At 42.6% G+C, this 49,919-nt stretch carries 40 protein-coding genes and 1 tRNA gene; 18 read left to right on the top strand and 23 right to left on the bottom strand.

Going from position 1 to position 49,919, the window contains the following annotated elements; all coding sequences use genetic code 11:
- The 5 genes from VK541_RS11240 to VK541_RS11220 all read right to left on the bottom strand — a co-directional run.
- Positions 1–557 (bottom strand): Gfo/Idh/MocA family oxidoreductase (locus VK541_RS11240; protein ID WP_324370061.1); only part of this gene is annotated, 557 nt, incomplete at its 3' end.
- A gap of 57 nt (positions 558–614) precedes the next feature.
- On the bottom strand, positions 615–1,319 hold the full coding sequence (locus VK541_RS11235; protein WP_324370059.1) for a hypothetical protein: 705 nt from the start codon (positions 1,317–1,319) through the stop codon (positions 615–617).
- Between the two features lie 14 nt (positions 1,320–1,333).
- A complete protein-coding gene (locus VK541_RS11230) occupies positions 1,334–3,130 on the bottom strand; it encodes a RagB/SusD family nutrient uptake outer membrane protein (RefSeq protein ID WP_324370057.1) in 1,797 nt (598 codons plus the stop codon).
- An 8-nt stretch (positions 3,131–3,138) separates the two neighbouring features.
- The gene (locus VK541_RS11225) at positions 3,139–6,282 is read right to left on the bottom strand and encodes a TonB-dependent receptor (protein WP_324370055.1); all 3,144 of its coding nucleotides are present in this window, start codon (positions 6,280–6,282) and stop codon (positions 3,139–3,141) included.
- A gap of 280 nt (positions 6,283–6,562) precedes the next feature.
- The gene (locus tag VK541_RS11220) at positions 6,563–7,615 is read right to left on the bottom strand and encodes a hypothetical protein (RefSeq protein ID WP_324370053.1); all 1,053 of its coding nucleotides are present in this window, start codon (positions 7,613–7,615) and stop codon (positions 6,563–6,565) included.
- 169 nt (positions 7,616–7,784) lie between these two features.
- Between VK541_RS11220 and VK541_RS11215 the strand changes: the two genes are divergently transcribed.
- The 4 genes from VK541_RS11215 (at position 7,785) to VK541_RS11200 (ending at position 10,151) form a co-directional block, all read left to right on the top strand.
- Positions 7,785–8,288, top strand: a complete 504-nt coding sequence (locus VK541_RS11215; RefSeq protein ID WP_324370051.1) for a DUF6265 family protein — start codon at positions 7,785–7,787, stop codon at positions 8,286–8,288.
- Between the two features lie 68 nt (positions 8,289–8,356).
- The gene (locus VK541_RS11210; protein WP_324370049.1) at positions 8,357–9,430 is read left to right on the top strand and encodes an acyl-CoA desaturase; all 1,074 of its coding nucleotides are present in this window, start codon (positions 8,357–8,359) and stop codon (positions 9,428–9,430) included.
- A gap of 133 nt (positions 9,431–9,563) precedes the next feature.
- Positions 9,564–9,785 (top strand): hypothetical protein, encoded by a 222-nt coding sequence (locus VK541_RS11205; protein WP_324370047.1) that lies wholly within the window; start codon positions 9,564–9,566, stop codon positions 9,783–9,785.
- A 27-nt stretch (positions 9,786–9,812) separates the two neighbouring features.
- Entirely contained in the window at positions 9,813–10,151 is a 339-nt protein-coding gene (locus tag VK541_RS11200) for a hypothetical protein (protein ID WP_324370045.1), read from the top strand.
- Between the two features lie 58 nt (positions 10,152–10,209).
- Here VK541_RS11200 and VK541_RS11195 read toward each other — a convergent pair.
- Positions 10,210–10,286 (bottom strand) — tRNA-Asn (locus tag VK541_RS11195).
- 132 nt (positions 10,287–10,418) lie between these two features.
- Between VK541_RS11195 and VK541_RS11190 the strand changes: the two genes are divergently transcribed.
- Positions 10,419–11,339, top strand: a complete 921-nt coding sequence (locus tag VK541_RS11190; RefSeq protein WP_324370043.1) for a PfkB family carbohydrate kinase — start codon at positions 10,419–10,421, stop codon at positions 11,337–11,339.
- A gap of 79 nt (positions 11,340–11,418) precedes the next feature.
- Here VK541_RS11190 and VK541_RS11185 read toward each other — a convergent pair whose 3' ends face one another.
- From VK541_RS11185 to murB, 4 genes are all read right to left on the bottom strand, one after another.
- A complete protein-coding gene (locus tag VK541_RS11185; RefSeq protein ID WP_324370041.1) occupies positions 11,419–11,655 on the bottom strand; it encodes a cytochrome b5 domain-containing protein in 237 nt (78 codons plus the stop codon).
- A gap of 1 nt (position 11,656) precedes the next feature.
- Positions 11,657–12,295: a lycopene cyclase domain-containing protein gene (locus VK541_RS11180; protein ID WP_324370039.1), complete on the bottom strand. Its 639-nt coding sequence runs from the start codon at positions 12,293–12,295 to the stop codon at positions 11,657–11,659.
- A 142-nt stretch (positions 12,296–12,437) separates the two neighbouring features.
- Positions 12,438–12,968 (bottom strand): RNA polymerase sigma factor, encoded by a 531-nt coding sequence (locus VK541_RS11175; protein ID WP_285060005.1) that lies wholly within the window; start codon positions 12,966–12,968, stop codon positions 12,438–12,440.
- Between the two features lie 169 nt (positions 12,969–13,137).
- Positions 13,138–14,154, bottom strand: a complete 1,017-nt coding sequence (murB, locus tag VK541_RS11170) for a UDP-N-acetylmuramate dehydrogenase (RefSeq protein WP_324370036.1) — start codon at positions 14,152–14,154, stop codon at positions 13,138–13,140.
- A 156-nt stretch (positions 14,155–14,310) separates the two neighbouring features.
- Between murB and VK541_RS11165 the strand changes: the two genes are divergently transcribed.
- The 6 genes from VK541_RS11165 (at position 14,311) to VK541_RS11140 (ending at position 22,209) form a co-directional block, all read left to right on the top strand.
- Positions 14,311–14,919 carry a TetR/AcrR family transcriptional regulator gene (locus VK541_RS11165; RefSeq protein WP_324370034.1) on the top strand — a complete coding sequence of 203 codons (609 nt, stop codon included), beginning with the start codon at positions 14,311–14,313 and terminating at the stop codon, positions 14,917–14,919.
- A 111-nt stretch (positions 14,920–15,030) separates the two neighbouring features.
- Entirely contained in the window at positions 15,031–15,636 is a 606-nt protein-coding gene (locus VK541_RS11160; protein WP_324370033.1) for a TetR/AcrR family transcriptional regulator, read from the top strand.
- A 17-nt stretch (positions 15,637–15,653) separates the two neighbouring features.
- Entirely contained in the window at positions 15,654–17,015 is a 1,362-nt protein-coding gene (locus tag VK541_RS11155) for a TolC family protein (protein ID WP_324370031.1), read from the top strand.
- Positions 17,012–18,079 (top strand): efflux RND transporter periplasmic adaptor subunit, encoded by a 1,068-nt coding sequence (locus VK541_RS11150; RefSeq protein WP_324370029.1) that lies wholly within the window; start codon positions 17,012–17,014, stop codon positions 18,077–18,079. The genes VK541_RS11155 and VK541_RS11150 overlap by 4 nt, the downstream gene beginning before the upstream one ends.
- A gap of 8 nt (positions 18,080–18,087) precedes the next feature.
- Positions 18,088–21,282 (top strand): efflux RND transporter permease subunit, encoded by a 3,195-nt coding sequence (locus VK541_RS11145; protein WP_324370027.1) that lies wholly within the window; start codon positions 18,088–18,090, stop codon positions 21,280–21,282.
- A gap of 105 nt (positions 21,283–21,387) precedes the next feature.
- Positions 21,388–22,209: a hypothetical protein gene (locus tag VK541_RS11140; RefSeq protein WP_324370025.1), complete on the top strand. Its 822-nt coding sequence runs from the start codon at positions 21,388–21,390 to the stop codon at positions 22,207–22,209.
- Positions 22,210–22,256: 47 nt separating this feature from the next.
- Here the strand turns inward: VK541_RS11140 and lpdA are convergent, their stop codons facing one another.
- Positions 22,257–23,663, bottom strand: a complete 1,407-nt coding sequence (lpdA, locus tag VK541_RS11135) for a dihydrolipoyl dehydrogenase (protein WP_324370023.1) — start codon at positions 23,661–23,663, stop codon at positions 22,257–22,259.
- 154 nt (positions 23,664–23,817) lie between these two features.
- Here lpdA and VK541_RS11130 point away from each other — a divergent pair, with 154 nt between their 5' ends.
- Together VK541_RS11130 and VK541_RS11125 are read left to right on the top strand one after the other, a co-directional pair.
- Entirely contained in the window at positions 23,818–25,695 is a 1,878-nt protein-coding gene (locus VK541_RS11130) for a CocE/NonD family hydrolase (RefSeq protein WP_324370021.1), read from the top strand.
- Position 25,696: 1 nt separating this feature from the next.
- Positions 25,697–27,358 (top strand): M1 family metallopeptidase, encoded by a 1,662-nt coding sequence (locus tag VK541_RS11125; protein ID WP_324370019.1) that lies wholly within the window; start codon positions 25,697–25,699, stop codon positions 27,356–27,358.
- Positions 27,359–27,424: 66 nt separating this feature from the next.
- On the opposite strand, the gene odhB is transcribed toward VK541_RS11125, so the two are convergent.
- The 4 genes from odhB to VK541_RS11105 form a co-directional block, all read right to left on the bottom strand.
- The gene (odhB, locus tag VK541_RS11120) at positions 27,425–28,654 is read right to left on the bottom strand and encodes a 2-oxoglutarate dehydrogenase complex dihydrolipoyllysine-residue succinyltransferase (RefSeq protein WP_324370017.1); all 1,230 of its coding nucleotides are present in this window, start codon (positions 28,652–28,654) and stop codon (positions 27,425–27,427) included.
- 19 nt (positions 28,655–28,673) lie between these two features.
- On the bottom strand, positions 28,674–31,469 hold the full coding sequence (locus VK541_RS11115) for a 2-oxoglutarate dehydrogenase E1 component (protein ID WP_324370015.1): 2,796 nt from the start codon (positions 31,467–31,469) through the stop codon (positions 28,674–28,676).
- A gap of 66 nt (positions 31,470–31,535) precedes the next feature.
- Entirely contained in the window at positions 31,536–32,414 is an 879-nt protein-coding gene (locus VK541_RS11110) for a MerR family transcriptional regulator (protein WP_324370013.1), read from the bottom strand.
- Between the two features lie 77 nt (positions 32,415–32,491).
- The gene (locus tag VK541_RS11105; RefSeq protein ID WP_324370010.1) at positions 32,492–33,769 is read right to left on the bottom strand and encodes a DASH family cryptochrome; all 1,278 of its coding nucleotides are present in this window, start codon (positions 33,767–33,769) and stop codon (positions 32,492–32,494) included.
- Positions 33,770–33,922: 153 nt separating this feature from the next.
- On the opposite strand from VK541_RS11105, the gene VK541_RS11100 reads away from it, so the two are divergent.
- Together VK541_RS11100 and VK541_RS11095 are read left to right on the top strand one after the other, a co-directional pair.
- Positions 33,923–34,831 (top strand): TIGR01777 family oxidoreductase, encoded by a 909-nt coding sequence (locus VK541_RS11100; protein ID WP_324370009.1) that lies wholly within the window; start codon positions 33,923–33,925, stop codon positions 34,829–34,831.
- Complete coding sequence (locus VK541_RS11095; RefSeq protein WP_324370007.1) at positions 34,828–36,141, top strand: deoxyribodipyrimidine photo-lyase; 1,314 nt, start codon at positions 34,828–34,830, stop codon at positions 36,139–36,141. Before VK541_RS11100 ends, VK541_RS11095 begins: the two co-directional genes overlap by 4 nt.
- Here VK541_RS11095 and VK541_RS11090 read toward each other — a convergent pair whose 3' ends face one another.
- The 7 genes from VK541_RS11090 to VK541_RS11060 all read right to left on the bottom strand — a co-directional run bounded on the left by VK541_RS11090 (position 36,142) and on the right by VK541_RS11060 (position 45,443).
- Complete coding sequence (locus VK541_RS11090) at positions 36,142–37,077, bottom strand: FKBP-type peptidyl-prolyl cis-trans isomerase (protein WP_324370005.1); 936 nt, start codon at positions 37,075–37,077, stop codon at positions 36,142–36,144. It abuts the gene before it with no gap.
- 17 nt (positions 37,078–37,094) lie between these two features.
- Positions 37,095–37,589 carry an FKBP-type peptidyl-prolyl cis-trans isomerase gene (locus VK541_RS11085; protein ID WP_324370003.1) on the bottom strand — a complete coding sequence of 165 codons (495 nt, stop codon included), beginning with the start codon at positions 37,587–37,589 and terminating at the stop codon, positions 37,095–37,097.
- 122 nt (positions 37,590–37,711) lie between these two features.
- Complete coding sequence (locus VK541_RS11080; RefSeq protein WP_324370001.1) at positions 37,712–39,502, bottom strand: acyl-CoA dehydrogenase family protein; 1,791 nt, start codon at positions 39,500–39,502, stop codon at positions 37,712–37,714.
- Positions 39,503–39,513: 11 nt separating this feature from the next.
- Positions 39,514–40,692 (bottom strand): acetyl-CoA C-acyltransferase, encoded by a 1,179-nt coding sequence (locus VK541_RS11075; protein WP_324369999.1) that lies wholly within the window; start codon positions 40,690–40,692, stop codon positions 39,514–39,516.
- Between the two features lie 23 nt (positions 40,693–40,715).
- Positions 40,716–43,079 (bottom strand): 3-hydroxyacyl-CoA dehydrogenase/enoyl-CoA hydratase family protein, encoded by a 2,364-nt coding sequence (locus VK541_RS11070; RefSeq protein WP_324369997.1) that lies wholly within the window; start codon positions 43,077–43,079, stop codon positions 40,716–40,718.
- Positions 43,057–43,515 carry a MarR family winged helix-turn-helix transcriptional regulator gene (locus tag VK541_RS11065; RefSeq protein ID WP_324369995.1) on the bottom strand — a complete coding sequence of 153 codons (459 nt, stop codon included), beginning with the start codon at positions 43,513–43,515 and terminating at the stop codon, positions 43,057–43,059. Before VK541_RS11065 ends, VK541_RS11070 begins: the two co-directional genes overlap by 23 nt.
- A gap of 152 nt (positions 43,516–43,667) precedes the next feature.
- Positions 43,668–45,443: a long-chain fatty acid--CoA ligase gene (locus VK541_RS11060; RefSeq protein ID WP_324369993.1), complete on the bottom strand. Its 1,776-nt coding sequence runs from the start codon at positions 45,441–45,443 to the stop codon at positions 43,668–43,670.
- A 366-nt stretch (positions 45,444–45,809) separates the two neighbouring features.
- On the opposite strand from VK541_RS11060, the gene VK541_RS11055 reads away from it, so the two are divergent.
- The gene (locus VK541_RS11055) at positions 45,810–46,274 is read left to right on the top strand and encodes a hypothetical protein (protein WP_324369991.1); all 465 of its coding nucleotides are present in this window, start codon (positions 45,810–45,812) and stop codon (positions 46,272–46,274) included.
- 182 nt (positions 46,275–46,456) lie between these two features.
- Here the strand turns inward: VK541_RS11055 and VK541_RS11050 are convergent, their stop codons facing one another.
- Positions 46,457–48,211, bottom strand: coding sequence for a M61 family metallopeptidase (locus tag VK541_RS11050; protein WP_324369990.1), 1,755 nt, complete (start codon positions 48,209–48,211; stop codon positions 46,457–46,459).
- Positions 48,212–48,432: 221 nt separating this feature from the next.
- Here VK541_RS11050 and VK541_RS11045 point away from each other — a divergent pair, with 221 nt between their 5' ends.
- Positions 48,433–49,512: an efflux RND transporter periplasmic adaptor subunit gene (locus VK541_RS11045; protein WP_324369988.1), complete on the top strand. Its 1,080-nt coding sequence runs from the start codon at positions 48,433–48,435 to the stop codon at positions 49,510–49,512.
- 9 nt (positions 49,513–49,521) lie between these two features.
- On the top strand, positions 49,522–49,919 hold a 398-nt coding region (locus VK541_RS11040; RefSeq protein ID WP_324369986.1), incomplete at its 3' end, for an efflux RND transporter permease subunit.

Genomic DNA, 49,919 nt, shown 5'->3' with positions numbered 1-49,919 from the left:
TTGTATTCGGCAGCTGCGCTGAAGATCTTACCAAACGCACCCTCCTGATATAATTTACGCACAGAAATGGTATTCTGGTACCATACTGAAGTTTCTGCCATCATATAGGTAAGCCCGGTGCGTTTAACGGCGGCAAGAATTTTAGCACAGTCTTCCAGTGTCGTTGCGACGGGAACTGCACACAAAACGTGCTTGCCAGCCTGCAGGCTGGCCAGGACATGGCGGGTATGGTCCGGAGCTGGAGTGGCGATAAAAACTGCTTCAATTTTTGGGTCCAGTATCAGTTTTTCGAGTGATTCATAGCTTTTTGCACATTTGTAAACCTGCATCAATTTGTCACGCCGTTCGGGACGGAGGTCGCTCACCGCTTCAACTGTACAATTTGGGTGTTCATGGAACTGAAAACCAGAGCCGAAATTCCCGCCTATAATACCCATTCTGATCTTGCGGTCAATAATGGCTGGTTCTGCAAAAGTAAACCCTGGCAATAGCGTTGTACCTGCCACCAGGCTGGCCATACCTACAAATTTTCGACGATTGATAAAAGAGTCTGACATAGTTAAATAATCTGATGTTTTTATAGTTTATAATTTCGGATAAGCTGTGAGGAACAATTAAAGAACTTTTATCGTTAGTGTCGGGCTATAATTATACTTGACACTGCTGGCTGTACGGGCAGCGGCCCTAATATAGTACGTTCTGCCAGTTTCCAGGCCAGTATACACATCTGTATACGTAGTGGAAAGGACCGTTTCATCAATTACTGCGGTATGGCTGCGGACGGTAGTTTTGTTAGATCCATTAATCACATCAAAAACCGTTGTAGTTACTGTGGGTATATTGGATACCATCGTCCTGCTTTCAGTGATCTTACCTGCAACAGTACTTCTTGCTATGGTATAGCTTATACTTACGCCGCCCGTTGTTGGTGTAGCCGTTGCAATTACATTTAAATAGGGAGTTATCACAAAATTAAGCATAGCTTTGGTATTACTTTTTAAAGTAACCCTCTGCGTATCTATTGTAGGAAGAAACGGGCCTTCAACAGGCAACACCTTATAATCTCCGGCAAACTGTTTCGTATTGTTCCATATACCGTCAGGTCCCATATCCCAGCGGCCGCAGGTGCTGCAGTAAGGATATTTCAGCTCGATCATTTTAATAATAGTTCCATTTGGCCTTTCAGATTCAAGCGGCTTATTGGTCATATTATCAATAACGGTTACATTAATTCCTGCATCCGGCTCTGCATAATTGTCATTTTTCTTACAAGCAATCAGAAGTGCGGCCAGCATTATATAAATAGTTAACTGTTTCATGTGAGTGTTTTTAATTAATAACCAGGGTTTTGGATCAGTTTAGGATTTACAGTAAGGTGCGCCTGATCAATCCATTCGTAGTTAAAGCGGTTAAGGAATGTTTTAGGATTACCTGCCTTCGCTGTTTTGAATATCCAGGTATTGTCATCGAGCACCTTAAATGGAAGAATGGCACTATAACGTGTTGCATTCATTAAAGATTCGCCAATACGCCATCTTCTGATATCCCAGTAACGATGTTTTTCAAATGCCAGCTCAATTTGTCTTTCATGTCTTATTTTATCACGTGTAACCTCAGCATCTGTCAGCAATTTTATTCCGGCACGGTCACGTATATCGTTGATCGCTGTTTTGGCATCAGATACTTTGTTTAGTTCGATGGCTGCTTCAGCATAGTTTAGCAGTACTTCTCCATATCTCATGTCAATCCAATCCTGATCCTGCCTGCCGGGAATAAGTTCTGATGGTGTATATACCGGATCCATGTATTTTCGGACGTAATAGCCTGTTTGCGATATCTGGGTTCCGCCGCTTATACCATTTAAGCCAATAATCCGGATACCCTTGTTACCCTTGATTTTACTAACAACATCATATAATTCGGCATAGTTAGTTGTAGTTATGGTAGATGTACCGTCTATTAATCCAGCTTGCACATCGATAACAGTGCCTTTCCAATCCGAAAATGGATAAATGATTGTGGCCGCAAAACGAGGATCCTTATTGGCATACAAATCAATAGCATTGTTATATTTTATTGGATTACCAGAGCCATCAGTTAATTTCAGTTTACCGGGTGAACCCTCAATATATTCAAATTCTTCAACCAGTTCCAGAGTAGGATTTAAAGAACCTGAATAACCTGAACCACCTCTTACTCCCCATGGAATGTTATACTGATCGTACGAATGCCCTCTTTCGGGATATTTAAAAATTCTGACAAAAATAGCTTCGGTATTGGCAATGGTCTGATCAAGAAAAAGAGCCTGAAAGTTCAGTGTTTTGTTTTCGTTTTTTCTGTAAAGGCTATACTTTCCATAACCTATCACCTTTTTAGCAGCATCATATGCCAGCTGCCAATATATATCTGCATCGCCCGCAGGGATACCTAAGGTACCATTTAATTGCATTGTGCCGTATTTTGCAATAGAGCCCGCAAATAACATAGCACGTGATTTCAGAGCGTAAACTCCATATTTGTTCACCCTGCCCCTAACACTCGTTTCACTTAGCAGCAAAGCAGCCTCATCGAGTTCTTTAGCTATAAAATCATAGATCTCTTTTTCCGTATTACGCGCAACCGAGAGTTCTTCGATATTACTTCCAGTAAACAATTGAGGTATGGTAATCAATGGAACGCCTCCATATCGTTTCACCATTTCGAAATAATGGTAAGCCCTTAAAAATTTAGCCTCACCTAACCAATTGTTCTTTTTAGCCGCCTCAAGATTAGAAGCTGGTAATTTTTCAATGAAGTTATTTATATTTCTTATTTGTACATAATTCCATTGCGGCAGGTTTCTCCCATCTCCAATATTAACAGGGTCATATCCTGAAACGTTTATGGCCTCTTCTGTATAATGAGCTATCTGTTCTCCTACCTGGGTATTTGGAGCTGTTCCACGAAGTGTCCAGAAGTTAAAGTCTTCCAGGGGTGCCTGCTGATACAGCGAAGCCATATATGCTTCGATACCTGATTCACTGGAGAATATAGCTTCATCCTGGATGATATTTTGAGGCTTTATATTTAATGCGTTCTTACAAGATATGCATAATGAAAATATAAATATATAGAGTACTGTCTTTTTCATGTCCTTAATTAAAAAATAACATTTAAACCGAAATTGTAAATCTTAGTGATGGGGTATTCCAGGCCAAACTGTGAATTGTATAGCTCAGGATCTTCCATCTTGGCAGATTTTGACCAGGTTAGCAAATTTGATCCATTTGCAAATATCCTAAGTCTTTTTGCTCCTAATTTTTTAATCAGCTGCTGCGGGATGGCATATCCGACTTCCAAACTCTTAAGACGTAAATAACTGGCATCATGTATCCAAAATGGAGATGCGTTCCAATTCTGCAGACCGGAGTTTGGTTGTACGGCTCTTGTTGAAGGATACTTGCCCGGTATCCAGGCACTGTTCGGATCCGTTTCCGATTCTCTGTGCCACCTATCCATAAATAAAGAATATCCATTACGACCATATACCAGAGGGCCTTCCAGATGCAATCCTTTGTAACGTACAAAGAATGAAGTACCCCCCTGCAACAGAAAATTCATATCAAATCCATGCCATTCAAGGTCTATAGTAGATGCAAATGTAACTTCAGGCTTATCGGCTGTGCGGGCTACGGAGTAAATATCTTTTGTATCTATTACACCATCTTCATTCCAATCTTCATATTTCAGATCCCCAGGCAAAAGTGTGCGATTTCCTTGTCCATCCTGTGGGGGTGCATTGTTAAGATCTTCCCTGGAATTAAACATTCTGTCATATCCATAGCCCACAAATATATTGGTCAGCCTATTGTTAGCGTTACTTGCTAACCACCAGTCATCATACGATGAAAGCGTTTTACCCCGCTCCACATGAAGGTTCTTATTACGTGCAAAAGCCATATTTCCTGTTATGTTAAACCGGAAATCGCCAATCCTGTTGGCATGACCTAAGGCAATCTCAAAACCGTTAGACTGGTCGCTGTTAAGGTTCTCCTGAGGTAAGGCAGCCCCTACTGTTGTAGGAAGCGATGTTGCACGCGTGGTTAGTAAACCTTCACGTACACGTCTGAACACATCAAGGGAGAAATTCAGTTTTCCATTCCAGAAGTCTCCATCCAGTCCAATGTCAGTAATCGCAGCAGAGTACCATGTCAGATCAGGATTTAGAAGACCTCTGAAGTTTAAACCTGTAACCGAGGTTTGTGTCGCATCTCCATATACCGAAATTGGTCCGGGATAATTATATCCTGTTAGCCATTGAAATGAAGCAGCTCCATCATCACCCAATTTACCCCAGGAGGCTCTAAATTTTAAGTTATTGATAAAAGCGAAATTGTTTTTTATAAATCCTTCTTCTGATATTCTCCAGCCTCCCGATATGGCAGGAAACAAGCCCCATTGATGCCCCGGAGCAAACTTAGATGAACCATTATAATTTAATGTCCCTTCAAACAAATATTTGCCTTTGTAATCATAAGCTAATTTGCTGATGTAAGCCTGATTACGAAGTTCCAGCGGATAGGTTTGAGGAGCATAACCGGTAAATAAAAGATTGGTGCCTGCAGAAGTCGTAGACTGGTTTAGCACATCACCTGCATATAACTGGTCAACTTCGTCCAGTGAAAATTGTCTGAAACCGGTAAGGCCTGTAACCATCCTTTTTGTATCCTCAAAAACCAATGTGGCTTTTAATGTATGATCTTTCAGAAAGGTCTTGTCATAATTCAAAGAACCCTGCATAACAGATTGAGTATATTTGCCTGTGGTTTCTGTTAAACGGCTGGGCGCGTTTGCCAGTGTGGGTTTATACACTGTGGTTACCACATCGTAATCATATAGGATGTGTTTCTTTTTCCAATCTTTAAGATTGCTGTTGGTGACCCCCTGGTTATACATTACCCTTGCTCTAAGGCCATCTAAAAAAGGAGCAGTATAATTGAGGGCAAAAATTCCGTTTACATTCAGGTTATCTTTTTGTCTGTAGCCTCCGATTTCATCTATTGACCCTGCATAAGGATTACGCTGTTCAAATACATTCTGCAAATACTTCGGATCATTATTAGCAAAGGGCGATAGGGAAGGCAACATATTCACTACCATGTTAATTATTCCCGCTGAAGTTTCCAAAGGCTCGTGGCGGCTATCCTTAACACCATTGATTAAAAATTCGGCCTCAAGATCTTTGGTAATCTTCGCTGTCAGATTTGACCGCACATTATATTTTTTCGCATACAGATCGCCGCTTTTCCACATTCCCTGCTCATTAATATACCCCAGGGAGAAAAAATAAGTCATTTTTTCAGTACCACCCCTGCCACTTAGATTATGAGTTGCTTGTGGTGCATATTTGTCGATCACCGCGTCATACCAGTCTGTACTGGGTAGGGTACCATCCCGGTAATTATTTATCAGTTGTTGAGAAAATGGAGGAGGTACAGATATCCTGCCATTGTTAACAGAGGCATTATATGCAGTATTAAAGGCAGATTCATTGTTTAAAACAGCATTTTGTTCCGCATTTAAAGGTTTGAGTGTCCGTGTAAACTCAGAAACGCCATATGTTCCCGAATAACTTATCTGCGATTCTCCAGCTTTTCCCTTTTTGGTAGTAACCAATAGTACACCATTGGCTGCCCGCACACCATATACGGCAGCAGAAGCATCTTTTAGTACGGTGATACTTTCTATTTCATTCGGATCCAGTGTTCTGAAATTATCTCCGGGAACACCATCTACAATAACAAGGGGATTACCCATATTCCTGATATCGAAAGAAGCCACATAATTCCCTGGTTCACTAGATCGTTGGGCAATCCTTACACCAGGTAATTTACCGGTCATTAAATTCAGGACATCAGGAGTAGTTGTGGTTTGCAGCTCTTTACTGGTAATGCTGGAGACCGCACCGGTTAAGGACGCCTTGGTTTTTGTACCGTATCCTACAACCACAACATCCTCTAAGGAATTGTCACTTTCCTGCAGGACAACATCCAGTGTGCTTCGCCCATTTATTGTTACCTCATAAGCATTGAAGCCGATGTAAGAAAACACTAATGTTCCTGAGAGATCAGAAATTTGCAGCGCGTATCTTCCGTTTTTGTCAGTACTTGCACCGGTGCCGGATCCTTTTAATTTAACATTTACCCCGGGAAGCAATGTACCCTGGATATCTTTTACTGTACCGGTAATGCTTTTTTGTGCATATCCCTGCGTGATCGCACACAATATTAAAAATACAGTCAAGATATAGGTTCTCCTGTGTTGAAGCCAACCCTCCCGTTTGTACTTTAAACATCGGATCCCACTACGTTTTGTAGAAATTTGTTCCATAGTTTTATAATTTATCTGGTTAATTATTTACCCCCTGAAATTTCAATTGAAATTTCGATTTTAATCCCTCGTAAGTACCTAATTATTAATAAACTAAGCTAAATTTTAAAGATTAAAAATGTGCTAAATAATTTGTCCAATGCCTAAACTATTTTATCCAGTTCCCGGAGAATCGGGCCTATTTAAGGAAATGCTAATGGAATAAGGTACTCAATGGAATCTTCGCCAGGTAAATACTGGTTTTCCCTTCATGACTGGAATAATAGGAGGTCCATAATTCATTTTTAAAGATCAGCATCCCCGGATAGCTGGTATCACCTGCGCTTGGCAGCTTTAAAGTTTTAAGTATTTTCCCTTTAAGGTCTGTGACATAAAACCCGGTAGACGGACCGTCATCGTAAATTCTGGTTCCAATAAGAAGTCTTGTTTTATTAAGAAATATAAAGTTAGGACCGCCTAGTCTATAGTCCAGTTTGTTGTAGGTCCAGTTGGTGTATGGCGGTCTGCTTTCCGCAAGGACTCCCGTCTTGTCGCCTGCTTCTCTTCTGATTAGAATATGCATCATTCCGGCTTCATCAAAGCGGATGGTTGATTCATTTGGCAGATCTTCGACATCCAGCTTCTTTATATTTTGGAAGTTTATGCCGTCAGTAGTTTTCATCAGATAAAGAACCCAGGCGTCTTTGTTTAAGGTTGTACGATCTTTCGCATTTTCCTTTAGCTGGTAGTTGACACCGTATCCTACTCCTTTATACCAGGTTACCCGCCATATCCAGTCCTGAGTCGGATTAATGGAAGGATCGAGAACACATTTTACGGGCACGGAAAAGTTCATACCATTTTTATCAGAGAAAGAGCTCATTGGTACCATCACAGTTGGAACCCCATTCTGAAATACTGCGCCTGCCAAAGTGATCATCAGCTTATTGTCGGGTGTGACAGACAGCTTGGGATCACGAAGATCGAGGTTATTGATTTCCAGTAAGGCTATACTTTCCCATTTTGATCCGTCTTTGGACCTTAATACCCGTATCTTTCCGCTGCTTCCTGCGGCAACATGACTTTCACCCTCCCTGAATGAACAATAAAATGTGTTCTTAAACCTTATGAGATCGGTGAAAGCCTGATGGCCGCCCTTATCCCAGATCTTAAATACAGTTGTGGTATCCTGATACTTAGGTGTTACAGCTTTTGTGTAACCGGACTCACACAGCAGGAAGAATAAGATGAAAAGACATTTTGCCATGATCAAATTTATCGAGGTATTTCTATAAACGAGGCTACGATATTTTATATTACTGATACTTTTATTCATATAGCGCATTTAAATCTGCGTCTGATCCGCCGATAGCTTTGTTGATAATTAAATTGATTATGTATATTTAATTCTTAATTTTTCATTTAATCAGTCGTTTATGAGACACGCTTACACCTTTTTGTTTCTTTTGTTATTTATCGGTCTGTTGCCGGAAACTTATGCCCAGACACCGCCGAAAGGTTCTGTTGCAGATATTGCTTTTATTCAGGGTCAGTGGAAAGCAATTACTCCTGAAGGACAGTCCATTGAGGGGGTTTGGCTGGTGCCTGAGGGCGAAAATATACTTGGCTTCATGCGCATGATGAAAGGCGGCAAGGCAGATCTTTATGAAATACTGGCCTACGAACAATCCGAACAGGGATTGATTTCGATGGTCAAGCACTTTAAACCCGGCTTGACCGGGCTGGAAGAAAAAGATAAGCAAGACCGTTACATTTTTGTGGAGGCAGCCAAAGACCGGGCGATCTTCCAGAAAGAAGGCGGAGGTCTGCGTATTTTATATGAAAAACGCTCTCCTGATCAATTCGTTATTGCCAGGGGCAATGAGGAGAATGGCAAGTGGGTGTTCAAGGATTTGTTTGTGTTTAACCGCTTAAAATAACAACAGCTGTTTTGGGACTGCAACATAGCTCCCAATTCAGCGTTATATAGATACACTCAAATTAACGCATGTCAGCCATCAAATTTAATAATACCGGAAGTCCCTTTTTTAAGTCATTAAAAACGAAAGTCAATCTGTACTTTAGCGAAAATCAGCTTCCCAGGACTGGAGGAAGCAAGCTGTTTTTTAAAAGTATCCTTTTCGCATCTTCCGCTCTTGCCATTTATGCTGTTCTTGTTTTCTTTACCCCTCATCCGCTCATAGCGATTTTGCTCTGCTGCCTGTTTGGAAGTAACCTTGCGGGCGTTGGTTTCAATATCATGCATGAGGGCGGGCACGGAAGTTTTTCCAAATACAATTGGGTCAATTCGGTAAGTGCCTACTCTCTGAATGTTTTAGGGGGCACTATTCATTTCTGGAAACAAAAACACAACATTGACCACCATACGTATACCAATATTGAGGGTATGGACCATGATATAGACATTAAGTTTATGCGCATGCATGAAGAACAGCCTAAAAAGAGATACCATAAGTTTCAGCACCTTTACTGGGTTTTGCTATATGGCATTTCTTACATGGCATGGGTCCTGTACCAGGATTTTGAAAAGTACTTTTCACAGCGAATGGGGAAATCTTCGCTGAAAAATAAAATGGAAATCAAGGAGCACCTGATCTTCTGGCTCACGAAGTCCGCCTACGTATTTATTTATATCATATTGCCAATAATTATGGTTGGCTGGCTCGAGGCACTGGCAGGTTTTGTCCTTGCTGCTGTGGTCTGCGGCTTTACGATCAGTGTTGTTTTCCAACTGGCACATGTAGTTGAAGGAACCCAGTTTCCAGAACCCAGCGAGGAGAGCAATAAGATCGAAAAGGAATGGGCTGTTCACCAAATCAATACCACTGCAAATTTTGCCACCAAAAGCAAGCTGGTTTCCTGGTTTTTGGGAGGGTTGAACTTTCAGGTTGAACATCACCTATTTCCGGGCATCAGTCATGTGCATTACCCTCAGATTAACAAACTGGTTAAAGAAACCTGTAAGGAGTTCAATATTGCTTATCTGGAGCACCGGACCATGGCAAAGGCTTTTTTCTCTCACCTGGTCCATATACGGAACCTAGGCAGAGCTGTGTCTTAAAGCCTTTATTGCAGTTGTAGATTAAAACTGTCTTTTTAGTAATAAACTCATCGTCTTACTCATGTAAGATTTTTGAAATGGTGACGTTTATGAATAAAGTAAGAACTAAATTGGTCATTATACAATCGTCAAAATGGATTATAAAATCAGCTTATCAGACGGCACTACCCAAATCGTTAAAATCATTGCCACTACCTATAAAAAGCTTAAAGTATGGAAGCTTAATTTTACCAACGGAAAAGAGATCATGCTCTATAAAGTTGGCTCCGAATGGCTGCAACGTACCGAAGATTACCTGGAGCAGTGCTACGTGATTGCTATCGGCGCGTATATTGACGGTCTGGAACAGGCCTGATTAAAAGATACCCAAGTATTATTCACAATGAGATACTGCACTATTTTCATCAGCAAATTACCCGCGACAGCAATGGCGGTGTACCCATTTATGATTTTTAAAAATCAGGGGGCAAGCCTCATCAGAAGGGTCATCCGGCATGAACTCATCCATTTCCACCAGCAGTTGGAACTTTTGGTCTTGCCTTTCTATGTGCTTTATTTCTTAAATTATTTGCTGAACCTGCTCATCTACCGGGATCATGATAAAGCCTATCGCAATATTTGTTTTGAGGTGGAGGCGTATGCGAATGATGACAATCCGGATTACCTGCTTCAAAGGAAAACGTATGCCTGGATCAATCGCAGGCCGGAAAAAAAGCGATAAACATGACCGGCTTCAACATAAAAAAGCCCATTTCCGTATAGAAAATGGGCTTTTAACTTGGCTCCCTCTGCTGGGCTCGAACCAGCGACCCTCTGATTAACAGTCAGATGCTCTAACCAGCTGAGCTAAGAAGGAGTACTGGTCTTCCGAAAACGGGCTTTTTGATTCGTTTAGGAACATAAAGCTTTGTCCGTTTTGGGAATGCAATATTAGGGCTTTTAAATTATTTATGCAATATTTGCAGCAAAAAAATATTAAAAAAAATATATGAGCCTGATAATCATAGGAACTGTAGCTTTTGATGCTATTGAAACACCCTTCGGAAAGACCGACAAAATAGTTGGCGGCGCTGCGACTTACGCAGGTTTAGCCGCATCTTACTTTTACGACAAGACAAAAATAGTTTCCGTCATAGGTGATGACTTTGGTCAGGACAACATCGATATCTTTACTGAACACGGGATAGACACTGAAGGGCTACAAATCAAAGAAGGTGAAAAATCATTCTTTTGGTCTGGCAAATACCACAACGACATGAACAGCCGTGATACACTGATCACAGAGCTGAATGTATTGGAAGCTTTTGATCCTGTCATCCCGGAGAACTATCAGGACTGCGAATACCTGATGCTGGGCAACTTAACTCCTGTTGTGCAATCCACGGTTATTAAACGGCTTAAAACACGCCCAAAACTGATTGTACTGGACACCATGAACTTCTGGATGGACATCATGATGCCTGACCTGCTCGAAACGATTAAAATGGTGGATGTGCTGACCATCAATGATGCTGAAGCACGCCAGCTTTCCGGTGAATACTCGCTGGTTAAAGCGGCAAGGAAAATATTAACTATGGGACCAAAGTACCTGATCATCAAAAAAGGTGAACATGGCGCATTGCTTTTCCATGAAGACAAAATCTTCTCAGCTCCCGCCCTTCCTTTAGCGGATGTATTTGATCCTACCGGCGCCGGTGATACGTTTGCAGGTGGATTTATTGGTTATATGGCAAAAGTCGGCACAGTGAATTTCAACAACATGAAAAATGCAATCATTTTCGGATCGGCTCTGGCTTCATTCTGCGTAGAAAAATTTGGAACGGAAAAGATCCTCAACTTAACGGACGCTGAAGTTGCTGCAAGGGTACAGGAATTTGTGAGCCTGAGTGCATTTACTCTTGAGGCGTAAGCAGGTTTTAGAAACATAAGAACACAGTTGGGATGTCCGAAATTAATTCGGCATCCCGTTTTATACCGACTGTACTGTCCTATTTTAATTTGCCAATAACCGTAAATTTTTCAAATACAGTTTCGGTGTGCGGTGCGTCCGGCAATTCGTCGGTGAGGTCCTGTCCTGCCCAATGCTCATAATGTTTTCCTTCCCTCCAAAGTCTGCTTTCGCTCACATCATAAATCAGACCTTTGTAGGCTACCCAGATTTGCGGCTTGTCTTGTCCGTTGCGCAATGCCAGCTGCTGTTTGGTATAAAGAGGCTGCTCTGTCATATCAGGCTGCTTTGCTGAGGTTAGTTTTGCTTTTAAAAAGCTCAAAGAGATATACACTTGCAAGAAGTATGATCATAAAATAAGAATGAATCTGGGCCAAGCCTGCTATGATAAAATAAACAGGAAAAATTAAAATCATATACACCAGGTAAGCACGGTAAAATCTGTACATGAACCTTAATTTATTTAAGTATTCAACATAAATAAGCAGGAGTACCAAAATTACATTGAAAACTATGCTGTATATATTTCCAGATTTATAAGCAAAGAAAAGCATGGCTATACATAGCCCGAGCAACAAATTACTAACTGTAAGACTAAATTTTTGCAGACCGGTGCCTGGAAAGGTCAGGTTCAGAAAACTGTAGATACCTAGTCCTGTAAAGGGCATTAAGATACAAAACAACCATTCTTCTAAAGGCAGGATTCCAAGACAGAGGCCCGTAACATATCGTGAATCAAAAGTCAAAAACCCAGAAAGCTTGAGCATGTGAGATGCGGCAATAAATAAAATGGCCGGGATCAGCGCCGCCGGCAGCGCAAGCGTCCATCCTCCCAAAGGCCTTGTTCTTTTGTTAAAAAAAAGAAATAGCGACAGCAACAGGAGTACTATGTTGACCAATAAATAAGTATAGTTCATGTATCCAAAATTTCAGTTTCAAAAGTATGCTTTTAACCTTACATTAAACCTCCCCGTTCAATATCATCTTTAGCACGCCGCAGAAAAATCTGGATAATAAAAAAGGGGATGCCGTACTGGCATCCCCTTTATCGAAGGCCTATCAGACTATATCTGCCCCGAGAATGTCTTTAGAATATGTTTTCAGGTATTTCTTTAATATCTGACGTGCAACATGGATCCTGGTTTTTACTGTCCCAATCGGAATATTCAGCTCATCAGCAATTTCATGATATTTAAACCCTTCGAAATATTTGATAAAGGGCACGTAGTACTCTGGCTGTAAAGTAGCCAGGGCTTTATTGATATCACTGATCACAAATTTACTTTCACTGCTGTTTTTAGCTGCGCTATAATGCAGATTGGCTGAGGAAATATCATCAGACTGGGTGATTAATGAATTGGTTTTCACTAGTCTTCTATAGTTGTTAATAAAGGTGTTCTTCATAATGGTGAATAACCAACCCTTCAAATTTGTACCTTCTTTAAATTTACTGTAATAGGTCACTGCCTTCAACATGGTATCTTGTACTAAGTCGTTTGCATCTTCTATATCTTTAGTAAAATTTAAAGCGAATGACTGCAAAGAAACCGAATGGTCGTTTAGCTGGAGGTTGAATTCATTTTTTGTCATAATGTTTTAAGTTTTAGGGTTAAAAAGGCAAACAAACAGAGTTTTATAAGTGGCGCTTATCAGTTTGTTTAAACTTACATTACTAAAACATATACAATTGGTATACCAAAAATTACTTCCAGTATTGTCAAATTAATTTTCAGGGCTCTGAGGCATGCCCTGCCAGATGTCACAGAATATTTACCTCTCTTTCAAGCCCAACATGAAATTTGGCATCCACAGCAACGACGATCTGTTCTGAAAAACTATACACTTCCTGACCGGTAGCGTGACCGTGGTTCACGAGAACCAGTGCCTGGTTTTTCCAGGTTCCCGTTTCTCCGCTTACTATTCCTTTAAATCCGCATTGTTCTATAAGCCATCCAGCTGCAAGTTTTACCCTTCCGTTCGGAGCAGGATAATGGACTATCCCCGGGAATTGTTTTAAGATAGGAGCAAATTCATCCTGGCCGATAACCGGGTTTTTAAAGAAACTGCCGGCATTACCTATAGTTGAGGGATCGGGTAATTTGCTAACCCTGATGTAAGATACCACAGCTGACACATCCGAGATAGTTGGTGATGCTATATTCCTATTGGCCAGTTCTTCTTTAATGGCCCCGTACTGAATGTTCAAATCCGGGGATTTGCTTAATTTTAAACTGACAGATGTGATAATGTACCGACCTTTGAGCTCGTTTTTAAAAATACTGTCCCTGTATCCAAACCGGCAGTCTTTATAGTTAAACACTTTAGCTCTTCCCGTTGCTATCTCATATGCAACACAGGATTCAAATACATCTTTGAGTTCCACGCCGTATGCCCCTATATTCTGGATCGGGGACGCACCCACTGTCCCAGGAATGAGACTTAGGTTTTCTATGCCGCCAAAACCCCGCTGAACACAATACTGAACCAGATCATTCCACACCACACCTGCTCCGCTTGTAACGATCACATTATCTCCATCTTCAATTGACTTTATCCCCTGGATGGCGACTTTTATCACAAGCCCGTTAAAATCTTTTGTAAACAAGATATTACTTCCGCCGCCCAAAACCAAAAGTTTTTGTTCTTGAATAAGGCGGGATTTCAGCAATTGAACCAAATCACCTTCATTAACGATTTCTGCAAAATATCGTGCGTTCACGAGTATACCGAATGTATTGTATGGCTTTAAGGATATGCTTTCTTGCAGGACTGACATAGAATGAACAGATTGATAATTGTACAAATGTAATTGATAACAGGAGTGTAATAAACATGATAAAGATAATATTTAAAAAAATTTCCTATTTTTCGGCTCTATTGTAAAGATGTCTGAGGGTGTAAGGATGTCAAAAGGCGGCACATTATTGTTTATATGGAAAATCAGGATAAAAAAAGAGTATTAATTATTGAAGCTGCACTAAAGAGGTTCGCTCACTACGGCCTTTCTAAAACCACGATGACCGAGATCGCCAAGGACATCTCTTTTTCAAAAGCACTTTTATATTACTATTTTCCTGACAAATTAAGCTTGTACGTCAGTACCATCGAATACCTGATGCAGATCATGAGCAGGGACCTGGTCAGGTCAATTGATAAAACCACCACCTCAACGGAAGGCGTACTTAAGCTTCTTCAAAAACGGCAGAGCTATATCCAGAAATACTATAACCTTTTTGAATCCAATCAGATTATAGGTAATGATCTGCCAAAGGGCCTCAACGAGAAATTTCAGCGTGCAAGAACTTTTGAAGCGATCATTTTAAGTTCCCTGTTTAGCCGGGGAATAGCCAGCGGCGAACTGGCTATGGAAGATCCGAAACTTGCTACTGACATCTTTATAGACGCCTTGTCCGGAATACATTTTAACATCCTTACCAAGGATAAAAACATTCAACCCGCAAGGGAGCAGTTTAAACAGATTTTCATAAAAGAGCGGATGTTTGCTGAAATCTTCCTCTCAGGACTGCAATCCAGGCATTAATTGTCATTTATCTGTAAGTTTTAAGGAATTTCATCATTAAAATTCCTTAAGCAGGATTATGGCTGTATTTTTGACCCTTAGAATAAAAAAGTCAGAAAGTAAAAAAGTAAAATGGTAGAAACAGATAAAAAAAGGGATGTAATTATAGAAGGGGCGATTAAGCGTTTCATACATTATGGGATTAACAAAACCACTATGAATGAGATCGCTGAGGATTTATCGGTATCCAAACCCTCTTTATATTACTATTTCCCTGACAAGAACAGCCTGGTACTGGGCGTCATTGATAAAATATTTACCGACTACTTTGAGATCGTCGAAAAGGACAAGGTCTCGGATATCTCCCTTGAAGATCGTCTGGGCATTTTTACAGAAGTTAAGCACCGTTTCTTTCAAAAATACTACATGCTTCATTTATCGGGCGGCAGCCCGGACTCTTCTCTGAATTCGGATGAACTGAAGAGTCATTTCCTGAAAATGAAAAAGAAAAATGAAGATTTTCATGCGGAAGTATTTAAGCGGGCAATAGAAAAGGGGGAAATAGCCCCAACTGATGTAAACAAGATCGCGGAGCTGTATCTTGAAAGCCTTGCCGGCATCACCTCACTCTGTATCATGCATGGCAACAAAGAGCTTTTCCCAAGTAAAAAGGAAATGAAAGCCATGCTTGAAAAACAACTCAGCCTTTCCAAAATATTTATAAAAGGACTTCAATAGACTACTAACTATATCATATGAATACGATTATTAAACAGATAAAAACAATTTCTTTATTGCTGCTAGGTTTAGTTTTGTCCAATGTGGCCAGTGCCCAGCAATCGCTGACGCTGAAGGATGCGCTCAATTATGCCGTACAAAACAGTGTCAATGTCCGTAAAGCTAAGCTGGATATCGACGCAGGGAAATATAAAACCGAGGAAATCAGGGCACAGGCTTTACCGCAGCTAACCGGTAGTGCGAGCTTAACCGACAATCTCATTATTCAAAGCATTGTTTTGCCTGGTGAATTCTTTCAAAAGCCGGGTGAAGTGATTGTTGCCAAAGCAGGAACAAAATACAATGCTGGAGCTGGTGTTCAGTTAAATCAGCAGCTTTTCAATCAAACAGTTTTCACAGGACTCAAGGCTGCAAAAACGAGTGAAAGTTATTATAAGCTGAGCGCTGATCTTTCTGAGGAACAAATCATAGAACTGGTCGCCAACAATTATTATTCCGTGCTGGTAAACAGACAGCAACTGAATGTTATCGACACCAACATCAAAAATGTGCAAGTTGTAGAAAAGATCATCGCCAACCAGTACAAGAACGGACTGGCAAAAAAAATAGATGTAGACAGGATCAGTGTAAACATGACCAATTTACTGACACAAAGAGAGCAAATTATAAATGCGATAAGACAATTGGAGAACCAATTGAAATTTTCAATGGGAATGCCTGTGGAAACAGCTATTGTATTACCTTCTACAGAATTAACTGAAGTATCCCAATTGCCGGAGATGTCGGAAAGTATAGATCTGGACAACCGTACTGAACTTAAGATAGCGCGTGTTCAGAAAGAGCTTTACACTTTGGATAGAAAAGCTAAAATTTCAGAATACTACCCGACACTAGCACTAAACAGCAATTATAACTACAGTGGAGTCAGCAATAAATTTGATCTCTTCAAAGGCGGAAATACAACTGCTAACTGGTTTGATATCGCCTCGGTGGGTGTTACATTAAAGATTCCGATTTTTGACGGCTTCGCCACACGTTCAAGGGTACGTCAGGCTGATGTAAACCTTAAAAAGGTAGAGGAAGACATCAGGCAAACAAAAAACTCCTTAAATCTGGCTTACGAAAATGCAAAGATCGGATTGAGGAATAACATGAATACAATTAACGCGCAGCGTAAGAATGTGCTGCTTGCACAGGAAATTTATACCAGTACCCAAAACAACTATAACAACGGACTGGCAAACCTGACAGACCTGCTGGAGACTGAAAATTCTCTGACAGAAGCCCAGAATAATTACAATCAGGCATTACTTAACTATAAGATTGCCGAAATACAATTAATCAAATCAAACGGAAATATAAAATCACTTTTACAATGAAAAGAATAATCATTATCATAATCGTAGTTATTGTTGCCCTTGGTGCAATAGCTTACGTTTTAACTAACAACAAGAAGAAAAATGCCGAGAAAACTGCTTTCATAGCTGAAGGCGGTGGTGCTGTTGCTGTACGTATTGCATCAGTAGAGAAAAAAGTTGTGGATTTGGATTTTATTGTAAACGGTGTGTTTGCGCCAAACCAGGAATTGAATTTTATGGCTGAGAATGCAGGTCGTGTGAGCAAGATCTTCGTAAAAGAGGGTGACCGCGTGAGCAGAGGACAGGTGATTGCCCGTATTGATGCGGAGATCATCAACACTGACCGGGAAACTGCTGAGGCTAATCTGCAAAATGCAGTTAGGGACGAAGCCAGATACAGTAGTTCATTCGCCACCGGCGGTGTAACCCAGCAGCAACTGGACCAGGCCAAACTGGCGGTTCAAAATGCGCGTTTGAAATTGCAAAGTGCGACCAGAAAGGTAAGTGATGCCAATCTTAAATCTCCGATCAACGGGGTCGTGAATAAAAAATATGTGGAAGTAGGTGCTTTCGTGACTGCACAGGGAACGCAAATGTTTGAATTGGTTGATGTTTCCAAGTTGAAACTTAAAGTAAACGCGAATGAATCTCAGGTAGCCAGTATCAAAACAGGCGATCAGATCGACATTAAATCTTCTGTTTTCCCTAATGAGAAATTTTCAGGAAAGGTTACTTTCATTGCGGCAAAAGCCGATGCCACTTTAAATTTTCCTATCGAAGTTGAAGTAGCAAATAACACAAAAAACAGTTTAAGGGCAGGCATGTACGGAACTGCGGTTTTCAATTTCCCTAAACAAGCGCCAAGCATTTTAATTCCCCGTACATCTTTTGTAGGTAGCGTGAGCAGCAATCAGGTTTTTGTGCTGGATAAATCAACCAGCACCGCAAAAGTTCGCAATGTGGTAACAAGCCGTATTTTGGGTGATAACGTGGAGATTGTTGACGGCTTGAAAGAAGGCGAAACAGTAATCACCAGTGGACAAATTAACTTAGCCGAGGGCACTGCGGTTAGCGTGGTTAAATAAGAAAGAAAATGAAGATAACAGACATTTCTATACAAAGGCCTTCACTGGTAATTGTGGTATTTACTGCACTTACTTTACTTGGGCTGTTAAGTTACTTTTCGTTGGGTTATGAATTACTTCCTAAGTTCTCTAACAACGTAGTATCTATTTCAACTATCTATCCCGGGGCATCGCCTGCCGAGGTTGAAAATACCGTAACCAAAAAAATTGAGGATGCGGTATCATCGATGGAAAACATCAAGAAAATAAACGCAGTTTCGTTTGAGAGTTTATCTACAGTGACGATTACTTTAACGGACGCAGCAAACATCGATATTTCACTGAACGATGCGCAGCGTAAGGTAAATGCGATTCTTTCTGATTTGCCTGAGGACGTAAAAACGCCTTCGCTTAGTAAATTCTCCCTCGATGATTTACCGGTGATCACCATGTCTGCTTCTGCAAATATGGATGACATCACGTTTTACGATTTGATTGATAAACGTATCGCTCCTGTAATTTCAAGAGTTAGCGGTATTGCCCAGGTAAATCTAATCGGCGGTTCTGAACGTGAAATCCAGGTTTCATTGGATGCCGACAAATTGCAGGGTTATAATCTTTCTGTTCCGCAAGTTCAGCAAATGATTTTAAGTTCAAATTTAGATTTCCCGACAGGAAGTATAAAAACGCAAAACCAGGATGTTCTGATCCGTTTGTCAGGGAAATACAGAAGCATTGAAGAGTTAAGAAACCTTGTTATAACTACTTCAAAAGACGGTGCACAAATCCGTTTAGGTGATGTTGCGGATGTTCAGGATTCCCAAAAAGAAACCGAAAAACTTGCTCGTATCGATAGAAAAGCTGCCATTGCCATTCAAATTATTAAACAAAGTGACGCGAATGCAGTAGAGGTAAGTAAAGGGGTACATGCTGTTATTGACAAACTTAAACTGGAATATGAAGCCAACAAACTTGACATCAAAATTGTCAACGACAGCTCAATCTTCACTTTAGAATCTGCAGATGCTGTAATTCATGACTTGATCCTTGCAGTCGTTCTGGTGGCTTTTGTAATGCTTTTCTTTTTGCACAGTTTGCGTAATGCGTTAATTGTGATGGTATCTATTCCGGCCTCATTAATTGCGACATTTATTGGCATCAGTCTCTTTGGTTTTACACTAAATCTAATGTCCTTGCTTGGCCTGTCTTTGGTAGTAGGTATCCTCGTGGATGATGCGATCGTGGTGTTGGAAAACATCCAGCGACATATGGAAATGGGTAAAAACAAGGTTAGGGCAGCTTCTGACGCAACAAGAGAAATTGGCTTTACTGTGGTATCTATTACCCTTGTAATTGTGGTCGTATTTTTCCCTATTGCAATAAGCTCCGGCCTGGTGTCTAATATTTTGCGTCAGTTTTGTGTGGTTGTAATTATTGCTACACTTCTTTCGTTGGTTGCTTCTTTTACTATTGTACCGTTACTTTTTTCAAGATATGGTAAACTGGAACATATTGAAGGCAAAAACATATTTGGCCGTTTCATTTTGTGGTTTGAAAAGCAATTGAGAAAATTCACCATCTGGATTACAGGTATTTTAACATGGTCATTAAACCACAAGAGACGTACGATGATCGCCGTAATCGTGTTATTTGCAGGGGCTGTATGGTTGCCAATTGCTGGTTTTATTGGGTCTGAGTTTTTCCCTAAATCTGACAAAGGTGAGTTCCTGGTTCAGATTGAACTGCCTAAAGATGCTCCCCTGGAGCAAACCAACTTCTTCACACAAAGAGCTGAGGCTTTCTTAAGCAAACAGCCTGAGATTACCCAGTTGATTACTACGGTTGGACAGGCAAGCGGCGATTTCGGGGGTACGCAGGCAACTGCTTATAAATCTGAGATCAATGTTAAATTGGTGGAACGCGACAAACGTGAAGGTGTGTCTTCGGATATTTTCGCTACTAAAATGAGTCGCGCCCTGGCTAAGGAATTGGTTGGAGCCAAGGTAAAAACGGTTCCGATCAGTATTTTGGGTATTGCAGAAAATGCACCAATCCAATTGGTTGTGATGGGCTCAGATTTAGACAGTGCGTTGAAATATGCTGAAGGTGCACAAAAAGTACTTGCTGGTATTCCCGGTGCGACTGAAATCAAATTATCCGTAGAAAAAGGTACACCCGAAATCAATGTTCAGGTAGACCGCGATAAAATGTCAGCTGTCGGCCTGACCTTACAAACTGTTGGTACCACGATGCAAACTGCATTTAGCGGTAATACTGATGGTAAATACAGAAAAGGGGAGTACGAATATGACATCAACATTCAGTATCAGGATTTCAACAGAAAAAATATAGACGATGTTCGCAACCTGATATTTGTAAATACTGCAGGTGCACAAATTAAGCTGTCCCAGTTTGCAACCATTACAGAGGGTTCGGGTCCAAGTCAGCTGGAACGTTTAAACAAGTCTACTTCTGTGACTGTCAAAGCGCAATCCATTGGCCGGCCAACGGGTACGGTTGTTGCCGAATTCCAGCAAAAACTGACAGACCTGCAAAAGAACGGCAAATTGAAAGCCCCAATCGGGGTAAGCTATGCATGGGCGGGTGATCAGGAAAACCAGGCAGAAGGATTTGGCACTTTGGGTATTGCATTACTAGCTTCGGTCCTTCTGGTTTATCTGATTATGGTTGCCCTTTATGACAGCTTTGTGTATCCATTGGTGGTCATGTTCTCCTTGCCACTGGCCTTGATCGGGGCCTTTCTTGCATTGGCCCTGACCAACAATTCAATAGGTATTTTCACCATCTTAGGTTTAATCATGCTGATGGGATTGGTTGCGAAAAATGCGATTATCCTGGTCGATTTTACAAATCACATGAAAGCGGAAGGAAAATCTACAATTGAAGCGCTTGTTTTGGCCAACCATGCACGTTTAAGACCTATCCTGATGACAACCATCGCCATGATTTTTGGCATGCTCCCTATTGCCTTGGCGAGCGGTGCTGGTGCAGAATGGAAGAACGGCCTGGCCTGGGTAATCGTTGGCGGATTAACAAGTTCATTGTTTTTAACCCTGATTGTAGTGCCAGTTGTTTATTTAATTTTCGACATCATGCTCGATAAATTAGGTTTTAATAAAAAAGGTAAAACAATAGATGAACTGATGACAGAACCCTACAAGCACAAGGATGTATTAGAATATGATTTAGATAAAAGTCACTAAATCGACGAACAAAGCAGAGAAGGTATAGAAAAGAGGAACCCTAAAAAGTTCCTCTTTTTTTTATTCTCCAAACAATTATAATTACTTTGTTGTATTATTTGCATCATGCTGAAATACATCACTTTAATTATCTTGTTTTACAATTTTTCATTCCACTCAAAAGCCCAGCACCCACCGGTGTTTGAAGGAATGCTAACAGACACTGCTTTCGTAACGTTGAATGATCTTGACATCAACCTTGTCAAATATAGCTATGGCAAACCTAAGATCAACTTTTTAGCCATTCACGATGATGAAGATACAGGAGTTAAAGCCGCATTCGAATACATTAGGTTTAGCGGGGGCTCCATAATTGATTGCCAGTATGGAGGTACCCGAAACTATAAATTCTCCCATAAAGGTGTGGATTTTCAAACAGACCCAAACAGCATCTATTCTTATGGCGGAAGAGTTATGGGTTTGGACAAGTACAGGAACACAGATAATGACGATGTGATTAAACAATTGGAAGTAGCCTCAAAAATGATCCTCAATTACTACAATGCCAAAAAACTTGGTTATATGTTCACCCTGCACAATAATGCCGATGGAGGATTTGGAATATCTTCTTATTTGAAAGGCTACGAGCTTGAAGAGACAGCCGATTCTGTACACATTAACTTTGAGGCAGATCCTGATGACCTGATTCTGGTTACTGATCTGGCTCTTTTCAATAATTTCAAGAAAAAGAATGTAAATGTGATCCTGCAGTCTGACAGAGGACCGGACGATGGTTCGCTTTCTGTATATGCGATGGAAAACAAGATCCCTTATATCAATGTGGAAGTACAGCATGGACATCAGTATGAACATCTGCAGCTCATAGAAATCGCTATAAAGGTCTTGTACGAAACTTATCCGGATTTAGCAAAGAAGGCGGCAGAATAATCTGTCGCCTTCTTTGCTAAATCCGGCCCTAAGGCGCGTGAATTTTATTAAATATGTATGGGTCTGTTGTCGGTTGCCGCCATTGCAGCTTCTTTAAACGCTTCCGTATAAGTTGGGTGAGCATGGCAGATACGGGCAATGTCTTCCGCGGATGCCCTGAATTCCATAGCAACTACAGCTTCCGCGATCATATCCGCAGCACGCGGGCCGATCATGTGCACCCCAAGGATTTCATCTGTTTTGGCATCAGCAAGTACTTTGATAAATCCATCGGTATCCATACTGGCCTTGGCTCTGCCGCTCGCCTTGAAAGGAAATGAACCTGATTTATATTGTACTCCTTTTTCTTTTAACTGCTCTTCTGTCTGACCAACCGAAGCAACCTCCGGCCAGGTATAAACCACACCAGGGATCAGGTTATAATTGATATGCGGTTTCTGTCCCGCAATCCGCTCTGCAACATATACGCCCTCATCTTCTGCTTTATGGGCAAGCATTGCGCCTTTGATCACATCACCTATGGCATAAACACCGGCAACAGCAGTCTCCAAATGCTCATTGACAGGAATCTTGTTTCCTCTTTCCTCGGTTTTGATGCCGATGTTTTCCAATCCCAAACCAGCGGTATAGGCAGTACGGCCAACAGCTACGATGCAGTAATCAGCATCAAATGTCACCTTCTCGCCTTTTGCATTGTCAGCGGTAACAGTGACTTTCTTGCCTTTTACACTTGCTCCGGTCACTTTATGTCCCATAAAAAACTCCATGCCCAGAGATTTTTTCAGCACACGCTGAAGCTCTTTTCCCAGACCTCCGTCCATCGTTGCGATAATCGAGGGCAGGAACTCAATCACAGATACTTTAGTCCCTAAACGGGCGTATACAGAACCCAGTTCAAGTCCGATTACCCCTCCGCCTATTACGATCAATTGTTTTGGCACTTCGGTAATGTTGAGGGCTTCAGTAGAAGTAATGATCCGTTTTTTATCTATAGGTAAAAAAGGCAATGCAGTAGGCTTGGATCCTGAAGCAATAATGACATTCTTTGCAGTTATGGTTTCGGTTTTACCGCCTTCTCCGGTGATCCTGATTGTATTTTTGTCTGTAAACGATCCGACTCCCTCAAAGGCATCAATTTTATTTTTCTTAAATAAATATTGGATACCGGCGGTATTTTGTGCTACCACATCGTTTTTCCGGGCAATCATTTGTGGCATATTAACCTTTAGGTCTTTGAGATCAATGCCATGAGTTCCAAAGCTGTGCGCTGCGTTATGAAAATGTTCCGAAGAATCTAATAATGCTTTTGAAGGAATGCATCCGACGTTCAAACAGGTTCCCCCGAAAGTTTTATATTTTTCTATAACTGCCGTTTTCAAACCTAACTGAGCACATCTTATTGCTCCAACATAACCGCCCGGACCCGAGCCAATTACAACTACATCATATTGCATATAAAGGATTTTTTTACGGTGCTAAGTTAATAAACCTATGTTGAAATACTTAGCTAATTAAAAAGATTGTAATTTCTTTGACCATTTCAATGCCATTTTTAACACTAAACATTTGCATTTGCTATATTTAGATTTTAAATCTTATTATATCATCATGATCCCTTTCAAACTCCGCTGGCTCACTGTTATTTCTATTTTTTTTGCGGCTCCCGCCCTTGCCCAAACTACTGATTCTGTTTATGTGCTCGAAAATTACACTAAAGTAGAGCAGCAGATCACGATGAGGGATGGTGTTAAGTTATTTACTTCGATTTATATCCCTAAAGACCCGTCTAAAAAATTTCCTTTTCTAATCAACAGAACCCCTTATACGGTAGCTCCTTATGGTGCTGACAAATTCAAAACAAATCTGGGTAATTTTCCGGCAATGATGCAGGAAGGTTTCATTTTTGTATACCAGGATGTGAGGGGCAAATGGATGAGTGAAGGCACTTTCGATGACATCAGGCCACAGGTTGCCAATAAGAAAAGTAAAAAGGATATTGATGAGAGTACTGACACCTACGACACCATCGACTGGCTGGTCAAAAACATAAAAAACAACAATGGTAAAGCCGGGATATGGGGCATCTCCTACCCAGGATTTTACTCCACGACTTCATTACCGGGTGCCCACCCTGCGTTAAAAGCCGTTTCACCTCAGGCTCCCGTTACGGACTGGTTCAGGGGTGATGACTTTCACCACAACGGGACACTGTTCCTGATGGACGCCTTTGGTTTCATGAGTACGTTTGGAGTACCGAGACCTAAACCGATCACTCCGGAAAAAGGACCGAAAAGCTTCCAGTTCCCTATTGCTGACAATTACCGTTTTTACCTGGAATCTGGTTCTGTTAAAAATCTGAAAGACAAATACTTTGCAGACAGCATTAAATTCTGGAATGACCTTTTTGCGCACCCCAATCTGGATACTTTCTGGCAGGCGAGAGACATCCAACCGCACCTGACCAATGTAAAACCTGCCGTCATGGTGGTAGGAGGTTTTTTCGATGCGGAAGATGCGTATGGAACTTTTGCTACTTATAAAAGTATAGAAAAACAAAATCCCGGTGCTAATAATATTCTGGTAATGGGCCCCTGGTTCCATGGCGGGTGGGTGCGCAGCACCGGGAGCAGCTTTGGTGATATTGAGTTTGGACAGGCCACCAGTACCGATTACCAGAAAAATTTTGAACTTCCTTTCTTTAAATATTACCTCAAGAGTGAAGGGGATTTTAAACCTGCCGAAGCGAATATCTTTGTGACAGGGAGCAATGAATGGAAAAAATTTGACACCTGGCCACCGAAAGACACAAAAACCAGGACGCTTTATTTACAGCCAAACGGAAAGCTCAGTTTTGAAAAAGTGGGCAGAACAGACAGCTGGGATGAGTATATAAGCGATCCAAATCATCCGGTCCCTTATCAGGATGGTGTGCAGGCTAAAAGAACCCGTGAGTATATGATAGACGACCAGCGCTTTGCGGCCCGCCGTCCTGACGTTAAAGTATATCAGACCGAAGCGCTGACGGAAGACATTACGCTGGCTGGCCCGCTTATGGCCAACCTCGTAGTATCAACGACCGGATCAGATGCTGATTATGTGGTTAAACTGATTGATGTTTATCCGGAAGATGCTGCAAGTCCATCCCCCAATCCAAAAAACATCATCATGGGTGGCTATCAGATGCTGGTCAGAGGGGAGATCATGCGTGGTAAATACCGCAATAGTTTTGAGAGACCGGAAGCAATTGTGCCCGGAACAATTACAAAGGTAAACTATACATTACCTGATGTCGCCCATACCTTTAAAAAAGGTCATCGCATCATGGTACAGATCCAAAATTCCTGGTTTCCGCTGGCAGACAGGAACCCTCAAAAATTCATGGACATCTACCAGGCTGAACCGGCCGATTTTCAAAAAGCAACACATCGTATTTTTCATGACGTACACAATTCTTCCGCATTAACCATCACCGTATTGAACCCGTAGCATGAGAAAGATCCTGCCCCTAACCGTTATCTTTTTCTGCCTGTTCATTGAATCCAGGGCGCAACTGATCAGCGGAAAAGCCAATTACACGAAGGCGGATACGCTGAGGGGCATGCTCACACCCTTGCGTACCTGTTATAATATAGACTATTATCACTTAGATGTTAAAATAGATATCGAGCGTAAATTCATCGGCGGCAGCAATGAATTTGTGTTTACTGCTGCGCAGAACTTCAGCAAACTTCAATTCGATTTGTTCAGTAATATGAAAGTAGAGAAGGTTGTATATGACGGACGCGAACTACTTTTTGAAAGAACATTTAATGCCGTGTTTGTTACATTTCCCAAAGAAATCAAAAAGGGATCTAAAGGACGCTTTACTGTATTTTACTCGGGCAATCCGGTTGTGGCTGTAAATCCGCCATGGGACGGAGGTTTTATCTTTACGAAAGACAGGTCCGGCAACCCTTGGGTATCAGTAGCGTGTCAGGGTTTGGGAGCGAGCGTCTGGTGGCCTACCAAGGATCACCAAAGCGATGAGGTTGACAGCTTGTTAATTAGTGTAACAGCGCCCGCGGACCTGCAAACCGTTGCCAACGGACGCCTTCGCAGCATTGTTCAAAAGCCCGGCGGCTATGCTCAGTCCAACTGGTTTGTATCCAGCCCGATTAACAACTATAACGTGAGTTTATATATTGGCAAATATGCGCACTGGACCGACCAGTATCAGGGTGAAAACGGGAGCCTTTCTTTAGACTTCTGGTCCTTAAAGGAGGACAGTACAAAAGCCCGCCCGCATTGGGACGCTGATGTAAAACCGATGCTCAAATCCTTTGAACATTGGTTTGGTCCTTATCCGTTTTACAAAGACGGGTACAAACTTGTACAGGCACCTCATCTGGGAATGGAACATCAAAGCGCAGTTGCATACGGCAATAAATTTAAAAAAGGATACCTTGGCGGAGACCTCTCAGAAACAGGCTGGGGACTGAAATTCGACTTTATTACCATCCACGAAAGTGGCCATGAATGGTTTGGGAATAACATAACAACCAAAGACATAGCAGACATGTGGGTGCATGAAGGCTTCACAAATTACTCAGAGACTTTATTTACGGAATCTGAATACGGTAAAGCTGCAGGTTCAGAGTACGTCATTGGGATCAGAAAAAAGATCAGGAATGACATCCCCCTCATTGGACCCTATAATGTCAACCATGAAGGATCGGGGGATATGTATTATAAAGGAGCGAATCTAATACACCTGATCAGACAGCTTGTAGATAATGATGAAAAATTCCGGGGCCTGCTGCGTGGATTGAATAAAACTTTCTACCATAAAACAGTTACCACGAAAGAAATCGAAACTTATATAGCGACACAATCCGGCCTCAAGCTGGACAAGATCTTTGATCAGTACCTGCGTCATACACAAATTCCTGTATTGGAGTATAAAATAAGGAATAACCAGCTGAGTTACAGATGGGCCAAAACAGTGAAAGAATTCAGCATGCCAGTGAAGGTCACACTTAAAAAAGACATTTATAACTGGATCACACCAGCAGCAGCCTGGAAAACAATCCCAGTGAACAAGGAACTTACCAATGAAAATTTTAGGGCAGATCTTAATTTTTACATTCTAACAAGAAGGGTTGATAAATAGATCATAGTCAAATAAAAAAGGACGCTCTACCTAAAAAGCGTCCTTTTTTATAGATCTACAGGCAATCTATATGCCTAAAAGCAGTCTTGCCGGATCTTCCAGTAATTGTTTCACTCTTACTAAAAACCCAACAGATTCTCTTCCGTCAATGATCCGGTGATCGTAAGATAAGGCTACGTACATCATCGGGCGGATGACTACCTCGCCTTTTTCTGCGACCGGACGTTCAATGATATTGTGCATACCTAAAATTGCAGATTGTGGTGCATTGATAATTGGAGTTGACATCATCGATCCGAAAACACCGCCATTGGTAATGGTAAATGTTCCGCCTGTCATTTCTTCTATGGTCAGTTTGCTGTCGCGTGCTTTAGTAGCCAGTTCAATAACGGCTTTCTCGATCTGAGCCAGGCTCATGCTTTCAGCATTTCTAATGATCGGCACTACCAGGCCTTTTGGAGCGGAAACCGCGATAGAGATGTCGGCAAAATCATTATAAACGACAGATTCCCCATCTATACGTGCATTTACCGCCGGGAAATCTTTGAGCGCCTCACAAATAGCTTTGGTAAAGAAACTCATGAAACCCAGACCAACACCATACTTTTCCTTAAACTGATCTTTATACTTTCCGCGCAGATCCATAATAGGTTTCATGTTCACCTCATTAAACGTGGTCAGCATGGCAGTTTCATTTTTAACTGTTACCAGGCGTTTTGCCACAGTTTTACGCAGTGGCGACATTTTTTCTCTGCGCTCATTTCTTGACCCCGCAACAGGGACAGCAACTGATACCTTAGGTGCTTCAGTCTTAGCAGCCGGCTGGGCTGCTTTTTCAGCATTCTGTGCATCCTCTTTGGTAATCCTGCCATCAACGCCGGTTCCTTTAACAGCATCCGCAGCAATTCCTTTTTCGGCCAGTATTTTACCAGCTGAAGGCGAAGGTGTCCCGCTTGCATAGCTCTCGCCCGATTTTTCTGCTACAGGGGCAGCTGCTTTGTCTTCAGCTACCGCAGGCTTCTCTTCCTTAACTGCTGCAGGCGTAGATTTTGGAGCCGCTCCGCCATCTTCAATTTTGCAAACTACAGCGCCAATAGCCAGGGTATCTCCCTCAGCTGCTACTGTTTTTAAAGTTCCCGCTTGCTCAGCAGTCAATTCGAATGTTGCCTTATCAGATTCCAATTCAGCAATTACCTCATCCATTTCAACTGCATCACCGTCGTTTTTCACCCAGCGGGATAAAACAACTTCGGTTATCGACTCGCCAACCGGCGGAACTTTTATTTCTATACTCATAACGGTGTATTATTTTATTCTAATCTACATTAAATACTTTACTCACAGACTTCTTAGCGATCTTTTGATCCTGCTCAGTGACCGGTGTTTCAAAGGCTTTTGCTAAAATATAAGCTTGCTGGTCTGCATGTTGTCTTGCAAATCCGGTAGCCGTACTGCTGCTTTCTTTTCTTGAGATCACTTCAATGTCACTAAAGGTAGTTTTTCTTAATCTGCGAAGCAAATACGGCCATGCGCCCATGTTTTCCGGTTCTTCCTGAACCCACAGCGCTTCTTCAGCATTTTTGTATTTCCTATATACAGCTTCCATTTGCGCCAATGGTGTAGGATACAGCTGCTCTATTCTTACTACGGCTACATGTTTGATCTGGTCTTTTTGTTGTTTTTCGAGCAGCTCATAATAGATTTTCCCGGAGCAGAACAATACCCGGGTTACATCAGCTGCCTTCACATTTTTATCAGCGATTACCTCCTGGAACTTACCTTCTGTAAATTCTTCAAGTCCGGACACACAAGCAGGATGACGCAAAAGGCTCTTCGGCGTAAATACCACCAAAGGCTTTCTGAAGTCACGCTTAAATTGTCTGCGCAAAGCATGAAAGAAGTTTGCGGGAGTAGTACAATTGGTTACCTGCATATTATAATCCGCGCAAAGTTCCATAAAACGCTCAATACGTGCTGAAGAGTGTTCAGGACCCTGGCCTTCATAGCCATGTGGCAGCAAAAGCACCAGGCCATTTTCACGCTGCCATTTCGTTTCTGCACTGGCGATATACTGGTCAACCACGATTTGCGCACCGTTAAAGAAGTCTCCGAACTGTGCTTCCCAAATAGTTAACGCATTCGGATTGGCCATTGCATACCCATACTCAAAACCCAGGACACCATACTCTGAGAGATGTGAATTGTAAATATCAAAAGGGGCCTGCTGATCAGATATATTTGCAAGTGGGATGTACTCTTCCTCAGAATCCTCAAGGGTGATTACTGCATGCCGGTGAGAGAATGTGCCGCGTTCCACATCCTGTCCGCTTAGACGAACTCTCTTGCCTTCAGCAAGCAAAGTTCCATAAGCCAGCTGCTCTCCCATTGCCCAATCAAAAACATGCGTGGTGTTCGCCATTTTGCTGCGTTCTTCAAAAAGCTTTTCTATTTTCTTAAAGAATTTCTTATCTGTCGGCAATGAACTTATTCTTTTAGCAATCTCCAGAAAAGTAGTCTTTTTAACAGCGGTATTGGGAGATTCCTCAAAATCTTTTGGTGTCGCAATACGCATATCTGCCCATGCACCTCCAAATTTAACATCCTGATAGGTAGAGGTAACCTCTTTGGCTTCATTCAGGCGCTCCTGCAAAATGCCGCGAAACTCTTTTTCCATTTCTTTCGCCAGACTTGCTTCCATTTTACCTTCAGAGATCAGTTGCTGAATATAAATGTCACGCGGGTTGGCATGTTTCTCTATACTTTTATACAATAATGGCTGTGTAAATTTAGGTTCATCGGCCTCATTATGACCAAATCTGCGGTAGCATAGAATATCGATAAACACATCATTCTTATACCGCTGACGATACTCCATAGCCAGATTAATGGCATAAACCAATGCTTCAACGTCATCACCGTTCACATGAAATACCGGAGAAAGCGTCACTTTAGCAATATCGGTGCAGTAAGTGCTGGTACGGCCGTCTTTATAATTTGTTGTAAAACCGATCTGGTTGTTAATAATCAGGTGAATAGTCCCGCCAGTTTTATAACCATCCAGGCCGGCCATCTGAATCACCTCGTACACAATGCCCTGCCCGGCCACAGAAGCATCACCATGGATCAATATCGGTGCGATGCGCGCATCATCACCGCCATATTTAAAATCTATTTTAGAACGGGTCATTCCCTCTACCACGCCATTTACAGTCTCCAGGTGAGAAGGATTAGGGCACAGGCTAAGGTGCACACTTTTACCGTCATTTGTAGTAACATCAGTTGAATACCCCAGGTGATACTTTACATCGCCGCCAAACGGAGACTCCGCACTATAACCCTTGCCTTCAAATTCAGCAAAAATATCTTTATAGGTTTTTTGCATGATATTGGCCAGCACATTTAAACGGCCTCTATGCGCCATACCAATCACAAATTCTTCAATACCAAGCTCCGCCCCTATTTCAATTACCGAATCCAAAGCGGGAATCAATGCTTCAGCACCCTCAAGTGAAAAACGCTTTTGGCCAAGAAATTTAGTTCCTAAAAAGTTTTCAAAACTCACGGCTTCGTTTAACTTTTTCAATATCCTTCGTTTCTCATCTATCGAGAAATTTGGCGTATTGCGTACACTCTCCATCTTTTGCTCAATCCAGCTTAAGACTTCAGGGGTACGAATGTATTTATATTCTGCACCGATCGAATGGCAGTAGGTCTGTTTTAAGAAGGTAACAATATCGCTCAGCTTGGACGGGCCGATTCCTATTTCAATACCTGAATTGAACACGGTGTCGAGGTCTGTCTTTGACAGCTCAAAATTTTCAATTTCCAGTGTTGGCAGATGCTGGCGTCTTTCCCTAACCGGGTTGGTCCGGGTAAACAAGTGGCCACGCTGTCTGTAGCCGTTAATTAAATTTAGAACATTGATCTCTTTTAAAAAGTGCTCAGGGGCCTCTGAACTAACGACGGTTCCTGATGAGTTTCTGCCAAAGTCGAAACCCTCAAAGAACTTCTGCCATCCAAATTCTACAGAATTAGGTTCTTCTTTATACGATTGATATAGGGATTCTATGTATTCGGCGTTCGCGCCATTGAGATAAGATAAATTATCCATTATATGTGAATTGCTGTAAGTATTGCAAAATTAGGTTTTTTTACCTTAAAAAACAGGTAAATGCGGCTATAAATCTTCAAGAAATTCAACCATGTCACAAACATTTTTTAGAGGCGTAAGCTGATCTTTAACCAGAATGTCGAATTCCGATATCAAACTTCCTGCCACCAGCAAGGGGACCTTGAGATTGTCCATCACTTTTCCAATAATTTTATTTATGTTTTTACCTAAATTTAGTGAGGTGAGTACAATAAAACAATAATCAGGCTTGTAAGACTCCGCTACTTTTTTGAGATCCTGATAAGGAATTTCAGACCCGAGGTATAAGGTATGCTGTCCGCACTTTTTTAACAGGTAGCGGGCAAACAACAGTCCTGTTTCATGCATCTCTGTTTCCGGCAGAAACAGCAGAAATCTTTTAGGATCTGGTTTATCCGGCATTTCAACCTGATCTATCTCCACGATCAGCCTGTCTCTGATCAGGTTTGCGGCAAAATGCTCGTGCGAGGGATCGATAGCTCCGGTTTGCCACAGCATGCCAACTCTTTTCATAAACGGAAACAACATTACATCCATCGCGTTAATCAATCCCATTTCTTTAATGCAGCCTGCCAATATTCCCGAAAATGTCTCCTCATCATATTCAATAGTCGCGTTAGACAAATTGAGCATCTGAACAGAGTCGTTGTTCCAGTCGGTCTTGAGTTGTGCCACCAGATCTGTTATTTGCTTTTGGCTCATTCCGGCAATTTTACTGATCTTATACCCATTTTCATTCAGCGTCACGATGTTGAGCAACATCTTCAGGTCGTCTTCATCATAAAATCTGATGTTCGTTGGTGTACGTTTAGGAGGTACAAGATTGTATCTGATCTCCCACGCCCTTATGGTATGAGCTTTTACGCCGATCAGGCTCTCTATGTCACTTATAGAAAATTTTTTCACGCCATTGATTAATAACAAACGTTAAACAGCTTTCTTTACGAAACAATTATTGTTTAACAATTCGTCGAAGATAGCAATTAATATAAAACTACAACATCCATAATTTTGAATTGTTTTTCCAAATCAAAAGCCCCTTTTGATCCAACTGACAGTCCCGCGCCCGCCACATTTGCCCAGTTCCCCCAGTTGCTTGCAGCAGAATAATCCGTCAGTTTCTCTTCAAAATATGCCGCTCCTTTAGTCCAGTGTGCTTTTATAATATGGATGAGGTAAGTTGCTACGATCAGTCTGCCCGCATGGGGAATAAATCCCGAGCGGTTCAGTTCCTGCATGTATTTATCCACCAGCAAATGTCCTGTTTCCCCTGCTTTCCATTTTTTTACCAAATCCGAATCTTCCTCCACAGGTGCCGCGATCAGCTGTTCAAAATCCGGCTCCTGAAAGAATTTGATACCATGTTTTTTAAACATAAACCTAAAATAGTCGCGCCAAAGCAAACCCAACAGCACCTGATTGAAATTTGAATTACCACCAAACTCATTTTCTGCGGCTTTAAATTGCCAATACACTTTACGCGGAGACAAACAGCCCAAGGCAAGCCAGGCCGAAAGTTTAGATGAAAACCCGGGGCTATCCGTGGTTACTTTGCTGCTGTTTTTTAAATAGATTTCTGACCCTTGTTCCAAAAGCTCTTCCAGGTGTGCCAATCCCGCTGTTTCACCGCCTTCAGCATCCTTACCTGCAGTGATGTGTTCCCCATCATCAAAGTTCAAATCTTCCAGACCAGGCAGAGCCCCCCATTCCTTATTTTCGACAAACGAGATCTGTTTCGGAGTTTCAAAGCAGGACTTCACTATTGCATCTCTTTCCGTTTTCTTCTTGAACTGGCTAAAAATATCAGGAATATCCTTTATTGGAAAAGGCAGATCTTCCTTGTTATAAAGTGTATGGCCAATGAAATGTCTGAGGTTGATCTTTTGTTTCCACAAGGCATCCTCCACATGAGCAGATATATCGGTCTCTTCCGGACCAACTTCCCTGTGATGGTAAACCTCCGAAATTTCAAATCTCTCCACCAGATCCAATATGCTGTCTTCCGGCCTCCCTTGAATCAGCAGAATATCGCCCCCAAAACCCTGAAAAGCCTTTCTAAGCGCATAAATGCTTTCTATCAGAAACCGGGCCCTGGTCAGACCCGTTTTTGCCGTTTCAAAACGGGTATTTTCAAAGTATCTTGGATCGAAAAAATACACAGGCAAAATACTGTCCGATTTAGCTATCGCTTCTACCAGCATTTCGTTATCATGCAGGCGAAGGTCGTTTCTAAACCAAACCAATATCTTCCTTGACTTCATTAGCTTTGAGCTGAGTTTTGTTACAGATTACAAAAATATACGAAATAATAGCTTAGTTCGAATGACTAACGCAATATTTACATAAGCAAAACAAAAAAAACTGTAATAATCCGTTTTATAAAAACCAAAATCAATACCAGAGGTTCTTTTATTATGAAGAAGCACATTTTAATTACCGGCGCAACCGGCCTGATTGGCAAAAAGCTGATCCATGCATTGCAGGAAAACGGACACACCATTTCTGTTCTTGCCAGGAAACCCGGCAAAATTAAGAATGTTACCGTTCATTTATGGAACGTATACAAGCACCAGATTGATCCTGCTTGTATCCAGGGAGTAGATACCGTGATACACCTGGCCGGTGAAGGCATCGCTGAAAAGAAATGGACCAAAGAGCGTAAGCAAAAGATCATTGACAGCCGCGTCTTGTCTGCTCATCTGATTCACAAACTTATAAAAGATGCAAACGCACCGGTAAGAGCCTTTATTTCGGCTTCAGCTGTCGGTTATTATGGTGATTGCGGCGATGAAATCCTGACTGAAAGCTCATCCAATGACTATGGATTTCTGGCCGAATGCTGCAAGTTGTGGGAAGATGCGGCAGACAAAGGGAAATCTCTTGGCATGAGGGTCGTTAAATTCAGGATCGGCTTCATTATGGCCAGGAGAGAAGGAGCGCTGGCTGCACTTGACAAACCCATTCGTCTTTTCGCAGGCGCCCCCTTAGGCAGCGGCAGGCAATGGGTTCCCTGGGTGCACATTGACGACATCATATCCATGTTTACAGCGGCCGTTGACGAACCATCAATTAATGGGGCTTACAATGCCTGTGCACCGTTTCCTGTAACCAATGAAACATTGACCAGAGCAGTCGCCAAAGCATTGCATCGCCCGGTATGGCCCATCCATGTACCTGAAAAGGTATTGGAGATGATATTGGGCCAAATGAGCAATGTGGCGCTCATTAGCAACAATACTTCAGCGCAAAAATTGCTGGACGAAGGTTTTAAATTTAAATATACCCATTTGGAAGATGCTTTGGCAAACATCTATAAAAAATGAAAAAAGAAGTTAGTGTTTGCTGGTTCAGAAGAGACCTCAGAATAGAAGACAATGCTGCATTGTTCCATGCACTCAAAGGAAGCCATCCCGTTTTGGTCCTGTTCATATTTGACAAGAATATCCTGGAGAAGCTATCAGACAAGCAAGATGCCAGACTGACCTTTATATACCGGACCCTGGAAGACCTGAACCAGCGACTGATCAGCCATCATTCGGCCATCCTGATCAAATACAACACCCCTGAAAAAGCCTGGGCGCAAGTCCTCGAAGAATACGATGTCCAGGCAGTTTTTACAAATCACGACTATGAACCCTATGCAAGAGAACGGGATAACAGCCTGGCAGAATACCTTGCATCTGAAGGCATTACCTTCAAAACTTTTAAAGATCAGGTCATCTTTGAAAAGAACGAAATCCTAAAGTCCGACGGCCAACCCTACACGATCTTCACACCCTATTTCCGTCTGTGGCAGCAAAAACTCAATGAATTTTATGCAAAGTCATACCCAGTCGGGAAATACCTCAAAAAATTGCTCCGGACCCAGAGTTTCTCTTTCCCCGGACTCCTGGAAATGGGATTTGAGCTGTCAGATCAGAAATTTCCAACCCGGAGCTTTGAGCATAAACTTGACGCCTATGAAAAGAAAAGGGATTTCCCCGCGGAAGATGCCACCACACACATCGGCCTCCACCTTAGGTTTGGAACAGTCAGCATTCGCCATGCTGTTAAAAACGCGATCGATCATAAAGCAGAAAAATGGCTGTCAGAATTGGCCTGGAGGGATTTTTATATGATGATCCTCTGGCATTTTCCATATGTCGCTAAAAATTCGTTTAAACCCGCTTATGACCATATCGCATGGAGAAACAACGAGTCTGATTTTAATGCCTGGTGCGCAGGCAAAACCGGCTATCCCCTGATAGATGCAGGGATGAGACAATTAAACCAAACGGGCTACATGCACAACCGCGTACGCATGGTAGCAGCAAGTTTCCTCACCAAACATCTTCTGGTGGACTGGCGTTGGGGTGAAGCCTATTTTGCAGAAAAATTGCTGGACTATGAAATGGCAAGCAATGTAGGCGGATGGCAGTGGGCCTGCGGCTGCGGCAACGATGCCGCACCCTATTTCAGGGTTTTCAATCCCGAACTGCAAGCAAAGAAATTTGACCCTGAAAACAGGTACATCTATAAATGGGCACCCGAATACAAAGAACAAAAGCACATCCAACCTATTGTTGAACATGCTTTTGCAAGAGAAAGAGTCTTAAAGGTTTTTAAAGCTGCGCTAAATGAACAGCCGTTATAATTAAGGAGTTACGTCTAAAATTTCTATATCAAAATCCAAACAGGCATTTCTGGAAATAATCAACTGACCCGTTGAATCATCGGTTGCACCGGCCGCTCCATAGCCAAGCGCAGAAGGGAAAATTAACCTGATCTTGGTACCTTTTCTATACTTCTTCAGCAAACCCCATCCTGATACCAAATACCCAAGTTCATTCTTAAATGTTCCGTCAGTAAAGGACTGAAATACAGTCCCATCCAGATACCGGCCTGTATAACTCGCCGTTATTGTAGCAGTACTTGTGATGGGTTCTGTACCTGTACCCTCCTGCGTCACAATGTAGTAAATACCCGCTTCAGGATCTTTAAGCGGAGTAAGTTTATTACTAGCCACAAACTCAACGATCCGTTTTTCATCAATTGCTGACTGGCTGTCCGCATAAGTGGTCACCGTAATATCAAGAATTTCGTTAGAAGGGATATTTAGACTCGCAATTCCGTTTTTGCCAAAACCCAGGGAGGAAGGAAGAATAATTCTGAAGCTGCCGCCCGCTTTAGTCTGATTGAGTAAGGTTGGAATTGCTTTCACATTAATCCCTAAAACCTCGTTTGTATTACCCAAAAAAGAAAGCTGGCTTGAATAACCCACAAAAGTTCCAAGGTTCAAAAAATCAGGTGAAGCATAATAAACCTGACCAGTCAGCAATGACTTGAGCGAGAGATTATAACGAACTGAATCCGTATTTGTATAAACATTTCCTGTTCCGGCATTAAGCACCTGGTAATAATACCCTGTACCTTCCGGGTCTTTAACGGCGTTAATGTTATTCTTTTTCAGATACTCTTCAATCTTTGCACCATCTATATTTTCGGCAGTCTCATATTCCTTTTCACATGAACTCAATATGACCATCAGGGCCAGTAACATAAAGGTATACGAGGATATTTTTTTTAACATATTTATCTATTTTCCTTTTAAAATATTCTTTTCTTTTTTATAACATTTCTGATTCTGACCATAAAATCCAGGGGTGAATTGGCAGGTATGGTGCCAACTACCACGTCTCTGTAAGCCAAAGGCGAGGGCACCAGCAAGCGGATCTGTCCACCTTCCCTTATCAGGGGCAGTCCAGATTGCCATCCCGGTATACCCTTTTCAAGTGCAAACTTATAAAGCGAACCGCCATCAACCCGGCCCACTACAGTATCTCTCAGCAGTTTGCATACGTACTCGACCTCAAGCGTATCTGTCAGCTCAATGGCATCGGCACCCGTTCCAAGGGTATCAATGTGATAGAGCAACCCGCTTTCATGTTTGGTAAGCTCAATACCATTTGCATTCGCCCAAAGCTTAATACTGTCTTCTTCGATTGCAAAACGTTCTGCCGGATCATAGACTTCAGGTTTTTCACAAGCAGCAATCACACCGATCATGAAAATCAACCCAGGTAAAAGTCTATTTTTTAACATAATGCACAAAAGTAGTCTTTTATTAGAGATGGCACAATTTTTAACCAATTTTAACAATTCTACCCTAAATAAAAATGCCCGCAATCAACTTACGGGCGCCCAGTTTAGTTATGAATTATTAATTAAAAGCAGTATTTGTTGGCCGCTGTCAATTGCTGCGCCACCTTCTGCCTTACCTCTTTTACATTAAAAGGTTCAGATTTTGTAAACCTCTTCAATCCCACCATCATCATTCTTAGTTCATCACCTTCTGCAAAAGCCCACAATGCTTCCTTGCCAGCTTTCTGTATGGCATCCAGGGCCTCTACAAAATAGATCCGCATCAGGTTCAATTGTCCTTCGCTGGATTCAGCTCCTTTCAGGCTCACCAATTTTTCTGTTCTCAGCATAGCTGATTCCGCTACATAAACATAACCAGCCATATCTGCGATATTCATCAGGATCTCCTGCTCTTTTGACAGGCTCATCATCAGTTTCTGCACAGCAGCCCCCGCCACCATAAGTGTTGCCTTTTTCAGGTTTTTGATGGTCTTTTTCTCCGCTGCAAAGAGCGCATTATCTTCCTCACCAAAGTCCGGGATGGACATCAGTTCGGCAGCTACAGCCGTCGCCGGTGTCATCAGGTCCAGTTCCCCTTTCATTGCCCTCTTGAGCATCATATCTACCGTCAGCAACCTGTTGATCTCATTAGTCCCTTCAAATATCCTGTTGATCCTGGCATCACGATAAGCCCTGTCCATTGGCGCTTCCGCAGAAAAGCCCATACCGCCATAGATCTGCACCCCTTCATCTACCACATAATCCAGCACCTCAGAGCCCCAGACCTTTAGAATGGCACATTCCACAGCAAACTGTTCTGTTGATTTCAGCTTTGCTTTTCCCTCATCCATTCCTCCGGCTACCAGCGTATCGTAAGCATCATCTATATTTTGCCCTGCACGATAGTTGGCAGATTCAACCGCGTATACTTTTGAAGCCATTTCAGCAAGCTTGTACCGGATGGCACCATATTTTGAAATCGGCCTGTCAAACTGGATCCGTTCATTTGAATAATTGACAGCCGTATCAATCACTGATTTAGAAGCCCCGATAGCAGCGGCTGCTAATTTTATGCGGCCGATATTTAGAATGTTGACAGCGATCTTAAAGCCATTTTGTCTTTCAGAAAGCATATTCTCCACCGGCACAGGGCAATCATTAAAAAATACCTGCCTGGTTGATGATCCCTTGATGCCCATCTTATGCTCTTCCGGATTCATGGTAATGCCGCCAAATTCACGTTCCACAATAAAGGCCGTTAAATTGGCATCGTCATCTATTTTGGCAAACACAATAAAAACATCGGCAAAACCGCCGTTAGTGATCCACATTTTCTGACCATTGATCAGATAATGCTTTCCGTCCTCAGTGAGCTTTGCTTTAGTCTTACCGGAATTAGCATCAGAACCGGAATTGGGCTCAGTCAGGCAATACGCCGCCTTCCACTCACCGGTGGCCAGTTTAGGAATGTATCTATCTTTTTGTTCATTATTTCCATAATAAAGGATCGGCAACGTACCAATACCTGTATGGGCAGAAAGCGCAACAGCAAAAGAATGTCCGGCACCGATCACATCAGCGACCAGCATTGAAGTGTTAAAGTTCTTCCCAAAACCGCCATATTCTTCAGGAATAGATACCCCCAGAATTCCAAGTTCACCGGCTTTGTCCATCAAAGAAGGCATCAGGCCCTCTTCCTGGGTATCAATCCTGTCCAGATTGGGATAAATCTCTGCAGCCAGAAAATCACGGCAGGTCTGGGCAATCATATTTTGCTCTTCATCAAATTCCTCCGGAATAAATACATCCTGGTAAGCTGTTTCGGTGATTAAAAACTCCCCTCCCTTAATTGTTTTTTTATCTGTAGTTTCCATAATGTAATAGATTAAAGCATTTCAAAAATTCCGGCCGCACCCTGTCCGCTACCCACACACATCGTTACCATTCCGTATTTCAGCCCCCTTCTTTTTAATTCGTTAAATAATTGTACTGATAATTTAGCCCCTGTACATCCCAATGGATGGCCCAATGCTATCGCTCCTCCATTTACATTCAGCTTATCAGTATCCAATCCCAAAGTGCGTATGATGGCCAAAGATTGTGAAGCAAAAGCTTCATTAAGCTCAATCAGTTCCAGCTGATCCAAAGTCAATCCGGCCTGCTTCAAAGCTTTAGGAATAGCATATATAGGCCCGATCCCCATAATTCGCGGCGGCACACCGGCTACACCGTAGCTCACCAGACGCGCAACAGGCTCGACACCGAGTTCTTTCATTTTCTTTTCAGACACTACCAGCACAAAAGCCGCACCATCAGAAGTCTGAGAGGAGTTACCTGCAGTGACACATCCATCGGCAGCAAATACAGGTTTCAGCTTGGCCAGTTTATCTAAAGAAGTGTCTGCTCTGGGACCTTCATCCGTATCCACCACATAAGTCCTGGCCTGTTTTTTCATGCCCGCATCCAGGTAGTTCTCCGTTACAGTAATGGGCAGCACGCCCTCCTTTAAATGTCCGTTTTTAATCGCCTCCACCGCCTTCATATTCGACTGATAGGCAAATTCGTCCTGATCTTCCCGGCTCACATTATATTCTCTGGCGACTGCTTCCGCCGTCAAACCCATCCCCCAGTACCAGTCCGGGTTATTTTTGGCTACATCAGGATTGGGTACTACTTTCCAGCCGCCAAAAGGCATACCAGACATCACTTCTACCCCACCGGCCACAATACAATCCGCCATTCCGCTTTTGATCTTGGCCACCGCAGTGGCAATGGTCTCCAGTCCTGATGCACAATATCTGTTTATGGTCACCCCGGGTACTTTATCGGTATCCAATCCCATTAGGGAGATCATACGGCCGATGTTCAGGCCCTGCTCTGCCTCCGGAGTTGCATTGCCCACGATCACATCATCAATTTCCTCCTTGTTCAGATTAGGAACTGAGGCCACCAGATGCCTGATGACTTCGGCAGCCAGGTCATCCGCCCTTGTAAAACGAAATACACCACGGGGGGCTTTGCCTACCGCAGTACGGTATCCTGCTATAATATATGCTTCCTGCATGTCAGTATCTATTTATTAAACGGTTAATTCCTTAAAGGTTTGCCTTTGGTCACAATACTCTGTATCCGTTCCAGGGTTTTGCGCTCACCGCACAGCGATAAGAACGCTTCCCTTTCCAGGTCCAGTAAATATTGTTCCGTTACTTCAGTGGGTGAAGACAAATCACCGCCGCACATGACCCAGCCCAGTTTTTCAGAGATCTTCTTGTCATGTTCAGAGATGTAATGTCCGGAGTACATGGTATTCGCTCCCGCATATACGATCCCCAGACCTTGTTTACCCAGCACTTTAATGTCTTTTCGCGGAACAGGCCTGGTGTAACCCGCATCGGCCAGCTCTATAGCCCTGGCTTTTGCATCAGCGATCAGCCTGCTCCTGTTCATGGTGATGGAATACTTATCTTTTTGCAGATAACCCAGTTCAAAGGCCTCCACCGCAGAGGTAGAAACTTTGGCCATTCCTATAGTCAGGAAGCGGTCCTTAAGTACCTGCTGAACAATCTGGTCATCACTATACTCATCCGAAGCACGCAAAGCAAACTCTTTGGTACCACCCCCGCCGGGGATCACACCCACACCAAACTCGACCAGCCCCATATATGTTTCTGCATTGAGCTGCACATGATCGGCGTGCAGGCTAAACTCACAGCCACCGCCCAGCGTCAGATTATGTGGAGCCACCACTACCGGAATGGAAGAATACCTGATGCGCATACTGGTGTTCTGAAACAACCTTACTGCCATGTTCAGTTCTTCCCATTCCTGCTCCACCGCCATCATAAAGATCATCCCTACATTAGCACCGGCGCTAAAATTAGCCCCGTCATTGCCGATCACTACCCCTCTGTAATCTTTTTCCGCCATGTCAATGGCTTTATTGATCGCCTGCAAAGTATCGCCGCCAATGGTATTCATTTTGGAATGAAACTCCACATTGATGATCCCATCGCCCAGATCAATGATCGAAGCTCCGGAGTTTTTCCAGATCAGCTTGTTGGTCCTCAGGTTGTCAAGAATGATAAACTCCTCGGTACCAGGCACCGCTTTATAACTTTTAGAAGGGATGTCGTAATATTTTCGAACACCATCTTCCACTTTGTAAAAAGAAGAATTCCCTGCAGCAAGCATTTCATGGACCCAGGCCGCAGCCTCATGTCCGTATTTTTTCATGCCTTCGATAGCTTCTGCCACACCAACAGCATCCCAAACTTCAAACGGACCAAGGTCCCAGCCAAACCCTGCACGCATCGCATCATCAATGCGGTACAATTCATCAGCTATTTCCGGGATACGGTCAGACACATATTCAAACAAGCCAAAGAAAGAAGCCCTGAAAAGCTCTCCTGTCTTATCCTTACCAGCGGCAAACACCCTCATCCGGTCCTTTACATTTTCAATGGATTTGGTCTGGTCCAGCGTAGCAGATTTTACTTTCACCTGAGGCCGGTATTCCAGAGTTTTCAGGTCCAGCGCGAGGATCTCAGTTTTACCCTCAGCCGTCTTGGTCTTTTTATAGAAGCCCTGACTTGTCTTATCACCAAGCCATTTATTGGCGGCCATCTTTTCCACGTATGCCGGAAGCTTAAACAAATCATGCGCTTTGTCATCCGGACAATTGTCATAAAGTCCCTTAGCCACCTTGATCATCGTATCCAGTCCTACCACATCAGTCGTACGGAAGGTTGCAGACTTGGGCCTGCCCAGTGCCGGACCAGTAAATTTATCTACCTCTTCAACCGTAAGCTCCATCTTTTCTACCAGATGCAGCAATGCCATAATTGAATATACTCCGACCCTGTTGGCTATAAAGGCGGGTGTATCCTTGCACAAAACAGTAGTTTTCCCTAAAAACTTGTCCCCGTAGTGCATCAGGAAATCTACCAGTTCAGGCCTGGTGTGCGGTGTAGGAATAATTTCCAGCAACCTCAGATAACGCGGCGGGTTAAAGAAATGCGTTCCGCAAAAGTTAGCTCTAAAATCATCACTTCTGCCTTCCGCCATCAGGTGGATCGGAATTCCGGAGGTATTGGAGGTCACCAGCGTACCGGGTTTGCGGTGCTGCTCCACTTGTTCAAATACTTTTTTCTTGATGTCAAGGTTTTCCACGACAACCTCTATGATCCAGTCATACCCGGCGATCTTTGCCATGTCGTCTTCAAAATTACCGGTACTGATCTTACCCAGCACTTTTTTGGAGTACACCGGTGAAGGATTGGTTTTAACGGCAGTTTGCAAAGCAGCATCAACAATACTGTTCCTGGGGCCCTCTTTGGGCACGATATCCAGCAGCAGCACCTCTACACCTATATTGGCAAAATGACAGGCGATACGGGAACCCATAATACCGGAGCCCAGCACCGCAACCTTATTTATTTTTTTGTTCCTCATCTTGAGTAGGGATTGAATATGCTAAAGTGAGTTTGTTGAGTTTCTGCAAAGTATTGATCAGGTTGTTCTTTTCGGGTATGGTCATATTGGCATTCAGGTATTCATTAAAAGAGATGACGACCCCTTTGGCCAGCTGCCGCTTTTCTACCCCAAACTCCGTCAGGTAAACCTTTACCGAGCGCTTGTCGCCCAATGAAGCCTCACGGTAGATCAGCCCCAGTTCTTCCATATTGTTTAACATCCGGGACAAACTGGTCGCCTTTACACCAAGCAGACCTGCAAGCTGTGTCACAGCTGTACCTTCTTTATCAATATTGATCAGGACATAACCAATGGCCTGGGTTATTCCAAAACCAGAAGCGATCTGGTTATACGTGTTGGCTACGTTCTGCCAAACTACCTTCAAAAAATAATCTACTGTTTCCTGCTGTTTCATTAAATACTATGCTTGCATAACAAAGCTATCGAATTAATAATTAGTTTCCAAGCACAATCTTCAAAATTTTATTATGCAAAAAAGCCATTCAAAATAATTGAACGGCTTTTTAAACTAAATACTATTTCAGACTACAAATTGTATTTTTAGATTTATTCGGACGTCTTATAATTTTCGGCATCGGCATATATCTTTTCTATCAGTTCTTTATTTTTCTCCAAAATTACTTTCCGCTTCAAACTCAGCTTCGGTGTAAGTTCACCGCCATCGATGCTCCAGGGTTTGTTCAGCAGGGCAAATCGCTTGACCTGTTCCCATTTGCCAAAATCCTTGCAGGCATTTTTTACGATCTGGTCAAACTTGACCAATACCTGTTCATTTTTAGCCATTTCCTGATCGGTGGTGTAGTTGATTCCTTTTTTCTGTGCCCATAATTTCAATGCTGGGAAATTTGGCACAAACAGGGCCGCCGGAAATTTCCGGTTTTCCCCCAGCACCATCACCTGTTCCACCAATGGGGTCTCCTTAAATTTGTTTTCCAGCATCTGGGGAGCTACGTATTTTCCGCCGGCAGTTTTAAAAATCTCTTTTATCCTGTCAGTGATCTTAAGGAACTTTCCGTCAACGAGCTGTCCGATATCCCCGGTATGGAACCAGCCATCTTTATCAATGGTTTCAGCGGTGAGGTCGTCCCGCAGGTAATAACCCTTCATAATATTGTGACCGCGCGCCAGCACCTCCCCGTCCTCGGCAATTTTGACCTCTACACCTTCTATTACAGGACCTACTGTCCCAAACATGGTATTCCCAAAATGGTTCACGGTGATCACCGGAGAAGTCTCTGTAAGACCATAGCCTTCAAAAACGGGCATCCCCGCTGCCCAAAAAATCCTCGCCAGCCTTGGATTTAGCGCGGCTCCTCCCGAAATGATGACCACGATGTTGCCACCCAGCGCTTCCTGCCATTTTTTAAAAATCAGTTTGCGGGCAATGCCAAGGTTAAACTTATAAAACCAGCCCTTTTTAAATTCAAATTTTTCAGCCAGGGAAACCGCCCAGAAGAACAGTCCCCTTTTGATCCCGGTTAGCGCTTTGCCCTTTTCCATGATCTTTTCATAAACCTTTTCCAGCAGACGCGGTACCGTAGAGAAAACATTAGGTTTTACGTACTGGATATCGGCAACAATGGTATCCATGCTCTCCGCATAATATACGGCAACGTCGCAGTACATATAAAGGTAAACTACCATGCGCTCAAAAATGTGTGACAATGGCAGAAAACTCAGCCCTTTTTTGATTCCTTCAGGCAGCAATACAGCAGAGTTTTCAAAATTTTTGACCAGGTTATCGTGGGTCAGCATCACGCCTTTGGGTGTACCTGTCGTACCTGAAGTATAGATTAAAGTTAAAATATCATCTGGTTTTATCTGCGTTCTGTAACTGTCCAGATCGACCTCGAGGTCATGCCCTGCTTTTACCAGTTCTTCCCAGTGGGCGACATTCTTTACCGCGTTGAACGTATAAATCTTGATGTCATGTTTTAGTTCCTCACAAACCGCTTTTACTTTGTCGTAAATGGCTTCATCGGCCACAAAGATCAGGCTGACCTCCGCATTTTCCAGAATGAACTTAATGTCGTGTTCCGCAAGCGTGGGATAAAGGGGCACCTGGTAAGCGCCCAGCTGCATGATCGCAAAATCAGTAATGTTCCATTCAGGCCTGTTGTGAGACATTACCGCTACCCTCGATGCTTTGCCAATACCGATACGGGTCAGACCCCGGCTCAAATCGTCCACCGTGCGGCAAAAATCGGATGTGCCATATTTTTTCCACTCGCCGTTTACCTTACCGCTTATAAATTCTTCTTTCGGAAATTTCTCTGAGCTGTATTTGAGCAGATCAAATACCCTTGTTATTGTTTCGGCCATGGCGTATAGCTTTAATTATAGATTTGGTTCATTTATGAATGTAAAGCAATATAAGAAAAAATATGTGTGATGAGCTTCCTTACTATGTGGTATATGCTTCTATATCCTCAGGGAGTTTTTAGGGAAACAATAAGGACATCTCTCAGGCCTTTTTAGGGTCGGGGGTCATGCAACCCCCTAGCAACCCCCTAGTAAGGGCCTTGAGACGGTGGAGAGGATATAGCCGCAGCAGTCACACAGGATGAAGGCAGGACTGATCTGGCATAACTTTTTACAGATGGGCAAAAAGATATGAAGACTTATGTGCTATCGGCACAATAGTTGTTAGGTTTCGTTTATCTATAAAATTAAACAAATACTATGATTATGAAAAAATTACTCTTTACGCTAGTTGCTTGTGCAGGCCTGTTTTTATTTTCGAATACAGCTCAGGCTCAAAACTATAAAACCGCATTGGGTATGCGCATCGACGCGGGTGACGGATCAACAGGTGTCGGCTTCAATGTAAAACACTTTTTTTCCAGCAATGGTGCGGTGGATGCCAACCTGATCTTTTTTGATGGTAATGTTGTAGGGCTTGGAGCAGAGTTTCAATACAACGACAGGATTACAGGAGCTAAAGGACTGGACTGGTATGTAGGTATTGGCCCAAATTTCCTGTTTGGCAAACATGCTACAGCAGTACAATTGAGACCGACTGCAGGTCTGGATTTCAAGGTCCCGGGCGCACCAATTGATTTTGCGTTTGACTGGCGTCCAATGTTTACCTTAAACCAGGGAACAGAATTTACCGCAGCCAGATTTGGTATATCACTGCGCTACGCATTTTAGAAAAAATTAATCTCTACCCGATTAAAAACAAACAAGGCCCCGGTAATACCGGGGCCTTGTTTGTTTTTAAGATAAATTCAGGTTGTTTAGATGAATTATCAATTTGTCTTTCTATTCCAGCATCCTGACCACGCGTGATGCATAAACTCCCGTAAAAAATAATACTATGAAGAGGCATCGCATTATTTTTTACCCAACCACATCACCCTCACCGCAACTTTCCCCGCACTTGCATCCGCATCAATAGTTGCTTCCAGCTTCACATTGGGGTTCACCTTCAGTTTCACAGCATTCGTTTTGATCAATCCGTCCCTTCTTATTGTAAACACCACATCATCACCTGCTTTCCTGCTCGTGATGGCCGGCATCTTATCTATCGCAGCTTCCACCGGAACTCCGTCAACATAAAGGACCTCATCGTTCACATTCAGACCGCTGGTCCATGCTGCGCTGCCGCGGACAACAGCAGAGATCACTATACTCCCTTCGATTTTTTTGGAAGCCGCACCAAGATAAGGTGTATTGTTCCCATCAAACAGGTCTTTAACACCAATACCCGCATAACCCAAATACTTCTTGTATTCGATCGGGTCAGTTCCATTCACATATTTCTTCCAAAAATCAGTAAAGCTGATTCCACTGATTTTTTCTGTCATGGCTTTGAATTCGGCATCGGTATAACCCCTGCCTTTTTTTTTATAATATTCCTGGTACATCGCATTCATGACATCATCAAGACTCTTAGTCCCCTTTGTGGCGTTGGAGATCTCAAGATCCATGAGCAAGCCAATAATCTCTCCCTTATTGTAATAAGAAATGGTTGAATTGCTGGAATTCTCATTGGGTCTGTAGTATTTGATCCAGGCATCATAACTGGCCTCGGAAGCCGACTGCACTTTGGATCCTTGCGTATTCATGACCACGGAAACTGCGTCAGCAAGCGCCTGAACAGTTTCCTGTTCGGTAAAAAAGCCTGCCCTCAACATCAGTTTATGCTCAAAATAAGCGGTAAAACCCTCAGCAACCCAGAGATTCGTCGTGTAATTTTCATTGTCATAATCAAAAGGGCCCAGGGCAAAGGGACGCAAACGCTTCACATTCCACAGGTGGTGATACTCATGGGCCACCAGTGCTAAAAAGCCCTTATATTTCTTTTCATCAGTATAAGCGTCGCGCGTGGCACCTAAAACTGTAGAATTTAAATGCTCCAGGCCACCGCCTGACAAAAAGAAATTGTGCACAATGAACGTATAGTGTTTATTTGGGTTTTCACCATATATTGCTGTAGCTTCTTCCACTATTTTAGCCATATCAACCTTTAGGCGTTCTTTATCATAATTGCCGCCGCCGTACATGGCCACCTCATGTTTTATGCCTGATGCGGTAAATTCAAATACATCCTGGTTGCCAACTTCAAGCGGGCTGTCGTATAAGATGTCAAAGTTCGGCGCGGTATAAGTGAACGCTTCGCCGGCTATCGGCTCCAGCCCTGTGGACACTTTTTCCCATCCTGCAAATGGTTTGATCTTTACGGTGCTCGGCAAGCTGATCATCCCATCGGGATACATAAAAATACTTGCGCTGGATAAAAATGCGTGGGTATTGTCTATAAAGGCGGTACGTACAGATGGTTCATTGGCATATACTCTATACTGAACTGCAAGTGTTTTTGCTTTGCCAGTATAGACTCTCCAGGTGTTTTTCCTTACTTTCTCAAACTTAAGGGGCTTACCGCCTGTGTTTGCCTTAAATCCTTCCAGGTTTTTAGCAAATTCACGTACCAGGTATGACCCTGGTGTCCATACCGGCATCTTCAGGTCAACATAATCCTTGTTCAATCCGGAGATGGTCATCTCTACTTCGGCATAATGCGCCTGAGGCTCAATAAAGCTCACCTCAAATTGTATCTTTATTTGGGATTTGCTTGTCATACTCATAGCTAATAAAATTAATAAACCTGCTAACGATCCTTTCATGCCACAAACTTAGAAATAATTTTACTGATCTTATGCCCCTTAAAAAGTACGCAGGGTAAAGTTTGGATTTATGTAACTTTAAGCATGAAGTTGGGATTTAGGCTGTAACATCCTTAATACAAGCAATTGCAGGCAGCATATTTGAATATTTTTGCATTCAACTAACGAGGAACACACCAGATATGAAGTTAAGATATATCATTTACGCCGTCATCATTTTAGGGCTTGTTTATTTAATTTATTACAGGATTTCTGCAAATAAAAAAATAGAAGGACAGGGCGGCGGCATGAGGGGCGGCAAGGGCGGCGGGCCGCAAAGTGGTTTGCAGGTAGAGGGTATCGTGATCAAAGCCAGTGATTTCGCTTCAGACCTCGAAATTACAGGAACACTGGAAGCCAATGAGGCTGTTGAGCTTCACAGTGAGGTCTCTGGTTTGGTAACCAGCATAAATTTCAGGGAAGGCTCTAACGTCTCTAAAGGAAGTCTGCTGGTCAAAATTAACGACAGGGACATACAAGCTCAGCTGCAGGATGCGCTAACCAAACAAAAGTTATCGGCTACAAATGAGCACCGCTCCAAACAGCTGCTGGAAAAAGGCGCAATAAGCCAGGAAGAGTATGATACTTCGCTGGCTGATCTGGAATCGTTAAAATCACAGACACAATTGATCAGGGCTCAACTGGCAAAAACTTCTATCCTGGCGCCTTTTAGCGGAAAGATAGGTCTGCGCTCGATTTCAGCGGGCGGATACCTTACCCCAGCTACTGCCATTGCAAACCTGTCAAGCATCGATCCGTTAAAGATCAGTTTTTCTGTACCTGAGAAATATATCGGACAGATCAGGCTGAACTCAGAAATAACATTTCATACTGATGGTTTTAACAAAGCTTTTACAGGAAAAGTCTTTGCGATTGAACCAGGCGTAAACGTGCAGACCCGCACCCTGCAAATCAAGGCTTTGGTGCCCAATGGCGACAATGAGCTTTTGCCGGGTTCATTTGCCAAAATAAAATTGAAACTGAGTACACTTAAAGACGCTATACTGATCCCTAATGAGGCCATAATTCCGGTATTAAAGGGGAAAACCGTTTTTGTAAGCAGGAACGGCAAGGCACAGCAGGTAGATGTAGAAACTGGCACACGTACTGCTGAACACATTGTGGTCACCTCAGGATTAAAAGTAGGTGATACAGTAATGACCACCGGTGCTATGGCACTGAAACCTGATGCCCCGGTAAAAGTAACTGTGGTTAAAAACTAAATCCCCATCATGAGCATTTCGACCACGAGCATAAAAAGACCTGTACTGGCTATAGTCATGAACCTGATGATCCTGCTGTTTGGGGTGATCGGATACAACTTCCTGGGCATCAGGGAATACCCGAATATTGACCCTACCGTAGTTTCGGTGAGGACTTCTTATCCAGGCGCCAACTCAGATATTATTGAATCTCAGATCACTGAGCCTCTTGAAAAATCCATTAACGGGATAGACGGGATCAGGAACATTTCATCTTCAAGTAATCAGGGAAGCAGCAATATCACCATAGAATTTAACCTGGATAAAAATATAGACGATGCGGCCAATGACGTGCGTGATAAGGTATCACAAGCAGCAAGGAGCTTACCGAAAGATATTGATGGCAACCCGGTGGTGAGTAAGGCTGA

Origin of the sequence: Pedobacter sp. (assembly GCF_035317785.1) — a bacterium.
Lineage (GTDB): Bacteria > Bacteroidota > Bacteroidia > Sphingobacteriales > Sphingobacteriaceae > Pedobacter.
Note: the sequence above shows the minus strand (reverse complement) of the source record. Positions and strands in the feature narration are given on the sequence as shown.

Coding starts and splice junctions, on each gene's coding strand:
- VK541_RS11190 (WP_324370043.1), top strand. CDS start 10,419: ATGAGCCTGATAATCATAGGAACTGTAGCTTTTGATGCTATTGAAACA.
- VK541_RS11125 (WP_324370019.1), top strand. CDS start 25,697: ATGAGAAAGATCCTGCCCCTAACCGTTATCTTTTTCTGCCTGTTCATT.
- VK541_RS11150 (WP_324370029.1), top strand. CDS start 17,012: ATGAAAAGAATAATCATTATCATAATCGTAGTTATTGTTGCCCTTGGT.
- VK541_RS11230 (WP_324370057.1), bottom strand. CDS start 3,130: ATGAAAAAGACAGTACTCTATATATTTATATTTTCATTATGCATATCT.
- VK541_RS11200 (WP_324370045.1), top strand. CDS start 9,813: ATGAGATACTGCACTATTTTCATCAGCAAATTACCCGCGACAGCAATG.
- VK541_RS11095 (WP_324370007.1), top strand. CDS start 34,828: ATGAAAAAAGAAGTTAGTGTTTGCTGGTTCAGAAGAGACCTCAGAATA.
- VK541_RS11140 (WP_324370025.1), top strand. CDS start 21,388: ATGCTGAAATACATCACTTTAATTATCTTGTTTTACAATTTTTCATTC.
- VK541_RS11085 (WP_324370003.1), bottom strand. CDS start 37,589: ATGTTAAAAAATAGACTTTTACCTGGGTTGATTTTCATGATCGGTGTG.
- VK541_RS11185 (WP_324370041.1), bottom strand. CDS start 11,655: ATGACAGAGCAGCCTCTTTATACCAAACAGCAGCTGGCATTGCGCAAC.
- VK541_RS11180 (WP_324370039.1), bottom strand. CDS start 12,295: ATGAACTATACTTATTTATTGGTCAACATAGTACTCCTGTTGCTGTCG.
- VK541_RS11205 (WP_324370047.1), top strand. CDS start 9,564: ATGGATTATAAAATCAGCTTATCAGACGGCACTACCCAAATCGTTAAA.
- lpdA (WP_324370023.1), bottom strand. CDS start 23,663: ATGCAATATGATGTAGTTGTAATTGGCTCGGGTCCGGGCGGTTATGTT.
- VK541_RS11075 (WP_324369999.1), bottom strand. CDS start 40,692: ATGCAGGAAGCATATATTATAGCAGGATACCGTACTGCGGTAGGCAAA.
- odhB (WP_324370017.1), bottom strand. CDS start 28,654: ATGAGTATAGAAATAAAAGTTCCGCCGGTTGGCGAGTCGATAACCGAA.
- VK541_RS11055 (WP_324369991.1), top strand. CDS start 45,810: ATGAAAAAATTACTCTTTACGCTAGTTGCTTGTGCAGGCCTGTTTTTA.
- VK541_RS11220 (WP_324370053.1), bottom strand. CDS start 7,615: ATGGCAAAATGTCTTTTCATCTTATTCTTCCTGCTGTGTGAGTCCGGT.
- VK541_RS11210 (WP_324370049.1), top strand. CDS start 8,357: ATGTCAGCCATCAAATTTAATAATACCGGAAGTCCCTTTTTTAAGTCA.
- VK541_RS11175 (WP_285060005.1), bottom strand. CDS start 12,968: ATGACAAAAAATGAATTCAACCTCCAGCTAAACGACCATTCGGTTTCT.
- VK541_RS11160 (WP_324370033.1), top strand. CDS start 15,031: ATGGTAGAAACAGATAAAAAAAGGGATGTAATTATAGAAGGGGCGATT.
- VK541_RS11065 (WP_324369995.1), bottom strand. CDS start 43,515: ATGAAACAGCAGGAAACAGTAGATTATTTTTTGAAGGTAGTTTGGCAG.
- VK541_RS11080 (WP_324370001.1), bottom strand. CDS start 39,502: ATGGAAACTACAGATAAAAAAACAATTAAGGGAGGGGAGTTTTTAATC.
- VK541_RS11235 (WP_324370059.1), bottom strand. CDS start 1,319: ATGAAACAGTTAACTATTTATATAATGCTGGCCGCACTTCTGATTGCT.
- VK541_RS11105 (WP_324370010.1), bottom strand. CDS start 33,769: ATGAAGTCAAGGAAGATATTGGTTTGGTTTAGAAACGACCTTCGCCTG.
- murB (WP_324370036.1), bottom strand. CDS start 14,154: ATGTCAGTCCTGCAAGAAAGCATATCCTTAAAGCCATACAATACATTC.
- VK541_RS11130 (WP_324370021.1), top strand. CDS start 23,818: ATGATCCCTTTCAAACTCCGCTGGCTCACTGTTATTTCTATTTTTTTT.
- VK541_RS11155 (WP_324370031.1), top strand. CDS start 15,654: ATGAATACGATTATTAAACAGATAAAAACAATTTCTTTATTGCTGCTA.
- VK541_RS11165 (WP_324370034.1), top strand. CDS start 14,311: ATGGAAAATCAGGATAAAAAAAGAGTATTAATTATTGAAGCTGCACTA.
- VK541_RS11215 (WP_324370051.1), top strand. CDS start 7,785: ATGAGACACGCTTACACCTTTTTGTTTCTTTTGTTATTTATCGGTCTG.
- VK541_RS11070 (WP_324369997.1), bottom strand. CDS start 43,079: ATGAGGAACAAAAAAATAAATAAGGTTGCGGTGCTGGGCTCCGGTATT.
- VK541_RS11115 (WP_324370015.1), bottom strand. CDS start 31,469: ATGGATAATTTATCTTATCTCAATGGCGCGAACGCCGAATACATAGAA.
- VK541_RS11090 (WP_324370005.1), bottom strand. CDS start 37,077: ATGTTAAAAAAAATATCCTCGTATACCTTTATGTTACTGGCCCTGATG.
- VK541_RS11045 (WP_324369988.1), top strand. CDS start 48,433: ATGAAGTTAAGATATATCATTTACGCCGTCATCATTTTAGGGCTTGTT.
- VK541_RS11145 (WP_324370027.1), top strand. CDS start 18,088: ATGAAGATAACAGACATTTCTATACAAAGGCCTTCACTGGTAATTGTG.
- VK541_RS11100 (WP_324370009.1), top strand. CDS start 33,923: ATGAAGAAGCACATTTTAATTACCGGCGCAACCGGCCTGATTGGCAAA.
- VK541_RS11060 (WP_324369993.1), bottom strand. CDS start 45,443: ATGGCCGAAACAATAACAAGGGTATTTGATCTGCTCAAATACAGCTCA.
- VK541_RS11050 (WP_324369990.1), bottom strand. CDS start 48,211: ATGAGTATGACAAGCAAATCCCAAATAAAGATACAATTTGAGGTGAGC.